Here is a 57,671-nt window from a genome sequence, read left to right on the forward strand (position 1 = left end):
CGAGAAGTGCTGTGGCGGATGGCGATCCGCTGCGGCGTGCGTCGCGGTCGGTCGCCCTGCGGGTCGGCGCGACGACGGCACTCGTCGTGCTGCTCGCCATCGTGGGCACGGCGGTGATCTTCGACCGGCAGCAGCTCGGTGAGATCCGCGGCCGCACCGAGACGGCGGCGCGCACGGCCGACGACGTCGTCGACGCGCCGCCCGGCACGTGGCTCGTCAAGCTGACCGAGTCGGGTTACGAGGCGACCCAGTCGATGCCGCCGGACCTCGAGTCGCAGGTCGTGGCGGCCGGTGCGGACGTGACCGGTCAGACGAGCTTCACGGCGGACGGGCGCTCGTGGCCCGCGTGGGTCGACCAGCGTGACGGCGCCAGCTACGTCGCCGTCTATGACATCCGGCTGCACACGGGGGAGGAGCAGCGGCTGCTCATGGCGACGATCGTGGCCGGGGTCGTCGGGGTGCTGCTCGCCGCGCTGACCGGTCTGCTCGCCGGGCGCCGGGCCGTGCGGCCGCTGGGTGAGGCGATGGAGCTGCAGCGGCAGTTCGTCGCCGACGCCTCGCACGAGCTGCGCACCCCGCTCGCCGTCATCAGCACCCGGGCGCAGATGCTGCGCCGTCACGTCGCGGTGGACGCGGCTGCCGCGGACGGCGACCCGGCAGCCGCCCGCCGGCTGGCCGAGGTCGACCAGCTCGTCCACGACACCCAGGCGATGGCCGACGTCGTCTCGGACCTGCTGCTCTCGGCGCAGCTCGAGCACGTCGACGAGGTGGCCGAGCGCGTCGACCTCGGCGCGCTCGCGTCCGAGGTCGTGACGTCGCTGATGCCGTATGCCGCCGAGCGCGGAGTCACGCTGGTCGACGAGGGCGCAGGTGCGGGTGGCGCGTGCGTCGTGGACGGCGTCGGGCCGAGCCTGCGCCGGTCGGTGCTGGCGCTCGTCGACAACGCGATCGCCCACTCCGACAAGGATTCTCGGGTGGAGGTGCGCTCGACGGCTGTTGGGGGTGAGGCGAGGGTCGACGTCGTCGACCACGGCCACGGCGTCGACGTCGAGGACGTCGAACGGCTCAGCCGGCGTTTCTCCCGCGGCGACGGCGCGTCGGGCGGCCGACGCGTCGGTCTCGGGCTCGCTCTGGTCACCCAGATCGTCCGGTCCCACGGCGGCCGCCTCGAGGTCGCCGAGACACCCGGTGGGGGAGCCACCTTCAGCCTCCTCATCCCGGCCGCAACTGACGACTGAGCAGCCAGCGCAGACGTGGGAAGGGTCCCGGGCCACCTCGGCCCGGGACCCTCCCGTGTGTCCCACCCGTTGCGTCGAGGCCCCAGCCCGACGACTGGATCAGGCGACGCAGCCCCCCACGGCGATGGTGCCGTCGATGGCCTTGATCTGGTCCTGGACCGCGCCGAGCTGGTCCTGCAGACCCTTCACCGTGGCCGTCTGCGCCGCGATGGCGTCCTTGTTCGTCTTCTTCTGGGCCTGCAGGTTGCGCAGCACGTTCTGTGCGGCGGTGACCTGCTGGTCGAGGGACGTCAGCTGGCCTTGCAGCGTTGCCAGCTGAGCCTCGGCAGCAGTGACCTGTGCGTTGAGGGCGGCCAGCTGGTCGAGGAGGGGCGCCACCCGGTTCTGCAGCGCCAGGACGTCTGCCTCTGCGGCGGCGATCCGGGCGTTCAGGTCGGTCAGCTGTGCCACGAGGGCATCCAGCTGCCCGTTGAGAGTGGCGATCTCGCCCTGCTTCGTGGCCACCGCCGTGTTGGCGTCGTCCACGGCGGCCTGCAGCGTCGGCAGCTGACCCTGGAGGCCGACGATCTCGGCCTTCTTGTCGTCGACAGCCTTGGTGGCGGTGGCGAGCGCGTCCTGCGCCTTGGCCAGGTCGCCCTGGCGGGCCGCCAGCACGGTCTGCTGCTCGGCGATGGCCTGCTTCGCGGCCTCGACGCCGTCCGTCAGACCGGGCAGCGCGGACTCGAGGTCCGACACGATCGTCTGTTGCGCCGCGACCTTGTCATTTGCGTCGTTGACGGCTGACTGCAGCGGCGGCAGCTGGCCGGTCAGCGTCGTGAGCTCGGACTGCTTGGTCGCGACCGACTGCTTGGCGTCGGCTGCGGCGGCCTGCAGTCCGGGGAGCTGGCCCTGCAGGGTCGCGATCTCGGCCTGCTTCGTGGCCACGGCCGCCTTGTCCGCGTCGAGCTTCGCCTGGAGAGCCGCGCCCTGCTTCTGCAGGTCGCTGCTCTGGGTCTGCTTGGCGAGCAGCTGGGCGTTCAGGTCGTTCACCTGCGTCTGCAGTGCTGCGAGGTTGCCCTGCAGGCCGGAGATCTGGGCGGTCTTGTCGGTGATCTGTGTGTTGACGCCGTCGAGCTGGGCCTGGGCGGCGTCGCGCTGGGCGATGAGGGTGCGCTTCTTGTTGGAGTTGCCGTTGATGCCCGCGATCTGCGTGTCGAGATCGGCGATCTGCGCCGTAAGGCTCGCCTTCTGTGCCTGCAGGGCAGCCAGCTGGTTCTGCGCGGTCAGGATCTGCGCCTGGACGCTCGAGATCTGGCCGTTGACCGCCGAGATCTGGCCCTGCAGGGTGGTGATCTGGGTGGCCAGGGCGGCGATCTGGGCCTTGTTGGCGTCGAGCAGGTCGGAGGTCGACTTCTGTGCGGCCTGGAGGGTCGCCAGCTCCTGCTGGGCCTCGGCGATCTCGGCCGTCTTGGCGTCGACCGCATCGGTGGCGGTCTTGGCGGCCGCCTGCAGGGTGGCGAGCTCGCCCTGCGCCGTGGTGATCGCAGCCTGCTTGGCGGCGAGGGCCTCCGCGGCTGCGGTGGCCCCGGACTGGAGCGATGCGAGCGTCGCCTTGGCCTCGGACACCTTGGCCTGCTGCGCGTCGAGCTCGGCCTGGGCCGCGGTGCCGCTGTCCTGCAGCTGCTGCAGGGTGGCCTCGGCGTCGGTGACGTCCTTCGTGGCGGTGTCGACCGCGTCCGCAGCCGTGCCGGCCTCCGTGGTCAGCGATGCCAGGTCCGCCTGCGCCTGGGCGATCTCGGCTGTCTTGGATGCGAGGGCATCGGCGGCGGACGAGGCCGTGGCCTGAAGGGCCTTGAGGTCGCTGTCCGCCGTGGCGATGTCGGCCTTCTTGGCGTCGATCAGGGCCTGCGCGTCCGCGGCCTGCTTCTGCAGCTGGGCTGAGGCGGCCTGGGCCGTCGCCAGCTGGCTCTGCAGGTCACGGACCTGCGCGGAGAGGTCGGCCTGCTGGGTCTTGAGGCCGTCGAGCATGTTCTGGATGTCGGCGACCTGCCCCGCAACGGTGGCCTGCTCGGCCGTGAGCGAATCGAGGTTCTTCTGGGCGGCCGTCTCGTCGGCCACGAGCTTGAGCTCCTGGGCCTGCAGGTCAGCCAGCTGCTGGTTTGCCTCGTCGACCTGGGCTTGCAGGCTCGTGCGCTGCGAGACCAAGGACGCCCGCTGCGCGGTGAGTGCTGCGATGACGTCCGCGTTCTTCTTGGCTGCCGCCTTGAGCAGGTTCTCCTGGACGGCGCCGCGGTGGGCGAGCTGGTTGACGACGCCGTTGCAGATCCCGCTGCCATTGCTCGCGGAGTTGCCCGCGGCCTGGGCGGGGCTGCCGGTGAGGATCATGGCGGCCAGGGCTGCCGGGATCACCAGCGCCTTGGTGGCACGACGCGCGTTCGTCGAGTGCTTGGCGAAGAACGACTGACCAGTGAACGTGGAACTCGACATGTGTGTTCTGACTGCCTCTCATCGTGGCAAACCCCTGGTTGAGCTGGCCCCCACCGAAGAGCCTAGGAACGGTAAAGACGCGCTAAGCCCCTTTTAGTGTTCAAGGTGGCAAACACGCCGTTCAGATCCCTAAACGGCCGAAACGCCTCACCCCTCGAACAATGGGGTGAGGCGCGTGGGATTGAGGACGCTCGGAAACAGAAGAGCGGGCGCACCGCCAATTCGTGGTGCGCCCGCTCTCGGTCGACCGTCAGCTCATCGGAGACCGATGTTGACGTAGTAGGTCTGGCCGTCGTCGAGGCTCACACCCACTCGCCAGTAGTTGCCGGCCATGGACTTGTCGGTCTTCCAGTTGTACTGATACTGCGTTCCGTCCCAGGTGTAGACCGAGCCGCTGGTGGCGGTCACCGTGTAGGCCGACTCGTTGACCGCGGCCGCCGTGCTGCTGCCCTTGACGGGGTTCAGCCACTGCGGGGCGGTGCTGGCCTGGATGACCTGACCAGCGGCGTTCTTGAGCTGGAACTTCATCGGGATGTTCTGGCCGGCATTGAACACGCTGGTCGCCACGCCCGTCTGGTGCGCCGTGTCGTTGACCGGCTGGAGGAACAGCGTGGTGCCGTAGCCGTAGACCACCTTGTAGGTGACCGTGGCGGTGCCCACGTTGCCGGCCTTGTCGGTCGCGGTCGCGGTGTAGGTGAAGGTGCCCACGCCGTTGGCCGTGCCGCCAGTCCTCGAGCCGGAGGCCGGAGCAGCCAGGCCGCTCGTGGCGTCGGTGGCCGAGGCCGTGGCGGTCGGGGCCGCACCAACGGTGTAGGTCGCGCCGTCCTTGACCCCGCCGATGGTGACGACGGGCTTGACGGTGTCGACGTTGATCCCACTGACCGTGGTCGTCGCCAGGTTGCCGGCGTTGTCGACCGCGGTGCCCGTGGCGCTGTTGCTGCCCTCGTTGGCCAGCGTGGCGTCGGGCTGGCAGCTGGCGATGCCGCTGACCGAGTCACCGCACGTGAAGTGCACGGCGACTGGAGCGTTGTACCAGCCGTTGGCGTTCGGACTCGTCGTGGCGGCACCGGTGATGGTCGGCTTCGTCTTGTCCACCATGACCGTCACGGTCTGGGCCGTCTCGGCGTTACCGGCCTTGTCCACGCTCCAGTAGGCGACCTCGTGGCGGCCCTCGCTGGAGACGGTGACCGACGAGCCGGGCTGCTTCGCCCCGCCGTCGACCGTGTAGAAGGTGCCGCCCACGTCCGACAGGTTGTCGGACGCCACGAGCTTCACGGTGACGTCCGAGTTCTGCCAGCCACTGGGTGCGGTTGCCGTGGTGCGCGGCGCCGTGCGGTCGATCTTGATGCCCATGACCGTGGCACCAGTGGTGTTGCCGGCCTGGTCGCTCACCGAGGCGCTGGCGGACAGGTTGTCGCCTTCACCGGTGATGGTGCTGTCGGCCGGGCTATCGCCGTCGATGCCCGAGAGGGCGTCGGAGGCGCTCCACTTCAGGGTGACGTCGCCGTTGTACCAGCCGTTGCCGTTCGGCGCCGTGGTGGCGGCTCCGGTCAGGGTGGGCGCGGTCTTGTCGACATTGATGCCGCTGATGGTGAACGGGACACTTTCGTTGTCCGCCGCGTCGGTGGCGGTGCCACCGACGCTCTGGTCCTTGCCCTCGACCAGCGTCTTGGAAGCGGGGCAGGAGATGACCCCGGACAGCCCGACCTGGTCGGCGCAGGTGAACGTCGCGGTGACGTCCGCCTTGAACCAGCCGTTGGCGTTGGCCGTGGCCGACAGGCTGCCGGTCACGCTCGGCTTGGTCTTGTCCACGTTGACCGTGGTCTCGTCCGTCGCCGTGTTGCCGGCCTTGTCGGTCGCGGTGCCCTGGATCTTCTGCGCGGCGCCCTCACCCCTGGTGACTGGAGCGGTGCAGCTGGCGATGCCAGAGCCGGTGTCGGTGTCGGTGCAAGTGAAGGTGACGGTGACGTCGCCGTTGTTCCAGGCTGCCTTGTTCGCCTCCGGCGACTGCGCGTGGCTGATGTGGGGAGCCGTCTTGTCGATCTTCACCTCGAGGTTCTTCTGCGCCTCGACGTTGCCGGCGTTGTCCACGCTCCACACCTGCAGGGTGTGGATGCCCTCGCTGTCGATCGACACACTGGTGCCGGTCCCGGCCGGGTCCTTGTCGAGCTGGTAGTGCGTGGCGGCGACACCAGACAGGTTGTCGGCTGCTGAGAGCTCGACCTTGACGGCACCGTTGGTCCAGTCAGGGATGTCGGACACCGTGGTGCTCGGGGCGGTCCGGTCGATCTTGACCGGGGCGCTCGTCGCGGAGGTTTCATTGCCTGCCCGATCGCTGACCGAGGCGCTCGCCGTCAGGCTTGCGCCCTGGCCCTGGATGACGCTGTCGGCCGGAGCCGCACCGTCGATGCCCGACAGGCCGTCGTCGGCCGTCCACCGGATCGTGACGTCGCCGTTGTACCAACCGGCGCCGTTGGGCTTGGTGGTTGGCGCCCCACTCAGCGTGGGAGCCGTCGTGTCGACGTTGATCCCACTCACCGTGGCGTCGGCAGTGTTGCCGGCGTCGTCGGTCGCGGTGCCCTTGGCCAACTGGTCGCCGCCTTCCACCAGCGTGGCCGGCTTGGCGCAGTCGGCGATCCCGGACAGGGCATCTGCGCAGCTGAAGCCGACGGTGACCTTGCCCGCGTACCAGCCGTTGGTGTTCGGCGTGCGGTCAGGCGCACCCGTGATGGTCGGCTTGACGGTGTCGATGCTGACCGTCGCGTTGTCGACCTGCACGTTGCCGGCGTTGTCCACGGAGGTGCCGGGGACCGGCTGGTCCTGGCCGTCGGTCGAGACCTTCGCGCCGGCCGGGCAGATGGCCACGCCGGAGAGGTCGTCGGCGCACTGGTAGGCGACCGTGACTGGCGTCTTGTTCCACCCCTTGGCGTTCGGGGCCGGGGTGACCGTGTGGCCGATGGTCGGCTTGGTGAGGTCGATCTTGACCGTGGCCGTCTTGGCGACCTCGGTGTTGCCGGCCTGGTCCACGCTCCAGTAGCTCAGGGTGTGGATCCCCTGGGTGTCGATGGTCAGGGACGTGCCCTTGGCATCGGCGCCGCCGTCGACCGAGTAGTAGGTCGCGTCGACTCCGGAGAGCCCGTCCGCCGCGTCGAGGCTCACCGTGACGGCGTTGTTGTTCCACCCGGTCGGGGCGTTGGCGCCGGTGACCGGAGCCGTGCGGTCGATGTTGACCGCGGCGCTGTCGGCGGTGGTGCTGTTGCCGGCCTTGTCGCTCACCGTGGCGGTGTCCTTCAGGCCGCTGCCCTCACCCGTGATCTTGGTGTCGGCAGGAGCCGAGACCACACCAGAGCGGTCGTCAGCGGCCTTCCACGTGATCGTGACGTCGCCGTTGTACCAGCCGTTCGCGTTCGGCTTGTCGGCCGGTGCACCGGTCAGCGTGGGCGCCGTCTGGTCGACGTTGATGCCGCCGACCGTAGTGCTGGCCGAGTTGCCTGCCGCGTCTACCACGGTGCCCACGAGGGACTGGTTCGTGCCCTCACCGAACGTCTTGTCCTTCGTCACGTCGGCGACGCCGGAGCGCTCATCCTTCGCGTCGAAAAGGACCGTGACGTCGGTGTTGTTCCAGCCTAAGTCGTTGGCGGCCGGGGTGCGGCTGCCGCTGATGGTCGGCTTGGTCTTGTCGAGGTTGACGGTGGCATCGTCTGTGGCCGAGTTACCGGCGTTGTCGTATGCCGTGCCGGTGACCTTCTGCCCCGTGACCTCCTGCGTGACCTGCTGGGGGTCCGTGCAGCTCTTGATGCCGGACAGCTCGTCCTGGTCGGCGCAGGTGAAGGTGACTGTCACGTCGGCGTTGTTCCAGCCCGCCGCGTTGGCCCTGGGCGTGAGCGTGTGCGCGATGGTGGGAGCCGACGTGTCGATCTTGACGGTGGCGACCTTCCACGGCTCCTCGTTGCCCGCCTGGTCGGTGGAGCGGTAGGAGACCGTGTGCGTGCCCTCGGTCGTGAGCTCCACTGCGGCGCCTGCCTGCTCGGACCCGCCGTCGACGGTGTAGACCGTGGAGGCGACACCCGAGATACCGTCCGAAGCGTTGAGCTCGAGCACCAGGCTGTTGTTGATCCAGCCGTCAGGAGCGGACGCTGTGGTCAGCGGGGCGGTCCTGTCGATCTTGACCGGTGCGCTCGTCGCGGACGTGGTGTTGCCGGCCTTGTCCGAGACGGTGGCGGAGACGGTCTTTCCCTCGCCCTCGGTCGCGATCACGGCGTTCGGCGGCACCTCGCCCGCGAGGCCCGACAGGACGTCATCGGCGGCCCACACCTGGGTCACGCTCGTGTTGTACCAGCCGTTCTCGTTCGGCTGTGTCGTCGGGGCGGCACTGAGGTTCGGCGCCGTCTTGTCGATGTTGATGCCGGTGACCGTCGTGCCGGCGGTGTTGCCGGCGTTGTCGGTGGCGGTGCCGTCGACCGACTGGTTAGCGCCCTGGCCGAGGCGCTGTGGACCGGTGACGGTGTCGATGCCGGACCTGGCGTCCTTGCCGACGAAGGTGACGGTGACGTCGTCCTTGTACCAGCCAGCGGCGTTGGCAGCGCGGTCCGGAGTGCCCGTGATGCTCGGGGCCGTCTTGTCGATGTTGACGGTGGCCGTGGCGTCGGTGCTGTTGCCGGCGTTGTCGGTCGCCGTGCCCTTCACCTGCTGCGCCTGGCCCTCGGTGGAGACAGTCACCGGCGCGGCGCAGCCCTTGAGGCCCGACAGCTCGGTCTGGTCCTCGCATGCGAAGCTGACCGCGACGTCGGTGTTGTTCCAGCCGTGGGTGTTCGGTCCTGGTGACTGGCTCGTCGTGATGCTCGGGGACGACAGGTCCACCTTGACGGTGAACGATCCGGCGTCTTCCTTGTTGCCGGCGTTGTCGACGGACCAGTAGCTGACCGTGTGCACGCCCTCGGTGCCGACGGTCACGCTGTTGCCCTCTGTGGGCGTCGAGGCGCCGTCGACCGCGTAGTAGGTGCTGTCGATGTCGGAGAGGTTGTCGCTGGCAGCGAGGCCGATGGTCACCGGGGCGTTCACCCAGCCGCCGGGCACACCGCTGGCCTTGGTGCTCGGGGCGGTGCGGTCGATCTGGATGCCGTCGACGATGGCGGATGCCGTGTGGCCCGCCTTGTCGGTCACCGAAGCGGAGGCGGAGCGGTCGGCCCCCTCACCGGAGACGACCGTGTCGGCCGGGCAAGCGACGACGCCGGACAGGTTGTCGTCACAGGTCCAGTGGACCGTCACGTCGCCCGTGTACCAGCCGTTGGCATTCGGCGTGCCGACAACCTTCCCAGTGATGGTGGGAGCGGTCTTGTCGACGCTGATTTTGGCGGTCGTCACGGATGCGCTGTTGCCGGCCGTGTCCGTGGCGGTGGCGGTGGCCGTCTGGTTCGCGCCATCGCTGAAGGTGTGCGCCCTGTCCTGGGTCTTGACGCCGGACAGTGCGTCGGACGCGGTGAAGGTCGCGGTGACATCGCTGTCGTACCAGCCGTTGTCGTTCGCCTTCGGCAGGGCGTCGACCGTGATGACCGGCTTCGTCTTGTCGATGCTGACCAGGGCAGGGTCGGTGGCGGTGTTGCCCGCGTTGTCGGTCGCGGTGCCGGTGACGGACTGGTTGCTGCCCTCGCTTGTCAACGTCCTGGGGCCGGTGCAGCTCGCGATGCCGGAGACCGCGTCGGAGCAGCTGAAGGTGACCGTGACGTCGCTGTTGTTCCAGCCGTCGCCATTCGCGGCCGGGTCCTGGGTGTGGCCGATGGTCGGCGACGTCTTGTCGATGCCGAACGAGACGGTGTGGGCGGCCTCGGTGTTGCCGGCCTTGTCCACGCTCCAGAACTTCAGGGAGTGGTTGCCTTCGGCGGTGACCGGGATGCTGGTGCCGGCGGTCTGCGCGCCGCCGTCCAACTGGTAGAAGGTCTTGTCGACGCCGGAGAGCCCGTCGTTCGGAACGAGGGTCAGCGTCACGTCGCTTTTGTTCCAGGCCGGCGGAGCCGTGACCGTGGTGTTCGGGGCCGTGCGGTCGATCTTGACCGCTGCGCTCTGCACCGAGCCGCTTGTGTTGCCGGCCCGGTCGATGGCCGTGGCGGTGGCGGTGAGAGGCACACCCTCACCGGTGATCGTGCTGTTGGCGGGTGCGGTGGTGCCCGACAGGGTGTCGGTTGCGGTCCAGGCCACGGTGACGTCGCCGGTGTACCAGCCATTGGCGTTCGGGTCGATCGTCGGCTTGCCCGAGAGGGTCGGGGCGACCTTGTCGATGTTGATGCCGCTCACCGTCGTGCCCGCGGTGTTGTCGGCGTTGTCGGTGACTGTCCCGGTGACGGACTGGTTGGCGGCGCTGGTCGCCAGCGTCGTCGGAGAGGTCGAGGACTTCACGCCCGACGTAGCGTCGCCCGGAGTGAAGGAGACCGTGACATCCGTGTTGTTCCAGCCGTTGGCGTTCGCGGCAGGGGTGCGGGAGCCGACGATGGTCGGAGCCGTCTTGTCGAGCTTCACCAGGACGGACCCCGAGCCGGCGTTGCCGACGTTGTCCGTGACGGTCGTGGTCTTGGTGACGGTGCCGTCAGCGGTCACGGAGTCGGTGGCGGGGCTCACGGTCTTCACACCGGAGCCGCCGACGTCCGAGCCGGTCCACGTCACCGTGACGTTGGACTTGTTCCAACCCGCGGCATTCGGGGCAGGGGCCAGAGCACCGGTCGCAGTGGGGCCTGTGTTGTCCAAGGTGTACGAGGGCTGTCCCGTGAAGTCCTCACCCTGGTTCGCCGTGCACTTGTTCTGACCATTGGAGTTCGCGTATCCGGCGACCGTCACTGCGACCAGCCCGCTACCTGACCCCGCCGTAAAGATCGGAAGCCCTGACGTGAACGTGAATGTGCCAGATCCCGTCTGGTCCACGCTGGAGGTGCCACTCGTGACTCGCACACACGAGGTCTTGTTGTCGGCGTTGACCGTCAGGGTGAGCGGCGCACCTTGCTTGGCATACAGCGTGCCGTTCGCGGCCGTGAAGGTACCGGCGCCCCCGCTGAAGCTCGCGCTCGTCACGGACGCCGCCTGGGCGGCAACGCTCGACCCCGCGGCCAAGAGCGTGATGGTGGCAGCCGTGGCACTGAGTAGACGGCGTGAAGACATGGTGATTCCTCCCCTTCGGACGTCGACCGACTTCGCCCCCGCGAGTCGACGTCGCCAAAGGTAAACGTCTGAGGAGTTGTGCGATGACGGAAAGTCAAAAACTCAATTCGAGCCGCACTTCCTGACACATATGTCCTATTTACACGTCAATAGCCCGATATGCAGACGGACATCAAGGATCTTTCGGGCGCCGACGTCGCCGTCTGAACCGATGGATCATCGCGTTTGCGTGTGTTTGGCACAGGCGCAGGCGCCACGCGTCGCTTCGTCCTCGGTTTTCGTTTACAGATTTGAACGGACATGACCCGGTCCTGGCCGTCGGTGTTTAGGAGGTTGAACGAAGAACGGCGGCTTTTTGCGTCTGCCGTTCCTATCGTTTTGGACATGACCTCCACGCAGCTGGCGAAGCCGCGACCCGCTCACTGCCCGACCTGGTGCGTGCAGCGACACGGCATACGCCAAGGTGAGGACGACGCGATCCACGTCAGCGGGGAGCTGCTCGTGAGGGGAACGTCGCTGCGGCTGTGCACGACGATCGACCCGGCGACCCACGAGACGGACGGGCCCTACGTCCTGGTCGGCGCGGAGGAGTACACGCTGCACGAGGCGGACGCGCTCATCGATGCGCTGACCCAGCTCGTCGACGAGGGGATGGGCCTCACTCGCCGCGCAGGAGTCTGAAGGCGCTCTCGCGGTCCTTGACGCGCAGCTTCTTGAGGACCGACGACACGTGCACGCGAACGGTCGTGGCCGACAGGAAGAGCCGCTTGGACACCTCATCGGTGGAGAGGCCCTGACCGAGCATCTCCATGACCTCCCACTCGCGCGCGCTCAGCTTGGCGGCTGCCGTACCGCGGCGGGCGAAGCGTCGCTTGGCCGGGGCGCGGAACTCGTCCATGATCCGGGCCACGAGTCGCGGAGGCATGGCGGCTTCGCCCTCGAGGACGCCGTGGAGCTTGTCGGCCAGGGTCGCCGGGTCGGTGTCCTTCAGCAGGTAGCCGGACGCCCCAGCGCGCAACGAGTCGAAGAGGTCGTCGTCCTCCGCCGACTGGGTGAGCATGACGACGGCGACGTCGGGCGCGCTGCGGACGATGTCGCGGGCAGCCTGTATGCCGTTGCCGGGCATGTGGATGTCGAGCAACGCCACGTCGGGGCGGTGCTCGACCACGAGTCGCACGGCATCATCGGCGGTGGCGCCTTCGCCACAGACCTCACAGTCACTGGCCTCGAGGGCCTCGCGGATGCGACCTCGCATGCGCGCGTGGTCATCGGCGAGAACGATGCGCAGGCTCACCACGTCACCGCCACGGTGGTGCCCTGTCCGGGGGTGGAGTCGACGGTAAAGGCGCCTCGCACGGAAGAGGCGCGCTCTTCCATGCTCGTCAGCCCGTAGCCTCCGGCGTGCCGCCGGACCGAGACGGGGTCGAAGCCCTCACCCTCGTCCTGGACCCGGAGTCGCCTTCTCTGGTCGTGGCGGTCGAGGCATAGCCGCACCCGGCCGGAGCGGCCATGGCGGATCGCGTTGGACACGGCCTCGCGAGTGATCCGGATGAGGGCGTGGCGCTGGTCGGCGTCGGCGTGGATGGAGTCGTCCAGCTCGACCTCGAGGCTGGCGTCGTAGCGGTCCGCCACCTGGCGGGCGGCGCGGTGCAGGACGAAGCCGAGTGGTTCGTCGCTGCTGCGTCCGAGCGCATCGACCGCGGCGCGTGCCTCGTCTAGGGCTCGGTCGCATGCCGCCAGGATGCGCGCGCGACCCTCGGGCTCGCCGGCCAGCGTCGAGGTCTCCATCCGGATGTACCCCAGCTCCTGAACGACGCCGTCGTGCAGCTCTCGCGCGAGACGCCGCCGGTCCTCTAGGACCGCCGCTTGCGCCTGCATCGACCAGAAGTGGCGGATCTCGCGGGCGGCGCCGACGAGCAGGACGGCATACGACGTGGTGCGCAGGAGGTCTCCGGTGTAGAGCCAGTCGGAGTAGAGAGAGGGGAAGAGCAGATAGTTCACGCGCGCAAAGGCAGCAAGCGCGAAGGCGGGACCGAGCAGGCGGATCAACTCGTCGCGCCCTCCGGCGCGGGGCCGCGCCGTCGCAGCGAAGGTCACGGACGCTGCTGCAAAGCACAAGGCAGTGATGGCGTGGGCGGCGAGCAGTCCCGCGTGCCCCGCGATGACGGGACGCTGGGCCGATGCCGGGGGTGTCAGCGCCAGGGCGAGCGGCAGCGAGTCTCGCAGTGCCCAGGTGACCACGAGCCCGACAGCGACCGTGACCCACGGAAGGACCTTCAACGGGCGATTCCAGCGCGCGGCAGGTCGTCGAGCACTCGTCATTGAGGCGGCCAGGACGAGCGCCGCTCCGACCACCCGCACCGCGACGGGGAGCCACACGCCGCCGCGGTCATCGTCGAGGCCGACCAGCCGCAGCACGAGCGTCAGGCCGATGCCTGCCAGTCCGAGGAGCAGCAGCCCGTCGGCCAGGAGCAGGTCCTGGAGACGGCCGGAGCGCGAGTAGCGGCCGAGGAGGAGGTAGGCGACCAGGAGCGCGACGCCCGTGTCGAGGGAGTCGAGCACGAGGTGCAGATCAGGGCTGTGGTAGGCGAAGAATAGATAGGGCGTGCCGAGGATGGCTGCGGTGACGGCGACGCCGAGGGCCCAGCCGAGGAACGTCGGGACACTTCCCGACGCGGTCACCCCACGACCCGTTCCTCTGCGAGCGGCCGTCCCCATCTGGCACATGACCCGGAGTTTAAGTTCGCGGTGTGCTGCGGGTCTGCCGATTGGTCCAACCGGTTCTATAAACGGTAAAAGGGTGCGACCCGCCAGAACTCTGACGACTGCTCGCGTACGGCGCACTTCGCCGACAAATGCGACCGGCGCCGTTAGCCTGCGTCAGTGACTTCAGGGAGAGCACCTTCAACGGTCTCGCAGAGAGACGAGGCGGCTCTGCGCCCCGTGCCGACGCGTAAGGTGCCGATGGGCCGCGGCTGGTGGGAGCGCGTGGCCGGGCCGGTGGCGACGGTCATTCTCAGCCTGCTGGGCATGGCTCAGGCTCTGAAGGTCTGGGACTGGAGGCCGGGCACCCCCCTGGGACTGACTGGTGATGCGCCGTGGATGGCCACCCTGATCAGGGGATACCTCGACTACGGGCCGTACGCCGACACCCCCCTTTTCGGTGCGCCGTTCGCGTTGAACACTGGTTGGTCTTCAACGGGAAACGATCTGCACGTCTGGATCCTCACCGCGCTGGGGACCTTCTCGCATGACCCCTTCACCGTCATGGCCGTCTACTTCTTCCTGACTTTCCCGCTCTCCGCCCTGACGATGTACTGGCTGTGTCGCAAGTACGAGGTGGCCCGCGCACCAGCTGTCATGGCGGGTGTCCTGTTCTCCCTGATCCCCGGCCATCAGGAGCGGTTTCCTCACCTCTTTCTCGCTGCCTACTGGGCGGTTCCGTTCGCTGCGTGGGTGATTATCGAGACGGCGCGCGGTAGGTCGGTTCTTGCGACCGACGCCACCGGCAGGAGCCGCCGACGTCTGGCGCACGTCGCGCAGGTCCTCATGCTCATCGCCATTGGTCTAGGTGACGTCTATTACGTCGCCTTCACTCTCGTGATCGCCGTGCCGATCGCAGTCTTGCGGCAGATCCGCAGGCCCGACTTCCGTGAGTTGCGGTTGCTCTCGATTCCCTTGCTGGTGATGGTGGTGCCGACGCTCGTCAGCCTCGCGGTTGCGCGCCGACGAGCCGATCGTGACGTACTGACTGGCGGGATGCCCTTTGGCCGCAGCTTCGTTGACTCCGATCGATGGGCGGGCCAGATCTTTGACCTCGTCATGCCCTGGCCGGGTTACCGCGTCGCGGCTTTCGGCCAGCGATCTCAGGCCTACGACGCGCTGACGGGTACGACCGGAGAGGTGTCGGCCATCGGCGGCGTGGCAGTCCTCGGGCTCATCGGGATGCTGGTCGTTGTTGGTTCAGCGCTTCTGCGAGGCCGTCTGGCGGCCGTCAACCCCCTGATCGCTGTGCTTGCCGTCGCCTCGTTGCTCGCGATCGCCTTTTTCACTCGCGGTGGTCTAGGTGCTTTGACCGCCTTCTTGCTCACCCCTCAGATCCGGACGTGGTCACGGCTGTTCCTCTTCATTGGTCTCTTCGGTCTGCTTGCTGCGGGATGGTTTGTGTCCCAACTGGGGCGCAGGGCAGGCGGTCGTCAACAGGTCTACGCCGTATCCGCTGTTCTCGTGCTGCTTGGCGTTCTCGACCAGACAAACCCGGGCCGAGCCCCGGACTACGGAGCCAACCGAGCACAACTTGCCACCCTCGCCGCGTTCGATGACCACGTCCAACAAGCACTTGGTCCGGGATGCACGATCTTCGTACTTCCCGTCGTCGGGTTTCCGGAAGTCAACGACGCGCTCTGGTCAGACCTCATGTCACTGGGGCTGGCATCGGACGACTTGCACTGGAGTTTCGGTGCCATCAAGGGGACCGCCCCGGCCGACTGGCAACTCGGTCTGGCGACCAACGATCCGCCGCGCCTGCTAAACGACATCGCAGCTCTGAACTACTGCGGAGTGGTGGTTGAGTCCAGCCTCGGTCAGCGTTCACCGCTTCTGGCGACAGAGTTGCCGCGGCTGCTCGGTCCAGCAGTCGCGACGTCTTCGGACAAGAGATATGTGGCGTACAGCCTGAAGGAGGTACGCGGCCGGCTCGAGTCAGGAGTTGGGAGCGCAGGCATCCGCGCGCGCTCAGCGGCAGCGCTTCATCCCGTTCTGGCGACCTTGAAAGGTGCGTATGCCGTTGACGAGGTGGGTGGTCGCCGCTATCCGTTGGGGCCCGGCCCATCGATCGCACTGTCGAACATGACGGGCGCTCCTGTTCAGCTGCAGGTGAAGATCAGCGTTCTGGGTGCCGCGGAGGGAAGCGCTGAGCTGCACCTCGACGGGCTAGGGTGCAAATCGCCATCGGTCGTGGTCCCACCGCGGACCCGTCGTGACATCTCCATGTCAGTGAGCGCACCGAGCGGCCTCTCGTCGCTGGACATCGTCTCTGTGGGAGGCACTGGCGACTGGGCTCGTTTCATGAACCGCTCCGCTCTCGCTTCCGTGCAATCCATGTCGATCACGCCGGTTGACACAGCCATCAATGCTGGGGTCGACCTGCCCAGCCCCTGACCAGGATCGCGTCAAAGAACTCCGAGCACCTGCTCGCCGATGTGGCGCATGCCGCGAAGGACCGCCCAGACGGTCAGGTGGTCGAGGGTCGTGCCGGGGGACGGGTCCCAGTTGGCGATGGCTGCCCACGAGACCGTGTGCTCGCCGACGGACACGGCTCCGACGTCGGCGCGCACGCCGGCATCGGTCCCGGTCTTGTTCCAGAACCTTGTCGGCAGGTCGAGTGATGAGTGGTGTGCGATGGGGTCGAGGCCGCCCTGCTCAACGAGGGCCGACCCGACCATCGACTGGTCGACGTTGGCCGAGAGCCACTGTCGCACAAGTCGATCCGCGTCGGGCCCTACGGCGGCATCGCTGGCGAGGAGGCTCATGAGCTGGCTCAGCTCGCTGGCCGTCCCGGTGGAAAGGGTCGGAGGGTGATCGGTGCCACGGACGTCGCGGACCCGGTCGTGCAGCGCAGTGGCGCGCAGGCCGAGGGCCGTGGCTCTGGCGGCGACCTCGGCCAGACCCACCCTGCGAAGCAGGACGTTGGTCGCGAGGTTGTCGGAGACAGCGCCGACCAGGGCTGCGACGTCGATGAGGGGGAGTGTCTCGACCGAGAGCGTGTGCCAGAGTCCGGAGTCGCCGACCCAGAGATCGACGGAGCGGGTCAGCGGCTCGTCAGGCGACACCTCGCCCGCGGCGATGAGCCGGGCCGTCTCCACGAGGAGCAGCACCTTGCCGACCGATGCCGTGCGCAACGCAAGGTCTGGGCCGACGGACGCCAACGGCATACCAGCTCCGTCGCGGACGCAGACCGACCACGTGACTCCGCCGGCGTCAGGAAGCTCGAGATCCATATCAGGCAAGCGATCCGAGCCACTTGAGCAGGACGGCGTTCACCTGGACCGGTGCCTCCTCGGTGAGGAAATGGCCGGCGCCGGGGACCTTGACCTGGCAGTAGTCGCCGGGGACGAAGGCACCGGAGCCGTGGGTCACGGCCGGGATGACGCAGCCGTCGTCGCTGCCCTGGAGCTGGAGGACAGGGACCCGGACGGCGTGGCGGATCCGTCGCATGAACAGCGGGCCGTCGGGACGCACCGAGGAGCGGCCGAGCCAGCGGTAGTGCTCGGCAGCGGAGTGCGCTACGAAGGGGATCATCATGCCGTCGCCGTAGCGCGAGACGTCCTCGGCCGTTGGGAAGGTCCCGAACGGCGAGGCCCAGGAGCGAAGAAGGCCTTCGACGTAGTCGTGCGACCTGGCCATCTCTCGCTCGGGGCCGAATGGCTTCTGCAGGCCGGCGATCCAGGCCGAGGCGCGACGCTGCTTCGGGTTGCTCCACGTCGCGTGGCGCATGATTCGCGGGTGTGGCATCGACAGCGACGCGATGGCGCGAGTGACGTCCGGGCGCAGCGTCGGCATGCACCAGGCGATCCAGCCGCCGAGGCCCTGGCCCATGACGACGGCGTCCTTCTCGCCCAGGGCGCGGATCACGCTCGCCGTGTCGAGGGTCGCCATGTACGTGTCGTAGCCGCGCGGCGGCTTGTCGGACCCGCCGTAGCCCCGCAGGTCCATCGCAGCGACGCGGTAGCCGGCGTCGGCGAGCGCGACCATCTGGTGGCGCCACGCGTACCAGAACTGCGGGAAGCCATGGAGCATGAGCACCAGCGGGCCGTCGCCCATCTCGGCGACGTGGAAGCGGGCGCCGTTGGCGGAGACGAAGCGGTGCTCCCACGGCCCGTCGATGTTGACGAACGCAGCGTCGACGGACATGGATGCGATGAGGGGTGTCGGGTCAGGCGTCGCGAGACGGGTCCGGCGTGCTGACAGAAGTCGCCGCCGGGAGGTCCTTGCGGTCCCACTCGGGACGCGGCGCCGGGACCGTGGTGCCCGGGTGCTCGGTCGCCGACTTCAGCGCAGCCACCGTCGTCTGCGCCTCGGTGATCGTCTTCTCGGGGGTCGGGTTGACCGTCTTCATCTTCCTCACGCCGAGCAGTCCGAGGACGGCCGCGACGAGCAGCATGAAGACGAAGACGATGAGGAAGCTGAGCCAGCGCGCCAGACCCAGGGCCTGGAGGCCTTCGGCGATCGTCGTGAAGAGGAAGTAGACGGAGTAGAAGACGATGACGGCCGCTCCGGCCAGCAGACCTCCGCCGACGCCGGCCTTCTTGACCTGCACCGAGACCTCAGCCTTGGCCAGGGCGATCTCGCTGCGAACCAGCGTCGAGAGGTCCTGGGTCGCGGACGCGACCAGCTGGCCCAGTGTCCGCTCCTGCCGGGGATCCGTGCTCATCGGCTCACTTCCTCGGTGCTCGTTGGTGACTACGCGGTCGCGCCTACCAGGTGCAACCCTACTGCGCAGTCCCTACCCGAACGTGCAGGGCAGGCACCATCACGCTGGATCGAGTCGTCCCTCGGTCTCGTAGACGTCAGGGACCCCGTCGTGGTCCCGATCGGCGGTCTCCCGCGCTTCGACGAGTCGGTAGTGGCGATTCCGCATCCGCAGCACGAGGGTCGCCAGCAAGGCCGCGATGAGGCTGCCGCACAGGACCGCGAGCTTGACATTGTCGTCGCGCGCCGAGCCGGTGCCGAAGGCGAGTTCGCCCACGAGGAGGCTCACGGTGAAACCCACTCCCGCCAGGACCGACAGCCCAAGGACGTCGGTCCAGGCGAGGTCCTCGTCCAGCTCCGCCCTCGTGAAGCGAGCGACCGCCCACGTGCCGCCAAGGACGCCGACAGTCTTGCCCACGACGAGACCAACGACGACACCGATCGCGGCGGGGTCACGCAGGGCCGCGCCGAAGCCACCGCCGACGACTGTCACCCCGGCCGCGAAGAACGCGAAGACGGGAACAGCGACGCCTGCGGAGAAGGGCCGGATCTTGTGCTCGAGGCGCTCCGCCAGGGAGTGCCTGTCGGGGTCGTCCTCGGCTTCGCGGTTGACGGGCACCAGCAGTCCCAGCAGGACGCCGGCGACCGTCGCGTGGACGCCGCTCGAGTGAACGAAGGTCCAGGCAAGCAGCGCGGGTACCGCAAGGAGCATGGGGTTGGTGATCTTGCGCTTGAGCAGCAGGCGCCACGCCGCGAGAGGGACGACGGCTGCAAGCAGCCAGAGAAGGTTGACGGTGTCTGTGTAGAAGACGGCGATGATCGTGATCGCGATGAGGTCGTCGACGACAGCGAGGGTCAGCAGGAACGACCGGAGTGCGCTCGGCAAGTGCGTGCCGATGACAGCCAGCACCGCCAGCGCGAAGGCGATGTCGGTCGCGGTCGGAATGGCCCAGCCGCGGAGTATGCCGCCCACTTCGCTCGCGCTGTCACCTCGGCTCATCAGCATGGCTGTGACAACGAACAGGATCGCAGGGAGGGCGACGCCGCAGACGGCCGCGGCGATGGGGAGCGCCGCCTTGCGCCGGTCGGAGAGGTCTCCCGCGACGAACTCGCGCTTGAGCTCGATGCCGGCGACGAGGAAGAAGACTGCAAGCAGTCCGTCTGCCGCCCAGGTGCCGAGTGAAAGATCGAGGTGCAAGGAGTGGGGACCGATCACGGTGTCGCGGAGCGCGGTGTAGCCGTCGCGCCACGGCGAGTTGGCCCAGACGAGGGCGGCCACCGCGGCGGCGAGGAGGATCGCACCGCCGATGGTCTCGGCTCGAAGGAGGTCGGCAACGTAGCGGGCTTCGCGCCAAGTGCCTCGACCCAGCAGCCGGTTGGAGGTGCTGGTCCCAGGCTGAGTTGAGGGGGTCGCGCTGTGGTTCGGCTCGCTCACGTGAGGTCCCTTCGGGGGATGGGTCATGGGTCGCCGACCAGACTTCCCGGCACACCATGGCCACTCGCGTCGTCGCCGTGAGCCGCCACGAGTCTAGCGAGCCGGCTTCGCCGACCGCCGATGCCCGCGTGGATTGATGGGCAGCTCGACAGACAACCTCCGACCCGGTGCACTGACATGCGCTGTGACGGGACGTAGTCCCTTGTGCGGCGGGCAAATCGGACTAATTAGACATCGGTGGATTCGGACCAGTTAGCGGCCGTAGATTGTGCCTCGGGAGGGGGGCTCCCGAACGGGTGATGGATTTGGGGGTTTGACGATGAACGACAAGCCAGCAGGTTGGTACTACGTCGGCGACGGCGCCTTGCGCTACCGCGATGACTACGGGTGGACCGAGTACTACATGGACGCCAAGGACCCGCGCGCCCAGGACTGGCCGCCACCGCAGCCGAAGACGCTGCTGCAGCAGCTCCGCGAGGAAGAGGCCGCCAGGTCGGTTGCGTCCGGTGCGCGCCATGGAGCGAGGGTGTGGTCCCCGTTCAGACGCGCGCACCGTGCGCGCCACTGACCCACGGTCTGGTGCGACGACTGCACCGCGTGCGTCGTCTGCCGAAGCCGGGTCGCGCTCACGCAGTGCTCACCTCCCGTCGCTGACGAGTCTGCGCTTCGTGGCTGCGGCCTTGGTGCTGGTGCACCACCTGGTCATCTACGCGCCCACGCTCACCGTCGTCTCGCAGCTGGCTTCGATCGGCTATGTCGGCGTCACCTTCTTCTTCGTGCTCAGCGGGTTCGTGCTGACCTGGGCGTGGTCCCCAGAGACGAAGGCTCGCACGTTCTACCGGCGGCGCTTCGCGCGGGTCTACCCCGTGCATCTGCTGTTCGTCGCGGTCAGCACGGGGGTCTTTGCGGAGCAGCTGAACTGGGGCGCCCTGCCTGCGAATCTGATGCTGCTGCAGGCCTGGTCGCCTGACGACTCCGTCGTGCGTTCTTTCTCGGCGGTGTCGTGGTCGCTCTCATGTGAGCTCTTCTTCTACGCGACCTTCCCTTTGTTGGTTCGGGGTGTCCTCCGAGTGCGGAGATCCCTCCTCGCCGGCGCGGCCGTCTTGGTCCTTGGAATGGCCATCGGCCTGCTCCTTGAGATACGAGATCCGGCGCTCGGATTGCTGATCTTCCACCTACCGGTCTTCCGCATGATCGAGTTCGTCTGTGGGTCGTTGGCTGCCGCGGCGATGATCCGTGGGTGGTCGCCCCGTACGCGAGTGCCTTGGGCAGCGGCGTTCGTCGCGACCTCCTACCTGTCGCTTCTGATCCTCCCCGTGGTCATCGGATATCGACTCGAGGACCGATGGGCCATCACCCTCGCCATGGTGCCCAGTTGCGTACTCCTGATCACCTCGTCCGCCCGCGTGGACAATGAGGGAGGCCGTTCGATCCTGCGTCACCATCTGCCTGTCAGATTGGGCCAGTGGTCGTTCTGCGTCTATATGGCGCACCCTGCGATCTTGGCTCTCGGAGCGCCGTGGCTCGGGTCTCGGGACCTGGTCTTGGCTGGCCTGGCCTGCATCGCCGTGGTTGTCGCGGTAGTCCTGGTGGCCTGGCTTCTCTACGCGAATCTTGAGCGCCCGGTGGAGCGTGTTCTGCGGGGAGGCGGGCCGGCCCGTGCATCGACACTTCGGGCCTTCGCGCCCGTCGAGCTGGGTCCGCCGCCGGTAGTAGGAACAGCGCACCACTCGGTGGGGGGAGGAGCGCCCGGTTTCGCGGGAGGGCTGGGGTCGGCGCCGGGCTGACGAAGCGGGTGAGGATTCTCAGACCCGACGGAACAGCATGTAAGAACCGACCAGACCGCTCTGCGAGTAGCCGCTCTCTAAGGCCAGCCGGGCCTGCGCTGAGCCGGGAACGGCCACGACGACTTCTGCGCTCTCGAGTGCGCCTCGAGCTCCGGCGGCGTCGCCGCGGAGGAAGGCGAGATATGCCGCCTGATCTGGTGGGGCGAAGGCGTCCAGTGGGTTGCTTGCCCAGACGGTCGCGCCGGCGGCCGCCAAGGACTCCGACAGTGGCTCAGCGGCGAGGACGACGTGCCCTGAGGCCGCTGCGACGATACGCGCCGACTCGGCATCCGCCGCCCGGAAGTCAGCCGCTCGCAGGGCGAGGGCGCCAGATGCACCCACGAGAAACGCGAGAGCCAGGGTGGCGGCAAAGGCTTGCGACGACCGACTCGCGGGAAGCGTATGGCCCTTGGTGCGAGCAACCCGGGTCGCAGCCGGTACCGCGAGGAAAAGCATGAGCCAAATGCCGTTACGGGCGGCAAGCACGGTTCCTGCCAAGAGCCCGGCCCCGGCTGCCAATTCCCACAAGGTGCGCCGACCGCGGAGGGCGGATGCGCAGAGGATGAGGGCCGCGAGCACCAGGAGGACGTCGAAGGGGTTTGTCAGGCTGAGCGGACCCCACATGCCTGACTCATCTGTGGTTGCTTCGCCACTGAACACGCCGAGGTAGTAGCGAGGGGCCGAGAGCAGCCCAGGATTGAGGCACGTCGCCAGGAGCGAGGCGAGCCCGACGGTGATGGCCGTGACCGGTGTGATCCGGAGGCGGGAGAAGAGCAGGTAGCAACCTGTGACGGCCACTCCGACGAGGACGGCGCCATGGAGGTTGCCCCAAAGCGCAAGCAGCGGCACGACCCACCAGATGGCCGGCGACGGCCGCTCCTGTTCTCGGCGCAGAAGCGCGAGCAGTGACACGAAGGGCACGAGCGACAGCAGTTGCGCTCTCGCGATGAGCAAAGGGGCAGCGGCTCCAACAGCGACCACACACATCATCACCGACGTGCGCTGAGGGGTCGCTCCCCGCCTTGTTGCCTCGACGGCAAGCGCCGTCAAGGTGACCAGCACGGCGATGGTGTGGGCAACGATCACGCCGAGACTGCCAATGGAGTGCGCCGCGGTGAACAGTAACTGGCCGAGCACCGTGGTGTTGACCCAGTCCGCGGAATACGTTGCGGCGAAAGGGATTCCCTCGGGTATCGAGCCACTCTCGAGAATCCTGTCGCCCATGGCCGGGAGCCACAGCGCGTCGGACCCGACGACGGAGATGCCACACGCAACCATGGCCACGATGCCCAGCGTTAGCACCACAAGTGTCGGGCCAGGTCGGGTGGACACGGACAGCTTCCCAGCGCTGTCCAGGGTGCTCTCCATGACGCTCCGGTGTGCTCACGCCTGCGCGGGTGTGCCTTTCGCAGGACTCGTTTCGACGATCTAGAGCCTCCCATTCGATGACGCCCGAAACGAGCAGATTGGCAAGGTCTTGTGAAGTTCAAGCATTTTCGAGACACGGCGTGGCGCGCCACCTAATCTTCCCTTCAGCGGGGGGCACATCGGGTGGCCCTGCATCACTGGGAGGAACGCTTCACCATGACCAAGATTGCTGCCAAGCTCCAGACGCTTCTCAACAAGGAGCGCGGTGCCACCGCCGTCGAGTACGGCCTCATGGTTGCCCTGATCGCCGTCGTGATCATCGCCGCCGTCACGCTGCTCGGCCAGAACCTGAGCACGACGTTCGACAACGTCGCGACGTCGGTCTGAGCACCCAGTGCGGGCGCGAAGTTGGGGGAACAGCTTCGCGCCCGCGTCCGGCTCACGACTAGATGTGAGCCACTGCAAGGTCTTCGGCCGGCCGGCCTCGCCACGAAACTTGTTTCGTGCCAAACAGGCCGGCCCCGTTCAGCACCAACGCCCCAGGGCGCTCGGTGCCCAGGTCGTCAACCAGTTCTCGACGACCAGCGCATGGCAGTCGATGTGACTGCCCCAGAACGTGATCAGCGCGAACGCGGCGGGAACCGCGGCGGAGCCTAGATCCGGGTCTGATCTGCTCGAGGTCTGTGCCGGGGGGCGCCGACTGCACACACCACTTTGGGGAGGCGATCTGGCATGGCCAGAAGTGAGCGCGGCGCATCCGCCGTCGAGTTCGCGATCATCCTCCCTGTGCTCTTCCTTGTTATTGCGGGGATCGTCGACTTCGGCAGGTTCTTCTTCATGAAGATCCAAGTCACCAACGCCGCCCGCGAGGGCGTGCGGATGGCGGTCGTCATGCCGGGCCCGACGCCTGATCCTGGGCCATCGATCACCGCACGAGCCACGGCCGCGGCGGGCGGAGTGCCGTCGGTCTCGGTTTCGGCGCTTGCCACCTGCACCGCAGGGTCGACGGCATACGCGTCAGTTCGGGTCCAGGCCCCCTTCTCGTGGACGGTGATGGGTCCGGCCATTCGCATGGTTGGCGGCAGCTGGGGTTTCAGCGGGGTTGGTTCGACAGGAGTCATGCGATGCGGAGGATGATTCTGCGCCAGGCTCGCCGGCGCCGAGACCGCGGGGCCGCGGCTACGTTGTTCACCGCGCTCTTCGCTGGCGGCGTCATCATTGGCATGCTTGCGCTCTCGGTCGATGTCGGAAGCATCATGTACGAACGTCGACAGATCCAGAACAGCGCCGACGCCACCGCCATGGCATTCGCCCAGAGGTGCGCCACGGCAGCTGCGTACTGCAATCCCTCGGAGGCCGGCACTGCGGCCGTCTTCAGCACGCTGCTCGCGGGGAACAGTGTGGACGGCCTGTCTCAAATGTCTGGCACCTCCGCCGGAATGACCAATGGGGTCTGCGGGAGACTCACTGGCAGCACGGTTATCGCCACGTGCCTTTCGGCGAGTGCGGACGCGTCCGTGACGGAGCTGGCCAAGTGTCCGCCTCTCCCAGCGCTGCTGCGCGGCACTGGGGCAACCATCCCCTACGTCGAGACATACGCGAAGACGAAGACAGCCGGATCGAATCCGAACATCCTGCCCAAGTTCTTCTCGCAGGCCCTCGCGGGTGGCTCACCCGACACGACGGTGCGAGGGTGCGCCCGGGCAGCTTGGGGAACGCCTGGCCAGTACACGGCGAAGGTCCCGATCGTCGTGTCCGAGTGCGAATGGATCCGCAACACCAGCAGCGGCACCGTCTACCAGCTACCGCCGGGGTCTCCCGCGCCCGGATACGGATCGACTCCCGGACAAACGGCCTGGCCGGCCCTGTCTGCCGAGATCACGATCCTGCTGAAGAGCACGACCACTGTTCCATGCGCCATCAACGGCAAGGACACGGCCGGAGGCTTCGGCTACGTGCATCCCACGAGCGGATGCGGCGCAACGGTCAGCATCAATGACTGGGCGCAGATCGACACTGGTAGCTCTCCGCCCGACACGTCTTGCTACAGCATCCTTGCCGCGCTTCGCGGCACCGTTATCGAGCTGCCGATCTTCGACTGCCTGGTGAAGACCTCGACAATGCCTACAGGGCCGATCACGGGGTACTCCGACTGCACGGGCGCCGGCGCTGGTGGTGCTAACTCGTACTACCACGTCAAGGGCTGGGCGAAGTTCTATCTCACCGGTTACAAGATCGGTGGTTCTCAGGAGGCGGCAAGCCTTCGCAGCGGCAGCGTGCCCTGCACTGGTGGTGTCCGGTGCCTGTCGGGCTGGTATACGACCGGCACCCTGAGCGCGGGTGGAACCATCGTCCCACCTACACCCGGCAGCAACTTTGGTGCGTACGTCGTCGCTCCAGCCGGGTGACCGCTTACTTAATGTTCTTCTTCTCTGGGGGTAGCTCCGCATGAACCGTCGAATCCTCGCCATCATCGTGGCCCTGGCGCTTGCCCTGGGTGGCGGTGCGCTCGTCATCATGTACGCGCGTAACGCCGATGCCCGCGCGATCGCGGCCGAGGCGCCCGCCGCCGTATGGGTGGCGCAGCAGCCGGTTCCGGCGGGCACGACCCTCAAGGATGCGCAGCGCACCGGGCTCATCGCTCAGACCGCAGTCAGCTCCAAGGCCGTTCCTGTCGGGGCGCTCGAGGAGATCAACGCCGACAACAACGCGTTGCTGGCCACGACGGACATCGCTGCCGGCGAGTACCTTCTGTCGGCTCGCTTCGGCACCACTCCAGCGGGCACGAAGGCGATCGAGGTGCCGACCGGCATGCTGGCCATCTCGGTGGCGCTGTCGGACCCTGCGCGCGTGGGCAAGTTCGTGACCCCCGGCTCGCACATCGCCATCTACCAGTCGTACAAGATCAAGGACCTTCGAGACACTCCAGAGGCCAAGATCCTCAACGAGAACGACATCCACGGCACAAGCCTTCTGCTCGGCGACGTCCTCGTCATCGGTATGGGCGACGCTCCCCTGGCGGGCGCGGCGGCCAAGCCCGCGGCCGAGGGTGACACCACGACGGCCCAGGGTGCGAGTGGTGACTTTCTCGTGACCGTGGCGGTCAAGCCGACCGAGGCGCCGGTCCTCGTCCACGGGGTGAACAACCGCACCTTGTACGCGGCTCTGCGCGGCTCCGACGTGAAGCTGGACCCGTCGCTCGAGGTGAGCGACCTCAACACACGGAATGCGGTGGGTGGCTGATGACTATTCTCTGGGACTTCGACCCTGCTGCATTCGACACCTACCGCTTGGCCCTTGGGGGTGACGCGATCCTGCTCAACTCGGCTCCGCGTGTGAGCCGTGCGCTGGAGGAGGACCGCAACCAGCAGCTCGTCGTCATCGGCCCCGACATCGACCTCGACTCCGCCTGCGAGCTCGCCGAGCGTGAGCGCGTGGATCGTCCGGAGCTCGGCGTCATCCTGCTGCGGCACCGGCTCGACGTGACTGCCCTTGCGCAGGCGCTGCGTAGCGGTGTCCGAGAGGTCGTGCAGGCGGACGATCAGACGGCACTGGCCGACGCGGTCCGACGGTCGGTCGCGCTCACGCAGCAGTTGAGCGGCCACGGCACCAACGTGGGCGGTCGAGACGGCAAGATCATCACGGTCTTCAGCGCCAAGGGCGGCGTCGGCAAGACGACCATGTCGACCAACCTCGCTGTCTACCTCGCCTCGACCGGGGCGAAGACGCTGCTCGTCGACCTCGACCTCATGTTCGGGGATGTTGCCATCAGCCTGCAGCTCCACCCGCATGGCTCGGTGCGCGACGTGGTCGCGATGAGCGGGCACCTCGACGACCAAGGTGTGCAGTCGGTCGTGACGCGTCACGAGGAGAGTGGGTTGGATGTCATTGCGGCGCCTGCCGACCCGGCTGACGCCGACCGAGTTCCGTCGCACGTGATCATCGAGCTGCTGCGCGTGGCCCGAGGTCAGTACGACTACGTCCTCGTCGACACCCCGCCGTCCTTCACCGAGCACGTGCTCGCGGCATTTGACGTCAGTGATCTGACGGTCCTCATCGCGACGCTAGACATTCCTGCGGTCAAGAACCTCCGCATCGCCATCAACACGCTCGACACGCTCGGCGCCTCGAAGGAGGCGCGGACCATCGTGCTCAACCGCTCCGACGCGAAGGTCGGGCTCAAGCCCGATGACGTCGAGGCGGCACTCAAGGCGCCCATCTCGGCAAACGTGCCGAACAGCCTGACGGTGCCGGCCTCGGTCAACCGCGGTGTGGCACTCGTGCTCGATGACCCGCGCAACCCGGTCTCGCTCGCCATCCGCGACCTCGCGGACCAGGAGATCCGGCGCCGGTTCGGTGAGGACCTGCAGAACGGCGCGAAGCGCAGCTTCAGCCTGTTCGGTGGGAAGCGATGAGCAACCTCGCCGACCGCCTCGAGCGCGCCCGCCAGTCCACTCAGGTCAACGAGCCTGCGCCACCGAACGGTGGCCAGATCCGCATCGTGAACGGTGCGGCGCCGGTCCGCCGTCGCGGAGTCGACCCTTTCGCCGGCGTGAAGGAGCGCGTCCACCAGGCGCTCGTCGCGTCGCTCGGGCCTCGTCTCTACGACCCGAACCTCAGCGAGGGCGAGCTCGCGGCACAGGTGCGCGCCACGCTGCAGGAGGTCATCGACTCCGAGCAGACACCTCTGTCACACTCCGACCGCACACGAATTGCTCAGGACGTCTCGGACGACATCCTCGGCCACGGACCGTTGGAGCCCTACCTGCGCGACGCAGAGGTCTCCGAGATCATGGTCAACGGTTCCGAGGACATCTACATCGAGCGCGCGGGCAAGATCTATCCCGTCGATGCACGATTCTCCGACGAGACGCATCTGCGTCGCACCATCGACAAGATCGTCGGCCGCGTCGGTCGACGTGTCGACGAGTCCAGCCCGATGGTCGACGCGCGCCTCCCCGACGGATCCCGTGTCAACGCGGTCGTGCCGCCTATCGCGCTCGACGGCTCGATGCTCACGATCCGTAAGTTCTCGGCCGACCCGTTCACCGACCGGGACCTCATCTCGTTCGGCACGATGACGGAGAAGGTCCGCGACTTCCTCGACGCCTGCGTCAAGGGCCGTCGCAACATCATCATCAGCGGTGGCACCGGCTCGGGGAAGACGACGACGCTCAACGTCATCAGCTCCTTCCTGCCGCACGACGAGCGCATCGTCACCATCGAGGATGCCGCCGAGCTGCAGCTCCAGCAGCAGCACGTGCTCCGACTCGAGGCGCGCCCGGCCAACATCGAGGGCCGCGGTCTCGTCTCCATCCGTGAGCTGGTCAAGAACTGTCTGCGTATGCGTCCCGACCGCATCATCGTCGGTGAGATCCGTGACGGCGCAGCGCTCGACATGCTGCAGGCCATGAATACCGGTCACGACGGCTCGATCACCACCGTCCACGCCAACACGCCGCGCGACAGTCTCGCCCGCTTGGAGACGATGGTGCTCATGGCGGGCATCGAGCTTCCCGTGCGAGCCATCCGCGAGCAGGTGGCGGGCGCAGTCGACCTCATCGTCCAGCAGTCACGCCTCAAGGACGGCTCGCGTCGAATCGTCGCAATCTCCGAGGTCGTCGGCATGGAGTCCGACGTCATCACCCTCCAGGACATCTTCACCTTCAACTACCAGGCGGGCCGCGACGAGAACGGGCGCTTCATCGGCACCCTCATGCCCACCGGCATCCGTCCGAAGTTCACGGCCGACCTGGCCGACGTGGGTGTCGAGCTGCCCGTGTCGCTCTTCTCCAGGGCGGCGCAGTGAGCCTCACCCGTCGCCTCGCCACCGGACTCACCGCGCTCGCAGCCGGTCTCGTCCTGGTACCCGCGGTCACGGCGCAGGCGGCCGACGTCTCGGTCGGGCTCAGTGGTGTCAAGGCAACCGCGACGGCCTCGACCTCGACCCTCACCGGGGTCATCACCCTGCGCAGCAAGGTCGACATGCAGGTCGACCCGGCATCTCTCAAGGTGAAGATCGACGGGGAGGAGTTCCCCACCACCGTCAAGCAGGCCGCCAAGCTCGACCGGAAGGCCATGCTCGTCATCGACACGAGCGGGTCGATGGGCGCGCAGGGCATGGCGACGGTGCGCAAGGCCTCTGCCACCTACCTCAAGACGGTCCCCGTCGACGTCAAGGTCGGCGTGGCCTCCTTCGCCAACACGGCCGGTGTCGACCTCGCGCCGACGCTCGACCGGTCCGCCGCCCAGCGCGTCATCAACGGCCTCGACTCACGTGGTGACACAAGCCTCTATGCCGGCATGCAGAGTGCCGCTGCTGCGCTCGCCGGGTCGGGCGACCGCAGCATCGTGCTGCTCAGCGACGGCGCCGACACCATGGCTGCCAACAAGGCCCAGGCGCTCAAAGACGCGGTCGCGAAGATCAAGGGGGGTGGCATCCGGGTCGACGTCGTGCGGTTCAAGACGAACGACCCCGACGCCACGAGCGCCTTGCAAGCCTTTGCCGGCGTCAATGGCGGAAGTGTGGTCTCTGCCGACAACTCAGCCGGAGTCTCCGCCGCCTTCCAGGCCTCGGCCCAGGCCCTGAGCCGCCAGGTGCAGTTCTCGACGGCGATACCCAAGTCCCTCTCAGGGGCGCACACCTACGACGTGACCGGAATGGCCGGCAGCACGGGCTTCGGCTTCAGCCGCCAGATCACCTTCACGGCACCAGCGGCTGCTCCGACTCCCTCGTCGAGCCCGTCCGTGCCGCCGGTGGGCGCGCCGCCAGCCCAGGCCGCCGGCATCGGCCTCGGTTCCGTCGCGGTCACCAACCGGACGCCCTACATCGCTGCCGGCCTGCTCGGGCTCGCACTCTTCGTCGTGCTGTCCACCTCACTCATGCCGACGCTCCAGACCAAGCGCGAGCGGCGTGTGGCCGCCATCGACGCCTACGTCGTCGGGGACACCGTCGCACTGTCCCGACAGGAAATGAAGGCAGCGCAGAGCACCATCACCGCCCAACTGCTCGACATGGGCGATCGCGTGATGAAGGACCGCAAGTCGACGAGCAAGACGCTGGCCCTCATCGAACGGGCTGACCTTCCCTTCCGTGCGGGTGAATGGCTCGTGCTGCGTGTCATCGCAGTCATCGTCGGAGCGGCGGTCGGTCTCGTGCTGGCCGGCGAGGCCAAGTACGTCGGGCTCATCATCGGTGCGGTTCTCGGACTGCTCCTCATGCCCTTGGGTCTCCGTTTCGCGGCTTCACGCCGGGCCCGAAAATTCGAGGCGCAGCTGCCGCAGATCCTCCTCCTCATCTCGACCAGCCTCCGGAGCGGTTTCGGTCTGCCCCAGTCCCTCGACGCCGTTGCGCGTGATGCGGCCGAGCCCGCCGGCAAGGAGTTCAGCCGCGCCCTGGCAGAGACCCGGATCGGCACCGACATCTCCGATGCGCTCGAGCGCGTCGCGGTCCGCATGGAGAGCAAGTCCATGCACTGGGCCGTCATGGCCATCCGCATCCAGCGGGAGGTCGGCGGCAACCTCGCTGACACCTTGCGCACGACCGCCGGCACCCTGCGCGAGCGCGAGTCGCTGCACCGACAGGTTGCGACGCTCTCGGCCGAAGGCAAGCTGTCGGCCTACATCCTCGTCGCACTGCCGATCTTCATCTTCGTCTATATGACGAAGGTCAACTACGACTACGTCAGCCTGCTCTGGACCACCACGGTCGGTCTCTTCATGAGCGTTGGCGGTCTCGTTTCCCTCTGCGTCGGCATGCTGTGGATGCGCCAAGTCGTCAAGATCGAGGTGTGACATGAACATCAACCCGGTCTACATCGGAGCGGGCCTCCTCGGAGTCGGTCTGCTCATAGGCGTCCTCAGCGTGAGCTTCAGTGGTGGTGAGCCTCGGGGCGTCGCAAAGTCGCTGATGCTCATCGACCAGCAGGTGGATCGTCGCGAGGTCGTCACGACCGATCTGGCTGCCAAGGACCGACTGCTCACACCGATCCTCGAGCGCACCAAGGGACTGGCCCGCGCCCTTTCACCCGGGGGCGCCGACGACCGCTACGGCAAGCTCCTGGACCAGGCGGGCAACCCCGCCGGCTGGACCGTCGAGCGGATCCTCGGCCTCAAAGGGGCGGCCCTGCTGGTCGGCATCGTGCTCGGTGCCTTCTACGGCAAGTTCCAGCTGCCGAACGGACTTCTCTACGCCGTGATCGGCGGTGCGGCACTCTTCTTCCTGCCGGATCTGCTCATGAAGAACGTCGCGTTGCGCCGCCAAGAGGAGACGAGCAAGAGCCTCGCTGATGCCCTTGACATGCTCAGCGTCTGCGTCGAGGCGGGGCAGGGATTCGACGCTGCACTCCTCCAAGTGGCGCGCAACGTTGACGGGCCGATCTCCGGCGAGTTCGCTCGCGTGCTCTCAGAGATCCAGATCGGCAAGTCCCGCGGCGAGGCCTTCAGCTCGATGGGTGACCGCGTCACCTTGCCCGAGGTCAAGAACTTCATCACTGCGCTCGTGCAGGCCGACCGGCTCGGTCTGCCCATCGCCGGAGTGCTGCGGGAGCAAACCGTCAACATGCGCCTCGTGCGTCGCCAGAAGGCGGAAGAAAAGGCTCAGAAAGTCACGATCAAGATCCTCTTTCCACTCATGTTCTGCATCCTGCCGGCCCTCTTCATCGTCATCATCGGCCCTGGCGCTATCCGCATGATGCAGGCCTTCGGCGGTTGACCGCGGGTGCCCGTCGTCACTGAGACCACGGCCTCGACTGGGAGGGGATCTGCGGCGAGCTCCCCAGTCGCACGTATCGGCTGGATGCTGCCACCGCTCGTCCTTGTCCTCTACGCCCTGAAGCCACTCGCCCCGATCGGAGATCCGGACGCCTACTGGCACATCGTCGCCGGTGAGCACCTCATCCGGACTGGCCAGTTTGTCTTGGAAGACCCCTTCGGCGCCGCGACTGAGAAGACCTGGATCCTCAACCAGTGGCTGCCTGAGGTGCTCATGTACTGGGCGCGCACGGCATACGGCCTTCCGGGGGTCGCGTGGCTCCTCTGCGTGGCTTCGTTCCTGGTCGGACTATCCGTCTACTCAGCCTGCCGGCGACGTTCCTCGGCCCTGGTCACGGCTTTGGTCGTTGCGATGGTGTTCGTCGCACTCAGTGGGAGTCTCTCTCCCCGGCCGCAGCTCGTCACCTTCGCGCTGACCGCAGTGACGACCAGTGCCTGGTTGCGAACGCGTGAGGACGGTCGCGCTCGTTGGTGGCTGGTGCCCTTGTCCTGGCTCTGGGCCTGCAGCCACGGCATGTGGTTCGTCGGACCGGTCGTGGGCGGTGTGGTCGTCGTCGGACTGCTGCTCGAGAGCCGCGCCACGTGGGGCCGCGCGGTCCGTCTCGCCCTGATACCCGCCTTGTCCGTGGCTGTGGCGGCTCTGACCCCAGTCGGCCCCCTCCTGCTCACCTCGCCCTTCCAGGTCGGTGGCGTGACGGCCTACATCACCGAGTGGCAACGACCGGGGCTCACTGAAACAGCAGTCCTCGCGGCGCTCGCGCTCGCGGCCGTCATCGTCATCGACCAGCTTCGTCGCGGACGCCGTCAGTGGACCATCGTCCTGTTGACGGTGCTCGCCGTGGCACTGGCCCTGACATGGTCGCGCACCGTCGGACTGGGCGCAGTGATCCTGGCGCCCTTGGCTGCAGCCGCGATGCAGTCCCTCACGGGTCAGCCCAGACCGCGCCCTGAGGCGCCGGAACGTCCGGCGGTTGCCGTCGCCGGAGTCGCCGGTCTCGTCGTGGCCGGCCTTCTGGCCGGGAGTGTGGCGGCGACGCCGGCGATCGGGCCGAATGGTCTCGACGACGACTTGTCTCGGCTCTCGGCCGGCACGGTCATCTGTAACGATCAGGCTGACGGCGGATGGCTGATGTTCCGCCATCCGGGCCTAAGACCCACGATGGACACGCGAGTCGAGCTCTACACGGTGCCGCACATCAAGGCGTACCTGCGGTTCATCGTCGCGCAGCCCGGGTGGCAGAGCTACAGCCGGGACGTCGGCTGCACCGTCAGCGTCCTGCCCGACACAGCCGCTGTCGCCTCGGCGATGGAGGCGAGTGGAGACTGGCGGCTCATTCGGCGCGTCGACGGATATGTGCTGCTGCAGTCGCAGGGCGACGGCTGAAAGGCTGATGGCGGACCGCTCGCATCCGTGGCCGTCGGCGGTTCAGGTGTTGTTGCAGTACCTCTGGGACGAGACAGCGACAGGCCGGAGCATCGCGAACTTGTCCTCGAAGAAGCCCAGTGGAGTGAAGTGCTGCTGGCCGGGGCCGGGACCGAAGACCTGGCGCTGCCCGTTGACGGTTCCGACCACGACGAGATCGGGTTTGGCCTGAGCCTCACGTCGCAGAGCCAGGAGCGGGACGCCGGCCCTCCCGCCCTGCGCGGCGGCCATCGCGGGGTCGTTGGAGGACTCGATCACCACGAAGTCGTCCTGCCACGAGGTGAGGTGAACCACGGGCATGAAGAGATGGTTGGGCTCCTGGCCCTCGGTCCGAAGCCCGGAGAACATCGTGAACACTCCGGCCGTGCGAAGGCCGATGTACGGATTGGCCGCCCACAGGACCGCGAGCGCGATGACGGGCACGAACATCACCCTGACGCGGCCGATCGGCTGCCTCTCGACCGGCTCCGGCCTTGTGGTCACCGCCGCCAGCAGGATGCAGAGCAGGTACGCCTGGCTGGCGACGAACACCAGGGCTGAGCTGACGCGCACCGAGGCATACCCCAGCAGCCCGAAGACCAGCAGCGCCGCGCAGGCCGCGGCAACCCTGTGAGCGGAGGCCCGCCGGACGAGGTCGAGCCGATGAGCAAGGTCCCCGATCCTCTGCCTCACTCGCCTGCTCTCACTCGGGGGGAGGAAGAGCAGGAACAGGGCGTAAAGCGTCGCCGTGAAGTCGACCACGGCAAAGGCAGGACTGACGCTGAGGAGGAAGTGGAACGCCAGGCCCAGGCGCACGGCGTAGGGCCGAGTCCGTCTCCACAGGAGGAGCAGCGGAATCGACGACTCGATGATGATCGAGCCCATGAAGAACACCCCGGCCACTGGCACGACCTGCGACAAGCCGTACGACGCCTGCTCGGCGATGGCCGTCGCGCAGCTCGATGCGGCGGTCACGAAGTTGTGGTTGTACTTCGACAGGGCCGCCGCCGCATATGCGACGAGGACGACGACGCGAGCCGCAGGAAATGCGCTGGAGATCGCCTCGGCCTTGAAGGACCGCTTGACGAGCATCGCCACGAGCAGAGTCAGGTTGACGAAGGAGATGAGCATCCAGTGGTCGGGGCTGATGGGCATCTCGACGACCATGTCGGCCAGCTGCGCCAACGCCAGTCCCGCCAGCAGCCGACCGTCCAGAGGCCTGAGCAGCAGTGCGAGGGCCATGATGAACGCCGCGACGTTCCATGGCGTGTCGAGGCGGCTGTGGTTCGCGGCCGCAAGGTGGATCATGTGGGCGACGGCCCACATCCGCATGAACATGGCCGTCCGGCCACGGTCGTGCGAGACCTCGCAGTCGGCAGGTGCTTCGGCGGGCCGCGATGCGACTGGCCTTTCGGAACTCATGACGGGACCCTCAGTGATCTGCGTCTGCCAGCGCCGAGCGGCGCTGGCAGGGGGACGTCGAATGTGTTCCCGCCTCATGCTCCAGCACGGACAGCACGCTGGTGTGGCGTTTGTCCGACATGGTCACTCCGCGAAGCTTCCAGCCAGGTCGGCGATGACGTCGACGCTGCCGTAGGAGTTGTAGAACGTGACCTTGTTACCAGCGCCCACCTTCACGACCACCATGTTCGCGATCGTTTGTCCTGCAACGTAGTTCAGGTTGGAGGCGGTGGGCCGCGCTGCGTCAGCCGGGTAGACCGTGAGCACGCTGCCGTTCGTCGGGCTGGTCACCGTGACGTTGAGGGCGACCGCGGTCGTTCCGGCCGGCAGTCCGGGGATGGTAAGCGTCGTTGAGCCACCGGCGGCGATCTTTCCCTTGGTGACGCCGACACCGGTGCGGGTGTCCATCACACGCGTCGGCGTCACACCGGCATACTCGCTCCCGCTGTCGAGGCGGTAGTACCCCGCGAGGTCCGCGACCACGTGCGTCGAACCGGCTGAGTTGTAGATGCTGACTCGCCCGGCCCCGTCGACGGGGGCTGTCACGAGGTTCGGCACCGTCTGTCCCGCAACGAAGTTCAGGTTGGAGACGTTGGGTCGCGTGGCGCCGTAGGGGTAGACGATCAGGTGGCCGGCGGTGGTCGGCCGCGTGACCGTGACGTTCAGTACGACAGCCGTGGTGCCCGAAGGGATGTTCGGCACTGTCAGGGTGATCGCCTGGCCGGGGCCCACGGCTCCGAGGTGCCCCACTCCCGAACGCGTGTCGAGCACACGCTGGGGGGTCATGGCAGTGAAGCCGGACCCGAGATCAGGAGCGAAGTAGCCCGAGAGGTCCGCGATGAGATCGGTTGTGCCGGCAGAGTTGTTCAGGCTGATGCGACCACCGGGGCCCACCCGGACCATGACGAGGTTGGGAACCGTCTTGTTGGCAGTGAAGTTGAGACTGGATGTGCTGGGCAGTGGCTGCCCGTAGGGCCAGACCCTCACATAGCCGGTCGCCGTGGTGTTGGTCGCCGTGACGTTGACGACGATGGAGCTGACACCGGCGGGCAGCCCAGGCACCGTAACGGTGATCGTCCTGCCCGCACCGACCTTGGCCTTGGAGGCCCCAAGCCCCGTCCTCGTGTCGAGGAAGCGTTGGGGGGTGACGGGAGTGAACGACCCGCGGTTGTTGTCGACCGTGAACCGACGCCACTCACTCGATCCGAGCTCTGCACCGGACACGTTGACGGCGACTACTCGCCATTCCCATGTACCTGTCGCGATGACTGACACGGGGGCGTACGCCTGGGCGTTCGTCACCACAGACTCCGTGAGAGCGCTGGCCCCGGCCGCCCGCCGTTCGAAGCGGTAGGTGGTCGCGCTCGGTACTGCGCTCCACGTCATGTACGGCGCGTAGCCGTTGACGACACTGTTCGCAGCTGGGGTGGTCAGGTTCGGCGCCGCACCGAGCGAGAAGAAGCGTCCGGTGGCCGACCACTGACCCGGACGGTTGTCCGCGTCGAGACGCGCCACCCGCCACACGTAGGCCGACGAGCTGGCTGGCAGCGGCACGGAATGGGCGTATGCCGTCTGCTTCGTCGTGACGTTGATGACGCGGTTGGTCGGTGACCAGTTGGAGTCGTCGTTCTTGTAGACCTCGAGCTGGTAGGCGCCGGCGAAGTCACTGGGAGCCCACACGAAGGGCGAGGTGCCGCTGGTGCACGAGGCAGTGATCGCAGGCGTGGCGCAGGCGCTGTCGATCGAACCCACGGCGCCCTTCGGCGTGGTGAGTGCCGCAGCGGGGCTCGACTTCTTGACCGACCACGTCTGCGACCACTGGAGGCCATTGTTCTCCGCGTCGATGGCCTGAACGCGCCAGTAGAGCGTGCCCTCCGGGTAGGTGCTGGCCCATGCGGTGTACGTCGCCTGGTCAACGACCTGGTTGTCGAGCAAGCTCGCGAAGCTGTCCGTCGTCGAGACCTGGATCCGGTACTGCTTCGCCGACTGGTTGCCTGCTTCGCTCGTGGGGTCCCACGGAGTACTGAGACTCGTGTTGAGGTAGTCCTCCCAGCTGAAGGTCACGGCGTTGCTCACCGTGGCCCCCTTCGCTGGCGTCAGAAGCTTGACCTCCGGGGAGATCTTGCTGAAGGCATTGGTGGCGGCGTTGGCCGTGGACACGGGGTCCGGCGCACAGACGCCGCTTGCCTTGCAGGGCCGGATGAACCAGTAGTAGGCGGTGCCCGCTTGGCTGTCGGCGAAGGTGCTGGGGTTGTTGACGTCGGACGGTGTCCAACGGGTGCTCGTCGTGCTGGGGATCGTCGCTCCGTAGACGAGGTTGGTCAGCTCACGATCCCGTCCGACGTAGACCATGTAGTAGGCAGCCCCGGGAACCGGGGCCCAGTCCAGCACCGGAGTCGTGGAGACGCCCTCACACACGCGGGGAAGAGTCGGCGAGTCGAGGTAGTACGTGCAGGCGGAGGAGGTGTCCAGCCGCTTCCCGCTCAGGGCCACCTGCCGCCCTCCGGTGGCCTGCAGGTCGGCGATGGTGAACGACGCCTGCGTCCCTCTGCCCAGCGATGCGTTCGCGCTGCTGAACGCCTCCACCTGGTAGTCGTAAGTGCCTGGAGTCAACAGGGCCTTGCCCGTGTCGGTGGCTGCCGCATAGGGGTACAGGGCGTTGAGGATCGGCGAGTAGGTGTTGTCGAAGAAGAAGCCGCTCCCGCTGACACCGATGTCGACCCGGTAGTAGGCGGCGTTGGCGACCGGTGTCCACGTCAACGAGGGGAACCTGACGCTGGGGGAGGTGATGTCCGTCGCGTCGGGGCGGGCTCCGCCGCCACTGGGGCTGGTGACGTTGAACGTCCAGTTCCCGTACTTCGGGGAGAGCGAGGCGTTGGCATCGATCGCCTGGACCGTCCAGCCGAAGGGACCGTTGGCCGGGTCGAGCGCGGCGTTCCCGGTAGGGGTCCAGCTGAGGGAGTAGGTGTCGAGCGTGGCGACCTTGACATTGTTCTTGTCGACAACACTCACGCGGTACTTCTCGGCGTCGCGGGAGGCCTGCCAGCGAAGTGTCGGTACGGCCACGGTCGCGCCGTCCGCAGGGCTGACCCGCTGCACCGGGCCCGAGGAGTAGACGAACGAGCTGATGCTCGAGTAGATGCCCTGGACGGAGGCCGGGTCATCCAACGCGCGCACTCGCCAGTACGTCACTGCGCCCTGACTCGGCATGCACAGGTCTGCCTTGGGGGGGTAGATGTACCCGGCGGTGTAGGTCGTGTTGGCGGTGATACAGCTGTCGAAGGTGCCCGGCGTGAAGTTGGGATCCGTACCGACGTCCAGCTGGTAGCGCGTCGCGTGGTCGACCGGGCTCCACTGGAAGTAGAAGGCATCTGAGACAGGTGGTGAGATCGCGTTCGGCGGATAGACCAGAGCAGGCTTGTCCAGCCAGTTCCGCTGGAACGTGTGCTGAGGGGTGACGGACACCCAGTCGATGGTCTCGTTCTGGTTGTTGCGAGCCCGCACGCGCCAGTAGTACTGGTCGTTGAGGTAGGTCGTGGCCGGGCTGTAACGCGTGCTCTTGATGTTGGTTTTGGTGTCGATGATCGTGTTGAAGTCCTGGTCGGTGCTGACCTGGAGCTCGTAGGTCTTCGCGCCCTTGACCGGCTGCCACTCGAGGTAGACATCCTCGACCGCCTGGTTCTCGTCAGGAGCGACCATCTGGACCTGCGACAGGGACCCGATCTTGAACTGCCAAGAACTCGAATAGGCCGTGTAGAGCCCATTGGCCAGCTGGGCGCGCACGTGCCAGAAGTAGCTGCCGTTCGCCGGAGGGTCCGGGACGAGGAGCGTAGGGACCTTCGTTGCGTACTGCGTTGCCCCGACGAAGTCGATGTCGGGGTCGACCTCGACCTGATAGCTCACGGCGCCCGGGACTGCGGTCCAGGAGAGGAGTGGCGGGTTGGTGGGCTGTTCCAGCGCAGGGCCCTGGTCGGCAGGGCTCAGGAGTGTGGGCGCCTCGGTCGCGGTGACATTGATGTCCGTGGTCGACCAGGCGCTCGATCCCGACGGGCCGTTCGCGCGCACTCGCCAGTAGACGGTGCCCTCCGGAAGCAGGGACGTTGGCACGATCTGACGGTTGGTCGTCGTCTTCGCGAACAGCGTCGGGCTGAACGCGGACGTCGAGGCGACCTGCACGTCGTAGCTCGTCGCGTCGGGAACGCGATTCCATGTCAGCCTGGGTGAAGAAGAGGTCGCGCCACCCGACGACGGCGTCAAACCATCGGGAGCGCTCGCTGCCCCAGCCGAGAGCGACACGACCGGAAGCCCTGCGGCCGCCACCACCACCGCTAGAACGGCCCTCACGGCCCAAACGCCCCAACGGCGCACCTTCACTCCGGACATGTTGCGTACCCTCCCCTGACTCATCGGTCCGCGTCAGGCTAAGAGGTGAAGTTCCGCCTTGTTCATGATTCGCGTGAATTGGGCCTCCGCAAGCAGCGCCAACGGTCTGCCCGCCCACCCCGACGCCACGGCCGGCAACGCCAGCGGTCGGAGCCGTGCGCCACCGCTCACCCTGGCACGCGCTGCCACCTTCTCACCGACGACGCCCGGTGGTTTGGGTCTAACGAGTGAGGTGAACACGACGAGTCGTCCCGGTGGTCACGGGGTGACGCCAAGTTCACTGCGGGCGCCTGAGGTGTCTATTTGGTGCTTCCGAGCGCCTTCTATTGACCTGAGCCTCGGCAGCTCGATGTATCGGTAAGACAGCCAAACCGGGAACGGCAACATACACACGGCGATGATGACGCGGACTTCTGGAGCCAGTGAGGAAAAGCCGAACCAGATGATGGCCAACAGTGGAAAGTGCCACAGGTAAAGGCTGTAGCTGGCCCTGCCGATCGCCACAAGTGGCCGGGAGCGAAGCAGCATCTGAGCCAGCGACTGCGTCGCGTGCCGCGTGCTGATCAAGAGAACAGTCACGACTATCGCGAACGGAAAATGTGTCACTCGGTAGGCCCAAAGTCCGGGCATGTTACTGGGCAACGCAACGATGGCCACGAGGCCGATCGCGGCCACATCGGCCAGCCGCCCCCTTGCCGGTCGTTGGCCCTGCTCCACTTCGCGGAGGGCAAGTGCAGCACCCACAAGCATTGCAGCGATGTTGGCCGGCGGGAGGAAGTAGAAGAAGCGAGGGGAGAGGAACAGAGATCCGGCGAAGAGAGCCAATGCGGTGGCTCCGGTCCAGACGCTTGCTCGTTGGCTTTGGAGGCCTCGCCGGCGCATCAACCAGACGGCCAGGGGCCACGACAGGTAGAAGCACCACTCGATACTCAGGCTCCACGTGTGCCCCCACCACTCGATGGGCATTGCGTTCGCCGCCGCGAAAGGAGCAGCCGACTGCGTGAGCACGATCGCAGTGGCGAATAGATGCTGTCCGTTGTCGGCCGGAACATCGGCCAGTGCCATAAGGGGGCCGCAGATGGCAAGGATGACAATGATGGGTGGATACAAGCGCCGGGCGCGCCTTCGGACGAAGTCGGTCCAAGACTGTCGCAAGCCCTGCTCCGGGCGACTCCACAGGATGCGCGTGATGAGGAAGCCGGAGAGGACGAAGAAGATGACGACGCCCAGCTGACCGCCTCCGGGCGCTGCGAGCATGCCGCTGGTTGAAACGAAGTGGAGATACACGACCATGATCGCCGCGGCTCCCCGGAGACCGTCCAGGGCTTGGTCTCGGTTGGCGGGGATCATGCGCCCATTCTGGGCAGAGATATCGAACTCGTCCGAGTTTTGTCAGACATGGGTGATGGGTTACCCGTCTGGGTCGTGTCGCGCGACGGCGTCGGACGATGTGTGGGGCGCTTCAGCGCGCTGGTCGTTCAGGGAGAGGGCGCCCGGCGAGGCTGCCAAGCGGTGGTTTGCCCTTGATCGCTCGTACAGCCTGCCCCCTCCGGCGGATGGCAATTCGCCTACAACGAGTTCTGTATCAAGGCGACCCGACCGGCTCCGGCCGTCTGACGAAGCCGTCCGCGCTTTGACGGATGCCATCGACCGACGTTCAGTAGTTCAGGTGGCGAAGGTATCGCTCCGGCGCCTCGAGGAACCGGCGGTGGTGCTCGACGACGTCGAGGTCGTCCCACGCGCGCTCGTGGATGCCGGCCTCGTCGAACTCGAGGATCGTCGCGCCGGGGAGGCTCGCGACGACCGGTGAGTGCGTCGCGATGAGCACCTGCACGCCCGGCTGCGACACGAGCTGGATGAGCGCCCCGACGAGCGCGAGCTGCGCAGTGAACGACAGCCCCGCCTCCGGCTCGTCCATGACGAAGAAACCCTCACCGGTGAAGCGGTTGCTGCGCAGCATCGCAGGAACGACTCGCCGTGGCTCAGCTCGTGGAACGGCGTCTCGCCGCGGGGCGGCGGGTTGTCCTCGAGATAGGTGAAGAGGCCATGCATGGTCTCGGCTCGCAGGAAGTAGCCCCAACGAGAGGCGCCGGCACCGCGAACCAGCGAGATCGACTCGGCCAGAGGTGATTCCGAGACCCGCGTCGAGTGACGTGCGCCCGTCGAGCCGCCCTCGGGGGAGAGGCCGTATGCCGTCGCGACCGCCTCGACGAACGTCGACTTCCCGGTCCCGTTCTCACCGACGACGACCGTCGCCTGCGCGAGGTCGAGGCCTCGGGTGAGGACGTGGGCGACCGGGGCGAGCGTCGCCGGCCACTGACCGTCGCCCAGCATCGCGTCCTCGGACCGCTGCACGCGGCGCACCGGCAGCGGCGCCGTCCAGTCGTCGTCCCCCATGAGCCGACCCTACGAGACGGGGGCCTGGTGCGGGCCGGACCTGACGGCATACGCCATCCCTCAGCCGTTCTCCTGCAAGCCCGCCCACCAGGCGGCAGCGGCGGCCCTGCCGGAGCGCCCCGACTGCTCGTAGACCGAGCTGAGGTGCTTGCGCACCGTCCGTTCCGTGATGCCGAGGCGACGGGCGATCCGCACATTCGTCCAGCCGGCGGAAGCGAGGGTCAGCACCTCGGCCTCGCGGCGGGTGGGACGGTAGTCGGCGCAGAGCGCGGCCGGCGCGGCGAGCATCCCTGGGTCCACCGGAGCCGGACCGTCAGCCCCGAGGAGGGCCGTGGTGGCATCCAGGGCAGAGCGGAACGCCAGCGCGGCAGCCAGGGGCCGCTGGATGGTCTCCAGCGCCTCCACGTCCTCGGGCCGGAAGTCGGAGTGCGAGCGGTGCGCACCGAGGAAGAGCACGTCCGTGGGCGACGCGTGCAGCATGATCGCCATCGGGTAGCGGCCGTCGACGTGGCCGTGCATGCGCTCGTAGACCTCCGTGTGCCAGAAGTCAGGGAGGACGACGAGGTCGCTCATCAAGGTCGCGTGGGAGGTCGAGAGCGACAGGATGGCCGGGTGCTGGTCGGCCACCTCTGCCGCGAGACGTCCCAGCTCGTCCGAGACAGGAGGGGAGCCGGCGGTCTCGACCGAGACCTCGGCGGACCCGCCGACCTGACGGATCCGGGTGATGCCGATGCCGGCATCGGCCCGGACAGCGTCCACGACGGCCGGAAGCAGGGGAGACAGGGCCTCCCCGCGCGCAGCGGTGACGGCGAGGTCGCGAGCGAGCGCCGCCGCGTGCCGTCGAGGGTCTGGCACCTCTCCTCCTCCTGCAGAGCAGGTCCGGCGGCCCCGAGCGCACGAACCCCTGTCGTGGTGTCGATCGCGGCGGCCGTCAAGGTGTCCGAAGAGGCACTAATGCCGTGATCGCGTTGCTCATCAGAATGGCACGATTGGGGAGCCGTCAGGGGAGGTTGCGAGGTATGGCTCGGTTTCGAAGGTCCACACCCGGCGCTGCGGGGCGCCCCCGGGTGAGCGCGGACCCGCGAGGCACCAGGCGCGCATCGCGGCGGCGGTAGGGGGTTGCTCGGGGGTGGGAGGTCTTGCAGCCCCGGCGAGGGCGTCGGTCGCCACTGACGGCACCGACGCATCGCCGGGGCTGCCGGAACCTGCGACCCCGGGGCTGATGCCTGCAGCCCCCCGGGACCCCGCGCGGCAGTCGTGCGGTCGCTACGTCCTTGGCTTCTTCGAGTAGTCGCCCCGAGCCGGGCCCCGAGCCGCACCGCGGTCCTCGCTCAGCTCGATGAGCTGGCCCGAGATGCGGGTCGAGCGCAGCTTCTCCAGCGTGCCCGGCGGCAGGGTGGCCGGCAGCTCGACGAGGGAGTGGTCGGTGCGGATGTCGATGTGGCCGAAGTCGTTGCGGCCCAGGCCGCCCTCGTTGGCCAGGGCGCCGACGATCTGTCGCGGCTCGACCTTGTGCCGGCGCCCGACGGCGATGCGGTAGGTCGACATCGGACCCGAGCTCCCACGCCGCGGGCCTCGATCGCCTCGGTCGCCACGGTCGCCTCCACCCTGACGTGCGCCCCGGTCGTCCCGGCGGTCACCACGTCGGTCGTCGCGTCGGTCGCGCGGACCGCGGTCGTCGAATGTCCTTGCAGGACGGGCCTGCTCGGGGTCGAGCAACATCGGCTCGTCGCCCTGCAGCACCACGGCCAGCGCCGCAGCGACGTCGGACTCGGGCACGTTGTGCTCGTTGACGTAGTGGGCGATGACGTCGCGGAAGACCTCGATCTTGTCGGTCGAGAGCGCCGCCGTGATGGCGTCGTCGAAACGGGTCAGGCGCGTGGCGTTGATGTCCTCGACGCTCGGCATGGTCATCGGCACGAGCGACTGGCGCGTGGCCTTCTCGATGGCCTTGAGCAGGTGGCGCTCACGCGGCGTGACGAAGGAGATCGCGTCGCCGCTGCGGCCCGCGCGCCCGGTGCGGCCGATGCGGTGGACGTAGGACTCGGTGTCGGTCGGGATGTCGTAGTTGACGACGTGGCTGATCCGTTCGACGTCGAGACCGCGGGCCGCGACGTCGGTGGCGACGAGGATGTCGAGCTTGCCGGACTTCAGCTGGTCGACGGTGCGCTCGCGCTGGTTCTGCGCGATGTCGCCGTTGATCGCCATCGCCGAGAAGCCACGCGCGCGAAGCTTTTCCGCGAGCGTCTCGGTCTCGTTCTTGGTGCGGACGAAGACGATCATCCCCTCGAAGTTCTCCACCTCGAGGATGCGGGTCAGGGCGTCGACCTTCTGCGGATAGCTCACCGTCAGGTAGCGCTGCGTGATGTTCGGCGCCGTCGACGTCGTGGTCTTCACCGTGATCTCGACGGGGTCCTGGAGGTACTTCTTGGAGATGCGGCGGATCTGCGAGGGCATCGTCGCGGAGAAGAGCGCGACGTGCTTGTCGTCCGGGGTGTCGGCGAGGATCGTCTCGACGTCGTCGGCGAAGCCCATCTTGAGCATCTCGTCGGCCTCGTCGAGCACCAGGAAGCGCAGCTCGCTCAGGTCGAGCGTGCCCTTCTCGAGGTGGTCCATGATGCGGCCCGGGGTGCCGACGACGATGTGGACGCCGCGGCGCAGCGCGCTCAGCTGCACGCCGTAGGCCTGCCCGCCGTAGACGGGCAGCACATGCACACCCTTGAGGTGCGCGGCATACCGCTCGAACGCCTCACAGACCTGCAGGGCGAGCTCACGGGTCGGGGCGAGGACGAGCGCCTGGGGCTTCTTCTGCTTGAGGTCGAGCCGGCTGAGGATCGGCAGCGCGAAGGCCGCCGTCTTGCCGGTGCCCGTCTGGGCGAGGCCGACGACGTGGCGCCCCTCGAGCAGGGCCGGGATCGTCGCCGCCTGTATGGGGGACGGGTACTCGTAGCCGACGTCGCGCAGCGCCTTGAGCACCTTGTCGTCGAGGCCGAGGTCGGCGAAGCTCACCTGGTCCGACGCGGCCTCCCGGCTCTCGGCGGACTCGGACTCCCGGTCAATGGTCTCGGGCGCTTCGGACTGGATGCTCTGCTCACTCACCCCCCTGACGGTAGTGCCTGCGGCGGGGGTGGGCGACATGCCCTGATCGCGGTCGGGCGGTGGCTGCTACGCAGGCAGGGGGAAGACGTCGGTGATCCGGCAGGCGCCCCCGCCTCCGGTGAGCGGTGGCGTCGAGCGGCTGCCGCTGCAGATGGTGACGGGCTGGGAGCCGCCGACCACGGGTGAGCAGTCACAGCGGTACCTGACGTACGTCACGCAGACCTCGCCGTTGGCGCTGGTGTTGCTCGCCCCGCCGTCGGTGTAGAGCAGCACCCGCTGGGTGCCGGCGGTGCCGGGGGTGCACCACTGGTGGTTCGACGGGGCGCCCCCACAGGAGGAGCACGTGCACGCGCCGCTCTTGACCGACACGGCGTAGTGCGGCTCGGACACGCCGTTGACCGTCACCCCGGTGATCACCGTGACGGTGTCCTCGGAGCCTCCGGGGGTGGTGACGACGATCTCGAAGACGTAGCCCTTGTAGGTGTCCGACGAGCCGCCGGGCAGCTTGCACGCCGAGCCGGTGAAGGTCAGGGGCGCGGTGGACGCCGCCACCGCCGGAGCCGGGGCCGCGACGACGACGGCGGGCATGGCCCATGCCGCGCCTCGCACCACCGTGCGACGGCTGAGCTCATTCGTCACGTGCGCATCCCTGTCAGACATGCATCCTCCGGCCTTGTGGCCTGAGTGGCCCCTGTTCACCTGTGGCCCCTTTGGCGCACATGTTCTCTACTGGGCGTTTTGTATCACCCTGCAGGTATGAATGGGTGGGAAATGACGCACGAAAGGTCGCGCCGGACGGCGAGCGGAGCGGCCTGGCGGTCCCAAAGGGGCCCAAAAAGGTCAAAAGCGGCTATGGAAGTCAGTGAACGACCGTGTCGGCGACAATCTCGAGCTGGATCGCGAGCGAGTCGCTGCGGTCGATCGGGTGGTCACAGGACGACGCCGACCTCGTGTCGCCGCCGAGGGTCCACGAGTACGCGACGGAGGTGCCGTCGTGGTCGGCCGCGCAGTCCGGCTTTCCGGTCGCCTTGGCCAGCCGGGTCACGGCTGCGGCCTTCGCCAGTGCGACCATCTGGTCTTGCGTCAGCGTGCCGGTCCTCGTCACGCCGTTGTGCACGTACGTCCATGCACCCGTCCAGTTGATGTCCAGACTTGTGCTGCAGGCGCCGCCGGCGCACATGCCGCCCCACGTATGACGCCTCAAGGTCATGCCAACCGGCACAGAGGGGTTCGGGGCCTTGCTCGAGGGCATAGTCCCATCAGCCGCGACGACCGCTGCAAAGGTGGTGACCTGCGGTGACGCGGGCTCGAGTGCGGACACGTGTCCGCACCCGGCGAGGAGAGCGGCCGCCAGGCACACGGCATACGCCCTCGGTCGTCCCACCCGTCCGGATGGTCGTCGACCCGACTGCCTCATCCTGCGCCCCTGTCGTTCGCCTGCACCTGCGCAGATGGTGACAGCCGAAAGGGCCTGATCGGTCCGGTTCGGACAAAAGCACCGCGGGCGCGCCTGTCCGGACGCGCACACGGTGACGCACCGCAGACAGAGCTGCTCAAGGCCCGGTTGTGGTGCTTGAGAACGTTCCCCATCAATGCCGCGGCTGCACATATAGGGCATTCATTACCAATCCTTGTCAAAATAAAACGCTTTCTTTCCATTTATGAGACATGGTTTTTACGGGGCTTTTACCTTGAGCAGGTCGACCCACGGGGGCGTAGGCGTCGGCGACCGCAGGGGAGGAGCCACCACCGTGCCCATACGTCGGATCTTGACCGCAACGGCTGCCACCATCACGATCCTGGCCATCGGGGCTGGGGCCAGGGTCGGCGCCGCGAACGCGGCCTCTGTCATTTCGGCCGCCAACAGTGGCGGCGTCGGCCCCTTGGCGGCATCGACTGCTGCGTTGACGCTGCCGGCCGGCTTCCAGCTCGTGGACTACCCCACGGGACAGTCGGCCTACAACCTCACGAACTTCGCGTGGCTGGACGATGGCGGTCTACTCACCAGCGGCAAGAACGGCACGATCACCTTCCTGCCACCCGGCGGGACAGCGGCCCGCGTGGTGGGTCAGGTGCCGTCCGTGAGGGCACTCGGCGACCATGGCTTCCTGGGCTTCGCGCCGGCCAACGACTACGGGTCCACAGGCCGGGTCTTCGTGTCGTACGACAAGGGCGATCCGGCCGGCACCGGGTTCGGGATGGTGGAGGAGTGGAAAGCGCTCCCCGCAGACAGTCCCACCAGCTTCACCCGAGTCAGGACTCTCGTCGACGGCAGTCAGACCTCGCCGCAGCTGGCCCAGCTCCAGCGCGTTCACGGTATCGACTCCGTCGTGGTGGCCCCCGACGACACGTTGTTCGTCAGCATCGGGGATGACGCGCTCAACAACGGCGACCCCATGACGCTGCGCGCACAGGACCTCAACCAGCCGTACGGCAAGGTGCTGCACCTCACGCCGGACGGGAGGGGCGCCCCCAGCAACCCCTTCTACTCCTCCGCTGCTCCATCGTCGTGGCGGAGCATGATCTACGCCTACGGTTTCCGTAACCCGTTCCGCTTCGCCCCCGACCCCCGCTCGGGGGTGCCGCACCTGGGTGACGTGGGCTGGAGCACCACCGAGGAGGTCGACACCTTGGTGCCGGGAGCCAACGGGGGCTGGCCGTGCTACGAGGGCCCGGCCCGCACCACGTTCTCGACCTACAGCGTCTGCCAGGCGCTCTACGCCGCAGGCTCGGCGCGGATGCCGATCTGGTCCTACCGGCACGACGAGTCGGGTGTGCAGGCGGGCGCCGCGGTGGTGGGCGGAGTCCACTACACGGGCACGTCCTACCCGAGTCAGTACCGCAATTCCTTCTTCTTCGGCGACTATGCCCGCCACGACCTCTGGACCCTGGCAACCGACACCGCTGGCGCCATGACGCGGGCGCCCGAGGCCGCCGGCTTCGCCACCGAGGCCGGCGGCCCAGTCGCCTTCCACACCGGCCCCAACGGCGACGTGACCTACGCCGACCTCATCGGTGGCACGGTCCGGCGTCTGGTCTACCGGGCCGGCAACCGTGCCCCCGTGGCCACGTTCAGCTCGACCACCGACGCTGCCACCAGGACCGTCACCTTCTCGGCGGCAGACTCCTACGACCTCGATGGTGACGCGCTCACCTACAGCTGGGACCTGGGGGACGGCACGACCGTGACCGGGCTGACCGTGGCCCACGCGTACGCAACCGCGGACCCCATGACGGTGACCCTGTCCGTCCGTGACCAGCTCGGGGCCGCGAACACCGCGACTGCCACGATCTATCCCGACAACCACACCCCAGAGCTCACCCTCACTGCCCCGGACCCGCCGACCACCTATGCGGTGGGTGACACCGTCGCACTGTCGGCGACCGCTACCGACGCCGAAGACGGTCCGCTGACGGTCAGCTGGGACACGAGCCTGCTGCACTGCCCCTTCGCCGGCAGCTGCCACCTGCACCCAGACGCCGAGCCGGTGGCCGGCCCGACCTACAGCAAGCCGTTCACCGACCACGGCGCGGACACGACCATGCTGGTGACCGCCCGCGTCGTGGACTCCAAGGGCGCCGCCGCGACCACGACGTATGAAGCCAAGCCCACACTGCGCACCATCGCGGTGAACAGCCCCGTGGCCGTGAACATCAACGGGGTGACTGCAGCCTCAGCCCGGGTGGTGGCCGGCTCCAGTGTGGAACTCGCCGCCCCGGTGACCTCCACCTACTGGTCGTTCCGTAGCTGGAGCGACGGGGGCACGGCCGCACACGCCACCACCATGCCCAACGCTGACCTCACCCTCAGCACCCGCTACACCACCGCGATCGACACCAAGTACGCCGCGGCGGGGGGAAGCTCCTCCTTCCTGGGGAGCCCCACCACGCCCGAGTACGACATCGCCGGGGGTCGGGCCCGCAACTACATGGGCGGCCGCCTGTACTGGACTGCTGCTACCGGCGCCCACGAGGCGCACGGCGCGATCCTGACCAAGTACCTCGCCGCCGGGGGACCGGCGGTCCACGGCTTCCCCACCACCGACCAGGTGGCCGTGACCGCAGGTCTGGCGGTCTCCTTCACCAAGGCCCGGATCTACTGGTCGTCGACCACGGGAGCGCGCCTCGTCAGCGGCTCGATCCTGACCAAGTACCTCGCGACCGGCGGGCCCGACCGGTACGGGCTGCCGACGACCGATGTCACCGCGGTGACCGGTGGGGCATATGCCTACTTCACCGGCGGACGGAGCATCTTCTACTCCGGCACGACGGGCGCGCACCTGGTGAAGGGCGGGATCCTGACCAAGTACCTCGCCGCGGGGGGGCCGGCGGTCCGCGGGTTCCCCACCACGGATGAGATCGTGGTGACTGCAGGGCTGGCCACGTACTTCACGAAGGCCCGGATCTACTGGTCGTCGACCACGGGAGCGCGCCTCGTCAGCGGCTCGATCCTGACCAAGTACCTCGCGACCGGCGGGCCTGACCGGTACGGGCTGCCGACGACCGATGTCACCGCGGTGACCGGTGGGGCATATGCCCACTTCACCGGCGGACGGAGCATCTTCTACTCCGGCACGACCGGCGCGCACCTCGTCTACGGCGGGATTCGCACGAGGTACGCGTCAATGGGCTACCAGAGATCGTGCCTCGGCTTTCCCACCACCGACGAATACGCCATCAGCGACGGCCGCCGCAACCTCTTTGCCCACGGCAGCATCACCTATCTCTCCAGCACCCACACCACCACCGCCAGCTGCTAGCGACGCCCACTCGGAGGGGCCGTCAGGTGGGCGGCGCAACTGGCTTTCGTGAAGGAGGACCAGCTTCTTTGCTGGCGAGCGCGCACACCCGGCGAGGACCGCGGCAGCCAGGCACACGGCATACGCCCTCGTCAGCTGTACCGACGGGTCAGGCCGTGGCGCCGACGGGCTCGTCGACCTTGGCGGCCAGCGCCTCGAGGAGCGCGCCCAGCTCGGCGCGGCGCTCGTCGGTGACGTCGAGCTCACCGGCGGGGGAGACGTCCTGGGTGAAGACGAGGCCGGTCGCGCCGACGACGTCCGCCTTGACGTGCTGGAGGACCTTCGTGAGGTCGGCGGTGGCGTCGCTCGCGCCGCTCCAGCCGTAGCCCACGAGCGCGATGGGCTTGGCGTCCCACTCGGCGAAGAGGTAGTCGATGGCGTTCTTGATGGGGGCCGGGAAGCTGCGGTTGTACTGCGGCGTGACGACGACGATCGCATCGGACTCGAAGACCTTCGAGGCCCAGTCCTTGGTGTGCGGCTTGGCGTAGTTGCCGTTGCGCGGCATGTCCTCCTCGTCGAAGAACGGCAGCGAGGACAGGTCGAGCAGCTCGACCTCCCACTCGCTCGCGGGCGCTTGGGCGGCGACCCACTCGGCAACCTTCGGGCCGATGCGGCCGGGGCGGGTGCTGGACACGACGATACGAAGTTGCTTCACGGTTCAACCAACTATCACGACTGGTCGGGCATTCCGGGCGGGGCCGTGCTGCCGGTGTGAGTCATGCCACATGCCGCTCACGAGGGCCCGTATACCGCAATTCGCGAACTTTTCAATCATCATGCATTCAGCAATCATTCAGAAAGGTGCCTGATTAATACGGCATATGCTCAATGTCCGGAAATGTAGTCAGGATTAATTGATCGACAATTTCCAAAAACGTCTCGGAGAAGGTTGTCCGCTGCATTCTTTCTCCATGAGAAACCTACGAATTGCGAGCCTCTCGCTCTTCGCGACGCTGGCCCTGGTCGCACCTGCCGTAGCCGCTTCTGCGGTGGTGCCCACGCCTCCGGCGACGGTCACGAACATCCCGACCGTCTACGTGACGCTGACCGACCTGCCCGCGAAGGACTCACTGAGCTACATCCATGCCAACAAGGACATTCCCGTCGCCAGCCAGGTCGACATCGCCGACGGCACCAACCCGACGCAAACGGTCAAGTGCACGACGCTGCCGACCGACGCCGCACCGGACGGGGTCGGCTGCCCGACCATCAAGGGCCACGGCAACTTCACCTGGACGCTGGACAAGAAGTCCTACCAGCTGAAGTTCGACAAGAAGACCGCCGTGCTCGGCATGCTGCCGGGCAAGACGTGGATCCTCATCGCCAACCGTGCAGACGCCTCGCTGATGCGCAACAAGGCGACACTCGACCTCGCCCGCCAGTTCGGCATGTTCGCCACGCCCGACTCGCGCTTCGTCGACCTCGTCGTCGACGGCAAGGACCTCGGCTCCTACCTGCTGACCGACAAGGTCACCGTCACGAAGTTCGACCCGTTGAAGCCGGACAACCACGTGGCGCTCACCAACACGCAGGGCGTGCTGCTCGAGATGGACAACCACTACGGCTCCGCCGACCCGTTCCACTTCACGACCGCCAAGAGCAGGTCGATCTTCGTGCTCAAGGACTCGTACGTCGGCTTCAAGAACGACCCGGGCGTGGTGCTCGACGCGGACACCCTGGCGGGTTGGAACGATGCGAAGAACACGATCAACACCGTCGAAGGTCTGCTCTATGCGCCCAGCCCTGACTGGGCCAAGATCAGCGCGCTCATCGACGTCGACTCCTTCATCAAGTACTACTTCATCTCGGAGTTCGTCGAGAACCCGGACGTCTCGTCCTCGAGCGTCTTCTTCTACAAGGACGGTCCCAGCGACAAGCTGCACGCCGGTCCGGTGTGGGACTACGACATCTCGCTCGGCAACTACGCGAGCACGAACCGCGGCGGCAACCCCACCGAGGACTACGTCAAGAACGAGCTCCTGACCATCACCGGCAACGGCCAGTTCGACTGGTGGACGCAGCTCTTCCGCAACCAGGCGTTCGCCGCGCAGGCCAACTCGACCTACGAGACGCTCAAGCCCATGGTCAACGCCGTGCCCTCGAAGATCGACGGCTACCAGACGGCCCTCGCGCAGTCGGCGGCCCACAACTTCGTCGTGTGGCCGAACATCCTCGGCAAGACGTCCGTCATCGCCTTCAACGGCGGGCACACGCCCATCAAGACGACATGGGCGGCCGAGGTGGCCCTGCTCAAGACGTGGGCGACGCAGCGGGCGAGCTTCCTCGCGCACAACTACGGCTCGAACGTCCCGGTGCTCCGCTACCAGGCGCAGGTGCAGAGCATCGGCTGGCAGCCGCTCGTGTCGACCGGCCAGATGGCCGGCACCGTCGGCAAGTCGCTGCGCGCAGAGGCGCTGAAGATCACCGACACCAACACGACGACGACGGGCTCGGTCATCGGCAACGCCCACGTGCAGAACCTCGGCTGGATGGGCTACCAGGCACCCGGCGCCATCATCGGCACGGTAGGTCGCTCGCTCCGGATGGAGGCGATCCAGCTGAAGCTCACCGGCAACCTCGCCACGAGCTACAACATCAGCTACCGCGTGCAGGTGCAGAACAAGGGGTGGATGAGCTGGGTGTCCAACGGGGCGACGGCGGGCACGACAGGCCTGTCGCTGCGCATCGAGGCCCTGCAGATCCGCATCACCAAGAAGTGATGGTCGCTCCGGCGACGTCATGACGGACCGGCGCCGTCCACCTTCCCTAGGGTGGGCGGCGCCTTTCCGTGTCCGGCCGGCCAACGGCTGGCGTATGCCGTGTGCGTCTTCGCGCGCCCCGGCTCAGTCCTCGGCCGTCCGCCTCTCGAGCGCCTCGACGCGGGCCACCAGGTCCGCTGCGAGGAGCTCCTCGAGGCGGGCCTCGAGGGCGGAGTCCCTGGAGGCGGCCGGGGCGGGGGCCGGCGTGCTCGCCGTCAGCTCGGCGAGCGCCTGGCGCACGAAGGTGCGGGCGAGCGTCGACGGGCCGACGCCCACCTCGGCGGCCCGCTCGGACAGGGCGTCGAACTCCTCGGCGGTGAAGCGGACGGACAGGACCTTGGTGCGGTCGGCTCCGCGAGTTGGGTCGGGCATCTGGCTCCTCGATCGGCGTGTGTGACGAAGTAGTGCATTGTCAGTGGCCGACTCTATCGTGGTTGTCATGAGCACAGCACCCACCGTCGCCCCGGCCAAGAGCCTCGTCGACGTGCTGCGCTCCATGGCCCAGACGCTGCGCGAGCTGACGCGGGACTTCCCCACGTGGTCGCTGCCCGAGGGAGAGGTCGGAGAGGTCATCGGTCAGGCGCAGGCCGTGCGCGAGCTGAGCCAGTCGCTCACCGCGGTGCTCGCGCGTGAGGCGGACGCGCGTGGCCTCGGTGCCGATGAGGGGCTGTCGCGGACCGACTGGCTGCGCCTGCAGGCCGGGGCCGGACTCGCGGGCCACGGCAGCGGCGGCGGGCTCGACGGGCCAGGGGCTGCGGCCGTGACGCGGGTCGGTGCCGCGATGAACGAGCCTCGGTGGGCCGCGCTGGCAGCCCGGGTCGCGGCGTCGGAGATCCCCGTCGGGCATGCGGCCGCGATCATCCGCTTCCACGACGACGTCGCCCGTATCGCCGACCCCGAGCACCTCGACGCGATCATCACGTCGATGATCGAGGCCAGTGACGTCCTCACCGCACGTGAGCTCGGAAGGCTCATCGCGCACGCCCGCGCCACCCTCAAGCCGCCGGCCGAGCGCGAGTCCGAGGAGGCCGGGCTGCGGCTGGGACGCTCCTTCCGCAAGGTCCGCTCGTGTGCCGGGTTCACCGTCTTCGAGCTGCGCCTCGACCCCGAGGGCGCCGCCATCGTCGAGGCAGCCATCGACCGCCTGTCGCGGCCGCGCCCCGACCTCGCGGCGGACCTTCCTCCAGAGTCCGCGTCGGGCGCTGGGTCGGGCTCCGGGTCGGGCTCCGGGCCGGGCTCGGGGTCGGGCTTTGCGTCGGGCTCCGGGTCGGACGCGAGTCGAGCCGAGAAGGCGGGGACCCGGCCGAGCAGGGAGAGCCGCGAAGGGGAAGTGGAGTCCGAGGACCCCTGCGCGGGCGCGGCCCGCCCGGTGGATCTGCGCGCCGCGGCCACGCGCCGGGCCGACGCCCTGCTCGAGATCATCGGTCGCGGGGTCGCCGCTCCAGAAGGGGTCACCCGCTCTCCACGGACCACTCTCGTGGTTACGATGTCCCTCGAGGCGCTCATGGACGCCCTGCGCGGCGTGGGGATGCTCGACACCGACGCAGCACTCTCACCGTCGGCGGTGCGGCGCCTCGCCTGTGAGGCCGGCATCGTGCCCATGGTCCTCGGCGCCCAGTCCGAGGTCCTCGACCTCGGCTACACCCGGCGTCTCTTCACTCCAGCGCAGCGTCGGGCGCTCGCGGCCCGCGACCACGGGTGCAGCTATCCCGGCTGCACCGTCCCGCCCATGTGGTGCCAGGCCCATCACGTCACGCACTGGCTCCATGGCGGGCCCACTGACCTGCGCAACGGCGCCCTCCTCTGCGGCCGGCACCACATCGTCGTCCACCAGCGCGGCCTGACCGCCACCGTCGCTGCGACCGGCGTCACCTGGCACCTCTAGCTGCGGCGCCCCGCACCCCGCCGCGCACGGTGGGGTCACCGGCATGTCCGCCGCGGGCGGCGTGTGCGCCGCGCGCGGGCCGCGCGCGGTGTGCCGAACCGGTGGGCGCGCCACGCACGCCGCCCGCCTCTCCACGAGGGGGAGGCGGGCGGCATACGTGCTCGGACGGTCAGGACCGCGCGGGAAGGTGAGGGGGTCAGCTGCTCGACATGCCCGTCTTGATGAGGTCCATGACCGAGCTGTCGGCCAGCGTCGTGACGTCGCCAACCTCGCGGCCCTCCGCGACGTCGCGCAGCAGGCGGCGCATGATCTTGCCGGAGCGGGTCTTGGGCAGCTCGCTGACGATCATGATCGAGCGCGGCTTCGCGATCGGGCCGATCTCCCGGGCCACGTGGTTGCGCAGCTCCTGGACGAGGTCCTTGCCCTCGCCCGGCTCGTCGGCCTCCTCGACGAACTCCTGGCGCAGGATGACGAAGGCGCACACAGCCTGGCCGGTCGTCTCGTCGTTGGCTCCGACGACCGCGGCCTCGGCGACCTTCGGGTGCGACACGAGCGCCGACTCGATCTCGGCCGTCGACAGGCGGTGGCCCGAGACGTTCATGACGTCGTCGACGCGGCCGAGCAGCCAGATGTTGCCGTTGGCGTCGTACTTCGCACCGTCGCCGGCGAAGTAGTACTTCTCGCCGAACCGCGACCAGTAGGTCTCCTTGTAGCGCTCCGGGTCGCCCCAGATGCCACGCAGCATCGACGGCCACGGCTTGGTCAGCACGAGGTAGCCGACCTGCTCGGGCGTCGTGAACGGCTTGCCCTCGTCGTCGAGGATCTCGGCGCTGATGCCGGGGATCGGCCGCTGCGCCGAGCCGGGCTCGAGCGTCGTGACACCCGGCAGCGGGCTGATCATGATCGCGCCGGTCTCGGTCTGCCACCACGTGTCGACGATCGGGGCGCGACCGCCGCCGATGTGCTTGTGATACCAGAGCCACGCCTCGGGGTTGATCGGCTCGCCGACCGAGCCGAGCAGCCGCAGCGAGCTCATGTCGAACTTCGCCGGGATGTCGGCGCCCCACTTCATGAAGGTGCGCACCGCGGTCGGGGCCGTGTAGAGGATGGTGACCTTGTAGTCCTGCACGATCTCCCACCAGCGGCCCTGGTGCGGGGTGTCGGGCGTGCCCTCGTACATCACCTGCGTGACGCCGTTGGTGAGCGGCCCGTAGACGATGTAGGAGTGCCCGGTGACCCAGCCGATGTCTGCGGTGCACCAGTAGACGTCGGTGTCGCGGTGGACGTCGTGGACGACGGCGTTGGTGTAGGCCGCCTGGGTCAGGTAGCCGCCCGTCGTGTGGAAGATGCCCTTCGGCTTCCCCGTAGTGCCCGAGGTGTAGAGGATGAAGAGCGGGTGCTCGGCCTCGAACGCCTGGGCCTCGTGCGTCGGGGCGGCCTGCTCGAGCGCCTCGTGCCACCAGACGTCGCGGTCGTTCCACGCCGTGTCCTGGCCGGTGCGCCTGACGACGAGGACGTGCTCGACCGAGGTGTCGCCGTGGTCGAGGGCCGCGTCGACCGCGGGCTTGAGCGCCGAGGGCGCGCCGCGGCGGTAGCCACCGTCGGACGTGATGACGACCTTCGCCTCGGCGTCGTTGATGCGCGAGTGCAGCGCCTCGGCGGAGAAGCCGCCGAAGACGACCGAGTGCGGGGCTCCGAGACGGGCGCAGGCGAGCATCGCCACCGCGGCCTCGGGGATCATCGGCAGGTAGATCGCGACCGTGTCGCCCTTGCCGACGCCGAGGTCGGCGAGCGCGTTGGCGGCGCGCTGCACCTCCGCGTGCAGGTCGGAGTAGGTGATGTCGCGGGTGTCGCCCTCCGGCTCACCGACGAAGTGGATCGCGACCTTGTCACCCCGGCCGGCCTCGACGTGGCGGTCGACGGCGTTGACGCACGCGTTGAGCTCGCCGTCGGCGAACCACTTCGCGAAGGGCGGGTTGCTCCAGTCGAGCGACTGGGTGAACGGCGTGCTCCACGTCAGGTAGGTGCGGGCCTGCTCGGCCCAGAAGCCCTCCGGGTCGGCCTCGGCCTGGTCGAACAGGTCGGCCGTGCCGTTCGCCTGCGCGACGAACTCGGGCGGCGGCGGGAAGGTCTGTCCCTCGTGGACGAGGTTCTCGAGCGGCTCTTCGCTCACGGTGTCACCCTTTCGCATCGACGGTGGTGCGGTCGCGCCACCCGCGTACTCGAACGCCGGCAACGTGGTTGGCACAACTCAAACGCAGGCTAGTTCGCGCATCAAGGGCGGAGTGAGGTGGGTCTCATCGCTACCGGTCAGTAGCCCGGCGAGCGGTCACGCATTGAGGATGAGCGGTCAGGCACGGCGGGCACGTCGGGCACGTCGCAGGCGGGCAGACGGCATACGCCCCCGGAGGGCCCCTCACGGCCAGCTGACGTGTGCCGGGTGCCCCCAACGCTTCACCTGAGGTTCCCCTGGTGGTGGGCCGCGTCGCTCACCGAGTGACGAATGTGGACGACATGGACACGACTCACGATCAGCCCATCACCCAGCCCCTCACCCAGCCCTCTCGCCGCACGATTCTGCGCGGCGGCCTCGCCACCGGCACCGTCGCCCTCGCCGGGGCCGGCCTCGTCGTCGACAGCCGCCCCAGCGCTGCCGCCGTCATCCCGGTCGCCGACCCGTTCACCCTCGGTGTCGCGAGCGGCGACCCCGAGCCCGACGGATTCGTCATCTGGACCCGCCTCGGCCTCGACCCGCTCGCCGCCGACGGCCTCGGGGGTATGCCGTCCACGACCTACCAGCTGAACTGGCAGGTCGCGACGGACGACCGTTTCGCCGACGTCGTCAAGGCGGGAGCCGTTGCGGCGCAGCCCGGTTGGGCGCACGCGGTGCACGTCGAGGTCACCGGCCTGCTCCCCGGCTGCGAGTACTTCTACCGCTTCCGCCTCGGCAGGCATCTCTCCGCCGCGGGTCGCGCCGTCACCGCGCCGAGCGCGCTCGAGATGCCGTCGGCGCTCGCCATGGCGTTCGTCTCGTGCTCGAACTTCCCCGCCGGCTACTTCACGGCCTACGGGCGCCTCGCCGAGGAGCGGCCCGACCTCATCCTGCACCTCGGCGACTACCAGTACGAGGGCGGTGGGAACGGTGTCGGACGCAACCACGCCGGCCCCGAGACGACGACTCTCGCCGGCTACCGCCAGCGCTACGCGCAGTACAAGAGCGACCCCGACCTGCAGGCCGCGCACGCGGCCGCGCCATGGCTCGCCGTGTGGGACGACCACGAGGTCGACAACAACTACGCCGGCGACATCCCCGAGAAGGTCGCCGAGACGCCGACCTTCCTCGCCCGTCGCGCCGCCGCCTACCGCGCCTACTACGAGAACATGCCGCTGCGACGCTCGTCGGTGCCCGACGGGCCGAACCTCGACCTGTACCGCCGCGTCCAGTGGGGGCGCCTCGCGAACTTCCACATGCTCGACACACGCCAGTACCGCTCCGACCAGGCGTGTGGCGACGGCTACAAGGACTGCCCGGACGCCGCCGACCCGGCGCGCTCGCTGCCCGGCACGGCGCAGGAGCAGTGGCTGCTCGACGGCTTCCGGGCCTCGACGGCGCGCTGGGACCTGCTCGGCCAGCAGGTCTTCTTCGGCCGGCGCGACAACAACCCGACTGCTGCGACGACGGCCTCGATGGACGCGTGGGACGGCTACCCGGCGTCCCGGCAGAGGGTCACCCAGGGCTGGGTCGACGCCGGCGTGCGGAACCCG

Annotated in this window: 38 protein-coding genes (1 of these 38 cut by a window edge); 18 read left to right on the top strand and 20 right to left on the bottom strand. The window is 67.9% G+C overall.

Features of this window, described 5'->3' with window-relative positions:
• Positions 1-11: 11 nt before the first annotated feature.
• Positions 12-1,238 carry a sensor histidine kinase gene (locus tag ABD831_RS12430; protein ID WP_344946668.1) on the top strand — a complete coding sequence of 409 codons (1,227 nt, stop codon included), beginning with the start codon at positions 12-14 and terminating at the stop codon, positions 1,236-1,238.
• 99 nt (positions 1,239-1,337) lie between these two features.
• On the opposite strand, the gene ABD831_RS12435 is transcribed toward ABD831_RS12430, so the two are convergent.
• Together ABD831_RS12435 and ABD831_RS12440 are read right to left on the bottom strand one after the other, a co-directional pair.
• Positions 1,338-3,704 carry a coiled-coil domain-containing protein gene (locus tag ABD831_RS12435; protein ID WP_344946671.1) on the bottom strand — a complete coding sequence of 789 codons (2,367 nt, stop codon included), beginning with the start codon at positions 3,702-3,704 and terminating at the stop codon, positions 1,338-1,340.
• Positions 3,705-3,959: 255 nt separating this feature from the next.
• A complete protein-coding gene (locus tag ABD831_RS12440; RefSeq protein ID WP_344946674.1) occupies positions 3,960-10,850 on the bottom strand; it encodes an OmpL47-type beta-barrel domain-containing protein in 6,891 nt (2,296 codons plus the stop codon).
• 384 nt (positions 10,851-11,234) lie between these two features.
• On the opposite strand from ABD831_RS12440, the gene ABD831_RS12445 reads away from it, so the two are divergent.
• Positions 11,235-11,531, top strand: a complete 297-nt coding sequence (locus ABD831_RS12445) for a DUF6907 domain-containing protein (RefSeq protein ID WP_344946677.1) — start codon at positions 11,235-11,237, stop codon at positions 11,529-11,531.
• Here ABD831_RS12445 and ABD831_RS12450 read toward each other — a convergent pair.
• Positions 11,509-12,144 carry a response regulator gene (locus ABD831_RS12450; RefSeq protein WP_344946680.1) on the bottom strand — a complete coding sequence of 212 codons (636 nt, stop codon included), beginning with the start codon at positions 12,142-12,144 and terminating at the stop codon, positions 11,509-11,511. The genes ABD831_RS12445 and ABD831_RS12450 overlap by 23 nt on opposite strands.
• Positions 12,141-13,532, bottom strand: a complete 1,392-nt coding sequence (locus ABD831_RS12455; protein WP_344946683.1) for a sensor histidine kinase — start codon at positions 13,530-13,532, stop codon at positions 12,141-12,143. The genes ABD831_RS12450 and ABD831_RS12455 overlap by 4 nt, the downstream gene beginning before the upstream one ends.
• 261 nt (positions 13,533-13,793) lie before the next feature.
• Here ABD831_RS12455 and ABD831_RS12460 point away from each other — a divergent pair, with 261 nt between their 5' ends.
• Positions 13,794-16,010: a glycosyltransferase family protein gene (locus ABD831_RS12460; RefSeq protein ID WP_344946687.1), complete on the top strand. Its 2,217-nt coding sequence runs from the start codon at positions 13,794-13,796 to the stop codon at positions 16,008-16,010.
• Positions 16,011-16,021: 11 nt separating this feature from the next.
• Here ABD831_RS12460 and ABD831_RS12465 read toward each other — a convergent pair whose 3' ends face one another.
• The 4 genes from ABD831_RS12465 to nhaA form a co-directional block, all read right to left on the bottom strand.
• Positions 16,022-16,849: a serine hydrolase gene (locus tag ABD831_RS12465; RefSeq protein WP_344946690.1), complete on the bottom strand. Its 828-nt coding sequence runs from the start codon at positions 16,847-16,849 to the stop codon at positions 16,022-16,024.
• A gap of 1 nt (position 16,850) precedes the next feature.
• Positions 16,851-17,762, bottom strand: coding sequence for an alpha/beta fold hydrolase (locus ABD831_RS12470; RefSeq protein ID WP_344946693.1), 912 nt, complete (start codon positions 17,760-17,762; stop codon positions 16,851-16,853).
• Positions 17,763-17,784: 22 nt separating this feature from the next.
• Positions 17,785-18,282, bottom strand: coding sequence for a phage holin family protein (locus ABD831_RS12475; protein ID WP_142179169.1), 498 nt, complete (start codon positions 18,280-18,282; stop codon positions 17,785-17,787).
• Between the two features lie 99 nt (positions 18,283-18,381).
• Complete coding sequence (gene nhaA, locus ABD831_RS12480) at positions 18,382-19,782, bottom strand: Na+/H+ antiporter NhaA (RefSeq protein WP_425582815.1); 1,401 nt, start codon at positions 19,780-19,782, stop codon at positions 18,382-18,384.
• A 292-nt stretch (positions 19,783-20,074) separates the two neighbouring features.
• Here nhaA and ABD831_RS12485 point away from each other — a divergent pair, with 292 nt between their 5' ends.
• Both ABD831_RS12485 and ABD831_RS12490 read left to right on the top strand, forming a co-directional pair.
• Positions 20,075-20,323, top strand: a complete 249-nt coding sequence (locus ABD831_RS12485) for a hypothetical protein (protein ID WP_185744794.1) — start codon at positions 20,075-20,077, stop codon at positions 20,321-20,323.
• Positions 20,271-21,542: an acyltransferase family protein gene (locus ABD831_RS12490; RefSeq protein ID WP_344946927.1), complete on the top strand. Its 1,272-nt coding sequence runs from the start codon at positions 20,271-20,273 to the stop codon at positions 21,540-21,542. The genes ABD831_RS12485 and ABD831_RS12490 overlap by 53 nt, the downstream gene beginning before the upstream one ends.
• A gap of 18 nt (positions 21,543-21,560) precedes the next feature.
• On the opposite strand, the gene ABD831_RS12495 is transcribed toward ABD831_RS12490, so the two are convergent.
• On the bottom strand, positions 21,561-22,949 hold the full coding sequence (locus ABD831_RS12495; protein ID WP_344946701.1) for a hypothetical protein: 1,389 nt from the start codon (positions 22,947-22,949) through the stop codon (positions 21,561-21,563).
• Positions 22,950-23,165: 216 nt separating this feature from the next.
• Here ABD831_RS12495 and ABD831_RS12500 point away from each other — a divergent pair, with 216 nt between their 5' ends.
• The 9 genes from ABD831_RS12500 to ABD831_RS12540 all read left to right on the top strand — a co-directional run bounded on the left by ABD831_RS12500 (position 23,166) and on the right by ABD831_RS12540 (position 33,105).
• The gene (locus ABD831_RS12500; protein WP_344946704.1) at positions 23,166-23,336 is read left to right on the top strand and encodes a Flp family type IVb pilin; all 171 of its coding nucleotides are present in this window, start codon (positions 23,166-23,168) and stop codon (positions 23,334-23,336) included.
• Positions 23,337-23,681: 345 nt separating this feature from the next.
• A complete protein-coding gene (locus tag ABD831_RS12505) occupies positions 23,682-24,086 on the top strand; it encodes a TadE/TadG family type IV pilus assembly protein (RefSeq protein WP_344946707.1) in 405 nt (134 codons plus the stop codon).
• Positions 24,083-25,357 (top strand): pilus assembly protein TadG-related protein, encoded by a 1,275-nt coding sequence (locus tag ABD831_RS12510; protein ID WP_344946710.1) that lies wholly within the window; start codon positions 24,083-24,085, stop codon positions 25,355-25,357. The genes ABD831_RS12505 and ABD831_RS12510 overlap by 4 nt, the downstream gene beginning before the upstream one ends.
• Positions 25,358-25,397: 40 nt before the next feature.
• Complete coding sequence (gene cpaB / locus ABD831_RS12515; RefSeq protein ID WP_344946713.1) at positions 25,398-26,192, top strand: Flp pilus assembly protein CpaB; 795 nt, start codon at positions 25,398-25,400, stop codon at positions 26,190-26,192.
• Entirely contained in the window at positions 26,192-27,364 is a 1,173-nt protein-coding gene (locus ABD831_RS12520; protein WP_344946716.1) for a CpaE/TadZ family protein, read from the top strand. The genes cpaB and ABD831_RS12520 overlap by 1 nt, the downstream gene beginning before the upstream one ends.
• Entirely contained in the window at positions 27,361-28,758 is a 1,398-nt protein-coding gene (locus tag ABD831_RS12525) for a TadA family conjugal transfer-associated ATPase (protein ID WP_344946719.1), read from the top strand. The genes ABD831_RS12520 and ABD831_RS12525 overlap by 4 nt, the downstream gene beginning before the upstream one ends.
• Complete coding sequence (locus ABD831_RS12530) at positions 28,755-30,743, top strand: type II secretion system F family protein (RefSeq protein WP_344946722.1); 1,989 nt, start codon at positions 28,755-28,757, stop codon at positions 30,741-30,743. Before ABD831_RS12525 ends, ABD831_RS12530 begins: the two co-directional genes overlap by 4 nt.
• Positions 30,744-30,858: 115 nt before the next feature.
• A complete protein-coding gene (locus ABD831_RS12535; protein WP_344946725.1) occupies positions 30,859-31,662 on the top strand; it encodes a type II secretion system F family protein in 804 nt (267 codons plus the stop codon).
• A gap of 84 nt (positions 31,663-31,746) precedes the next feature.
• The gene (locus tag ABD831_RS12540) at positions 31,747-33,105 is read left to right on the top strand and encodes a hypothetical protein (protein ID WP_344946728.1); all 1,359 of its coding nucleotides are present in this window, start codon (positions 31,747-31,749) and stop codon (positions 33,103-33,105) included.
• Between the two features lie 42 nt (positions 33,106-33,147).
• On the opposite strand, the gene ABD831_RS12545 is transcribed toward ABD831_RS12540, so the two are convergent.
• From ABD831_RS12545 to ABD831_RS12580, 8 genes are all read right to left on the bottom strand, one after another.
• On the bottom strand, positions 33,148-34,545 hold the full coding sequence (locus ABD831_RS12545; protein WP_344946731.1) for an HTTM domain-containing protein: 1,398 nt from the start codon (positions 34,543-34,545) through the stop codon (positions 33,148-33,150).
• 123 nt (positions 34,546-34,668) lie between these two features.
• Positions 34,669-38,760: a phage tail protein gene (locus ABD831_RS12550; protein WP_344946734.1), complete on the bottom strand. Its 4,092-nt coding sequence runs from the start codon at positions 38,758-38,760 to the stop codon at positions 34,669-34,671.
• Positions 38,761-39,225: 465 nt separating this feature from the next.
• Entirely contained in the window at positions 39,226-40,317 is a 1,092-nt protein-coding gene (locus ABD831_RS12555; protein WP_344946737.1) for an acyltransferase family protein, read from the bottom strand.
• A gap of 307 nt (positions 40,318-40,624) precedes the next feature.
• Positions 40,625-40,927 carry an AAA family ATPase gene (locus ABD831_RS12560; protein WP_344946740.1) on the bottom strand — a complete coding sequence of 101 codons (303 nt, stop codon included), beginning with the start codon at positions 40,925-40,927 and terminating at the stop codon, positions 40,625-40,627.
• 497 nt (positions 40,928-41,424) lie between these two features.
• The gene (locus ABD831_RS12565; RefSeq protein ID WP_344946743.1) at positions 41,425-42,219 is read right to left on the bottom strand and encodes a helix-turn-helix transcriptional regulator; all 795 of its coding nucleotides are present in this window, start codon (positions 42,217-42,219) and stop codon (positions 41,425-41,427) included.
• A 411-nt stretch (positions 42,220-42,630) separates the two neighbouring features.
• On the bottom strand, positions 42,631-44,502 hold the full coding sequence (locus ABD831_RS12570; protein WP_425582816.1) for a DEAD/DEAH box helicase: 1,872 nt from the start codon (positions 44,500-44,502) through the stop codon (positions 42,631-42,633).
• Between the two features lie 27 nt (positions 44,503-44,529).
• A complete protein-coding gene (locus ABD831_RS12575) occupies positions 44,530-45,102 on the bottom strand; it encodes a hypothetical protein (protein WP_344946746.1) in 573 nt (190 codons plus the stop codon).
• A 220-nt stretch (positions 45,103-45,322) separates the two neighbouring features.
• Positions 45,323-45,568: a hypothetical protein gene (locus tag ABD831_RS12580; protein ID WP_344946749.1), complete on the bottom strand. Its 246-nt coding sequence runs from the start codon at positions 45,566-45,568 to the stop codon at positions 45,323-45,325.
• 799 nt (positions 45,569-46,367) lie between these two features.
• Here ABD831_RS12580 and ABD831_RS12585 point away from each other — a divergent pair.
• Complete coding sequence (locus ABD831_RS12585; protein ID WP_344946752.1) at positions 46,368-49,223, top strand: PQQ-dependent sugar dehydrogenase; 2,856 nt, start codon at positions 46,368-46,370, stop codon at positions 49,221-49,223.
• Positions 49,224-49,371: 148 nt separating this feature from the next.
• Here the strand turns inward: ABD831_RS12585 and ABD831_RS12590 are convergent, their stop codons facing one another.
• The gene (locus tag ABD831_RS12590; protein WP_344946755.1) at positions 49,372-49,917 is read right to left on the bottom strand and encodes an NADPH-dependent FMN reductase; all 546 of its coding nucleotides are present in this window, start codon (positions 49,915-49,917) and stop codon (positions 49,372-49,374) included.
• Positions 49,918-50,173: 256 nt separating this feature from the next.
• Between ABD831_RS12590 and ABD831_RS12595 the strand changes: the two genes are divergently transcribed.
• Positions 50,174-51,982 (top strand): CotH kinase family protein, encoded by a 1,809-nt coding sequence (locus ABD831_RS12595; protein ID WP_344946758.1) that lies wholly within the window; start codon positions 50,174-50,176, stop codon positions 51,980-51,982.
• 123 nt (positions 51,983-52,105) lie between these two features.
• On the opposite strand, the gene ABD831_RS12600 is transcribed toward ABD831_RS12595, so the two are convergent.
• Positions 52,106-52,393, bottom strand: coding sequence for a hypothetical protein (locus ABD831_RS12600; protein WP_344946761.1), 288 nt, complete (start codon positions 52,391-52,393; stop codon positions 52,106-52,108).
• A gap of 67 nt (positions 52,394-52,460) precedes the next feature.
• Here ABD831_RS12600 and ABD831_RS12605 point away from each other — a divergent pair, with 67 nt between their 5' ends.
• Positions 52,461-53,906 carry an HNH endonuclease signature motif containing protein gene (locus ABD831_RS12605; RefSeq protein WP_344946764.1) on the top strand — a complete coding sequence of 482 codons (1,446 nt, stop codon included), beginning with the start codon at positions 52,461-52,463 and terminating at the stop codon, positions 53,904-53,906.
• 196 nt (positions 53,907-54,102) lie between these two features.
• Here the strand turns inward: ABD831_RS12605 and acs are convergent, their stop codons facing one another.
• The gene (gene acs / locus ABD831_RS12610; protein WP_425582819.1) at positions 54,103-56,097 is read right to left on the bottom strand and encodes an acetate--CoA ligase; all 1,995 of its coding nucleotides are present in this window, start codon (positions 56,095-56,097) and stop codon (positions 54,103-54,105) included.
• A gap of 323 nt (positions 56,098-56,420) precedes the next feature.
• Between acs and ABD831_RS12615 the strand changes: the two genes are divergently transcribed.
• Positions 56,421-57,671 carry the 5' portion of an alkaline phosphatase D family protein gene (locus tag ABD831_RS12615; protein WP_344946771.1) on the top strand. 441 nt of this gene lie beyond the right edge of the window, so the window shows 1,251 of its 1,692 coding nt (coding positions 1-1,251); it begins with the start codon at positions 56,421-56,423; the stop codon falls past the right edge of the window.

Source organism: Terrabacter ginsenosidimutans (assembly GCF_039539425.1).
GTDB classification, from domain to species: Bacteria; Actinomycetota; Actinomycetes; order Actinomycetales; family Dermatophilaceae; genus Terrabacter; species Terrabacter ginsenosidimutans.

Excerpts from the sequence above, each read along its gene's own strand:
- ABD831_RS12435 (WP_344946671.1), bottom strand. The coding sequence starts at position 3,704 with ATGTCGAGTTCCACGTTCACTGGTCAGTCGTTCTTCGCCAAGCACTCG.
- ABD831_RS12440 (WP_344946674.1), bottom strand. The coding sequence starts at position 10,850 with ATGTCTTCACGCCGTCTACTCAGTGCCACGGCTGCCACCATCACGCTC.
- ABD831_RS12445 (WP_344946677.1), top strand. The coding sequence starts at position 11,235 with ATGACCTCCACGCAGCTGGCGAAGCCGCGACCCGCTCACTGCCCGACC.
- ABD831_RS12465 (WP_344946690.1), bottom strand. The coding sequence starts at position 16,849 with ATGGATCTCGAGCTTCCTGACGCCGGCGGAGTCACGTGGTCGGTCTGC.
- ABD831_RS12470 (WP_344946693.1), bottom strand. The coding sequence starts at position 17,762 with ATGTCCGTCGACGCTGCGTTCGTCAACATCGACGGGCCGTGGGAGCAC.
- ABD831_RS12475 (WP_142179169.1), bottom strand. The coding sequence starts at position 18,282 with ATGAGCACGGATCCCCGGCAGGAGCGGACACTGGGCCAGCTGGTCGCG.
- nhaA (WP_425582815.1), bottom strand. The coding sequence starts at position 19,782 with ATGACCCATCCCCCGAAGGGACCTCACGTGAGCGAGCCGAACCACAGC.
- ABD831_RS12485 (WP_185744794.1), top strand. The coding sequence starts at position 20,075 with ATGAACGACAAGCCAGCAGGTTGGTACTACGTCGGCGACGGCGCCTTG.
- ABD831_RS12490 (WP_344946927.1), top strand. The coding sequence starts at position 20,271 with ATGGAGCGAGGGTGTGGTCCCCGTTCAGACGCGCGCACCGTGCGCGCC.
- ABD831_RS12495 (WP_344946701.1), bottom strand. The coding sequence starts at position 22,949 with ATGGAGAGCACCCTGGACAGCGCTGGGAAGCTGTCCGTGTCCACCCGA.
- ABD831_RS12500 (WP_344946704.1), top strand. The coding sequence starts at position 23,166 with ATGACCAAGATTGCTGCCAAGCTCCAGACGCTTCTCAACAAGGAGCGC.
- ABD831_RS12505 (WP_344946707.1), top strand. The coding sequence starts at position 23,682 with ATGGCCAGAAGTGAGCGCGGCGCATCCGCCGTCGAGTTCGCGATCATC.
- ABD831_RS12510 (WP_344946710.1), top strand. The coding sequence starts at position 24,083 with ATGATTCTGCGCCAGGCTCGCCGGCGCCGAGACCGCGGGGCCGCGGCT.
- cpaB (WP_344946713.1), top strand. The coding sequence starts at position 25,398 with ATGAACCGTCGAATCCTCGCCATCATCGTGGCCCTGGCGCTTGCCCTG.
- ABD831_RS12520 (WP_344946716.1), top strand. The coding sequence starts at position 26,192 with ATGACTATTCTCTGGGACTTCGACCCTGCTGCATTCGACACCTACCGC.
- ABD831_RS12525 (WP_344946719.1), top strand. The coding sequence starts at position 27,361 with ATGAGCAACCTCGCCGACCGCCTCGAGCGCGCCCGCCAGTCCACTCAG.
- ABD831_RS12535 (WP_344946725.1), top strand. The coding sequence starts at position 30,859 with ATGCTCATCGACCAGCAGGTGGATCGTCGCGAGGTCGTCACGACCGAT.
- ABD831_RS12540 (WP_344946728.1), top strand. The coding sequence starts at position 31,747 with ATGCTGCCACCGCTCGTCCTTGTCCTCTACGCCCTGAAGCCACTCGCC.
- ABD831_RS12545 (WP_344946731.1), bottom strand. The coding sequence starts at position 34,545 with ATGAGTTCCGAAAGGCCAGTCGCATCGCGGCCCGCCGAAGCACCTGCC.
- ABD831_RS12555 (WP_344946737.1), bottom strand. The coding sequence starts at position 40,317 with ATGATCCCCGCCAACCGAGACCAAGCCCTGGACGGTCTCCGGGGAGCC.
- ABD831_RS12560 (WP_344946740.1), bottom strand. The coding sequence starts at position 40,927 with ATGCTGCGCAGCAACCGCTTCACCGGTGAGGGTTTCTTCGTCATGGAC.
- ABD831_RS12570 (WP_425582816.1), bottom strand. The coding sequence starts at position 44,502 with ATGTCGCCCACCCCCGCCGCAGGCACTACCGTCAGGGGGGTGAGTGAG.
- ABD831_RS12595 (WP_344946758.1), top strand. The coding sequence starts at position 50,174 with ATGAGAAACCTACGAATTGCGAGCCTCTCGCTCTTCGCGACGCTGGCC.
- ABD831_RS12600 (WP_344946761.1), bottom strand. The coding sequence starts at position 52,393 with ATGCCCGACCCAACTCGCGGAGCCGACCGCACCAAGGTCCTGTCCGTC.
- ABD831_RS12605 (WP_344946764.1), top strand. The coding sequence starts at position 52,461 with ATGAGCACAGCACCCACCGTCGCCCCGGCCAAGAGCCTCGTCGACGTG.
- acs (WP_425582819.1), bottom strand. The coding sequence starts at position 56,097 with ATGCGAAAGGGTGACACCGTGAGCGAAGAGCCGCTCGAGAACCTCGTC.